Annotated in this window: 35 protein-coding genes (1 of these 35 running past the window's edge); 22 read left to right on the top strand and 13 right to left on the bottom strand. The window is 66.6% G+C overall.

Annotated elements, in window-relative coordinates; genetic code table 11:
* Positions 1–1,003 precede the first annotated feature (1,003 nt).
* The 5 genes from EO174_RS04280 to EO174_RS04260 all read left to right on the top strand — a co-directional run bounded on the left by EO174_RS04280 (position 1,004) and on the right by EO174_RS04260 (position 6,540).
* A complete protein-coding gene (locus EO174_RS04280; protein ID WP_119129836.1) occupies positions 1,004–3,502 on the top strand; it encodes a ribonucleoside-diphosphate reductase subunit alpha in 2,499 nt (832 codons plus the stop codon).
* A gap of 176 nt (positions 3,503–3,678) precedes the next feature.
* The gene (locus tag EO174_RS04275; RefSeq protein ID WP_039521116.1) at positions 3,679–4,722 is read left to right on the top strand and encodes a ribonucleotide-diphosphate reductase subunit beta; all 1,044 of its coding nucleotides are present in this window, start codon (positions 3,679–3,681) and stop codon (positions 4,720–4,722) included.
* A gap of 233 nt (positions 4,723–4,955) precedes the next feature.
* The gene (locus EO174_RS04270) at positions 4,956–5,441 is read left to right on the top strand and encodes a flavodoxin (protein ID WP_104584160.1); all 486 of its coding nucleotides are present in this window, start codon (positions 4,956–4,958) and stop codon (positions 5,439–5,441) included.
* Positions 5,413–5,739, top strand: coding sequence for a thioredoxin family protein (locus tag EO174_RS04265; protein ID WP_104650304.1), 327 nt, complete (start codon positions 5,413–5,415; stop codon positions 5,737–5,739). The genes EO174_RS04270 and EO174_RS04265 overlap by 29 nt, the downstream gene beginning before the upstream one ends.
* 390 nt (positions 5,740–6,129) lie before the next feature.
* Positions 6,130–6,540 carry an acyl-CoA thioesterase gene (locus tag EO174_RS04260; protein ID WP_104650303.1) on the top strand — a complete coding sequence of 137 codons (411 nt, stop codon included), beginning with the start codon at positions 6,130–6,132 and terminating at the stop codon, positions 6,538–6,540.
* Positions 6,541–6,674: 134 nt separating this feature from the next.
* On the opposite strand, the gene EO174_RS04255 is transcribed toward EO174_RS04260, so the two are convergent.
* The 4 genes from EO174_RS04255 to EO174_RS04240 all read right to left on the bottom strand — a co-directional run bounded on the left by EO174_RS04255 (position 6,675) and on the right by EO174_RS04240 (position 10,242).
* Positions 6,675–7,190, bottom strand: coding sequence for a hypothetical protein (locus tag EO174_RS04255; RefSeq protein ID WP_104584167.1), 516 nt, complete (start codon positions 7,188–7,190; stop codon positions 6,675–6,677).
* A 273-nt stretch (positions 7,191–7,463) separates the two neighbouring features.
* Positions 7,464–8,408 (bottom strand): 2-dehydropantoate 2-reductase, encoded by a 945-nt coding sequence (gene panE / locus EO174_RS04250; RefSeq protein WP_206515037.1) that lies wholly within the window; start codon positions 8,406–8,408, stop codon positions 7,464–7,466.
* Between the two features lie 5 nt (positions 8,409–8,413).
* Entirely contained in the window at positions 8,414–9,217 is an 804-nt protein-coding gene (locus EO174_RS04245; RefSeq protein ID WP_104584169.1) for an ABC transporter permease, read from the bottom strand.
* Positions 9,214–10,242, bottom strand: a complete 1,029-nt coding sequence (locus EO174_RS04240; RefSeq protein WP_208412254.1) for an ABC transporter ATP-binding protein — start codon at positions 10,240–10,242, stop codon at positions 9,214–9,216. The genes EO174_RS04245 and EO174_RS04240 overlap by 4 nt, the downstream gene beginning before the upstream one ends.
* A gap of 140 nt (positions 10,243–10,382) precedes the next feature.
* Here EO174_RS04240 and EO174_RS04235 point away from each other — a divergent pair, with 140 nt between their 5' ends.
* Positions 10,383–11,105 (top strand): ferredoxin--NADP reductase, encoded by a 723-nt coding sequence (locus EO174_RS04235; protein WP_208414103.1) that lies wholly within the window; start codon positions 10,383–10,385, stop codon positions 11,103–11,105.
* A gap of 79 nt (positions 11,106–11,184) precedes the next feature.
* Here EO174_RS04235 and dmeF read toward each other — a convergent pair whose 3' ends face one another.
* On the bottom strand, positions 11,185–12,165 hold the full coding sequence (dmeF, locus tag EO174_RS04230) for a CDF family Co(II)/Ni(II) efflux transporter DmeF (protein WP_126942483.1): 981 nt from the start codon (positions 12,163–12,165) through the stop codon (positions 11,185–11,187).
* Positions 12,166–12,231: 66 nt separating this feature from the next.
* Here dmeF and EO174_RS04225 point away from each other — a divergent pair, with 66 nt between their 5' ends.
* Complete coding sequence (locus tag EO174_RS04225) at positions 12,232–12,504, top strand: metal/formaldehyde-sensitive transcriptional repressor (RefSeq protein ID WP_104584178.1); 273 nt, start codon at positions 12,232–12,234, stop codon at positions 12,502–12,504.
* Between the two features lie 141 nt (positions 12,505–12,645).
* On the opposite strand, the gene EO174_RS04220 is transcribed toward EO174_RS04225, so the two are convergent.
* A complete protein-coding gene (locus tag EO174_RS04220; RefSeq protein WP_126942480.1) occupies positions 12,646–14,211 on the bottom strand; it encodes a beta-xylosidase in 1,566 nt (521 codons plus the stop codon).
* A gap of 332 nt (positions 14,212–14,543) precedes the next feature.
* Between EO174_RS04220 and EO174_RS04215 the strand changes: the two genes are divergently transcribed.
* From EO174_RS04215 to EO174_RS04195, 5 genes are read left to right on the top strand one after another with little or no spacing between them, the layout of a single operon-like run.
* Positions 14,544–15,131: a hypothetical protein gene (locus tag EO174_RS04215; RefSeq protein WP_104584182.1), complete on the top strand. Its 588-nt coding sequence runs from the start codon at positions 14,544–14,546 to the stop codon at positions 15,129–15,131.
* Entirely contained in the window at positions 15,128–15,328 is a 201-nt protein-coding gene (locus EO174_RS04210) for a helix-turn-helix transcriptional regulator (RefSeq protein WP_016903655.1), read from the top strand. The genes EO174_RS04215 and EO174_RS04210 overlap by 4 nt, the downstream gene beginning before the upstream one ends.
* 59 nt (positions 15,329–15,387) lie before the next feature.
* Complete coding sequence (locus EO174_RS04205; protein ID WP_164740081.1) at positions 15,388–16,986, top strand: alpha/beta hydrolase; 1,599 nt, start codon at positions 15,388–15,390, stop codon at positions 16,984–16,986.
* Positions 16,987–17,017: 31 nt separating this feature from the next.
* A complete protein-coding gene (locus tag EO174_RS04200; RefSeq protein WP_126942474.1) occupies positions 17,018–17,764 on the top strand; it encodes an ATP-binding cassette domain-containing protein in 747 nt (248 codons plus the stop codon).
* Positions 17,761–18,954, top strand: a complete 1,194-nt coding sequence (locus EO174_RS04195; protein ID WP_115678033.1) for an ABC transporter permease — start codon at positions 17,761–17,763, stop codon at positions 18,952–18,954. Before EO174_RS04200 ends, EO174_RS04195 begins: the two co-directional genes overlap by 4 nt.
* Before the next feature lie 491 nt (positions 18,955–19,445).
* Here the strand turns inward: EO174_RS04195 and EO174_RS04190 are convergent, their stop codons facing one another.
* The 5 genes from EO174_RS04190 to EO174_RS04170 all read right to left on the bottom strand — a co-directional run bounded on the left by EO174_RS04190 (position 19,446) and on the right by EO174_RS04170 (position 27,049).
* Positions 19,446–20,465 carry an energy transducer TonB gene (locus EO174_RS04190; protein WP_126942471.1) on the bottom strand — a complete coding sequence of 340 codons (1,020 nt, stop codon included), beginning with the start codon at positions 20,463–20,465 and terminating at the stop codon, positions 19,446–19,448.
* 134 nt (positions 20,466–20,599) lie between these two features.
* Positions 20,600–22,162 (bottom strand): tryptophan halogenase family protein, encoded by a 1,563-nt coding sequence (locus EO174_RS04185; RefSeq protein ID WP_126942468.1) that lies wholly within the window; start codon positions 22,160–22,162, stop codon positions 20,600–20,602.
* Positions 22,163–22,174: 12 nt separating this feature from the next.
* Positions 22,175–23,188, bottom strand: a complete 1,014-nt coding sequence (locus EO174_RS04180; RefSeq protein ID WP_126942465.1) for a cupin-like domain-containing protein — start codon at positions 23,186–23,188, stop codon at positions 22,175–22,177.
* Positions 23,178–23,879: a SapC family protein gene (locus tag EO174_RS04175; protein ID WP_164740080.1), complete on the bottom strand. Its 702-nt coding sequence runs from the start codon at positions 23,877–23,879 to the stop codon at positions 23,178–23,180. Before EO174_RS04175 ends, EO174_RS04180 begins: the two co-directional genes overlap by 11 nt.
* Positions 23,880–24,034: 155 nt before the next feature.
* Positions 24,035–27,049: a TonB-dependent receptor gene (locus EO174_RS04170; RefSeq protein WP_126942462.1), complete on the bottom strand. Its 3,015-nt coding sequence runs from the start codon at positions 27,047–27,049 to the stop codon at positions 24,035–24,037.
* 251 nt (positions 27,050–27,300) lie between these two features.
* Between EO174_RS04170 and EO174_RS04165 the strand changes: the two genes are divergently transcribed.
* The 3 genes from EO174_RS04165 (at position 27,301) to EO174_RS04155 (ending at position 32,796) form a co-directional block, all read left to right on the top strand.
* The gene (locus EO174_RS04165; protein ID WP_104584198.1) at positions 27,301–27,990 is read left to right on the top strand and encodes a glutathione binding-like protein; all 690 of its coding nucleotides are present in this window, start codon (positions 27,301–27,303) and stop codon (positions 27,988–27,990) included.
* A 456-nt stretch (positions 27,991–28,446) separates the two neighbouring features.
* Entirely contained in the window at positions 28,447–30,675 is a 2,229-nt protein-coding gene (locus EO174_RS04160) for a S9 family peptidase (protein ID WP_164740079.1), read from the top strand.
* A 330-nt stretch (positions 30,676–31,005) separates the two neighbouring features.
* Entirely contained in the window at positions 31,006–32,796 is a 1,791-nt protein-coding gene (locus EO174_RS04155; protein ID WP_164740078.1) for a DUF885 domain-containing protein, read from the top strand.
* 112 nt (positions 32,797–32,908) lie between these two features.
* Here EO174_RS04155 and EO174_RS04150 read toward each other — a convergent pair whose 3' ends face one another.
* Complete coding sequence (locus EO174_RS04150; protein ID WP_126942456.1) at positions 32,909–33,364, bottom strand: hypothetical protein; 456 nt, start codon at positions 33,362–33,364, stop codon at positions 32,909–32,911.
* A gap of 202 nt (positions 33,365–33,566) precedes the next feature.
* On the opposite strand from EO174_RS04150, the gene EO174_RS04145 reads away from it, so the two are divergent.
* The 3 genes from EO174_RS04145 to EO174_RS04135 all read left to right on the top strand — a co-directional run bounded on the left by EO174_RS04145 (position 33,567) and on the right by EO174_RS04135 (position 37,911).
* Positions 33,567–33,809: a hypothetical protein gene (locus EO174_RS04145; protein ID WP_206515038.1), complete on the top strand. Its 243-nt coding sequence runs from the start codon at positions 33,567–33,569 to the stop codon at positions 33,807–33,809.
* Between the two features lie 254 nt (positions 33,810–34,063).
* Positions 34,064–35,053, top strand: a complete 990-nt coding sequence (gene hemB / locus EO174_RS04140) for a porphobilinogen synthase (protein ID WP_104584204.1) — start codon at positions 34,064–34,066, stop codon at positions 35,051–35,053.
* 338 nt (positions 35,054–35,391) lie between these two features.
* Positions 35,392–37,911: a sulfite reductase flavoprotein subunit alpha gene (locus EO174_RS04135; RefSeq protein WP_126942453.1), complete on the top strand. Its 2,520-nt coding sequence runs from the start codon at positions 35,392–35,394 to the stop codon at positions 37,909–37,911.
* Positions 37,912–38,614: 703 nt separating this feature from the next.
* Here the strand turns inward: EO174_RS04135 and EO174_RS04125 are convergent.
* Positions 38,615–39,496 carry a PD40 domain-containing protein gene (locus EO174_RS04125; RefSeq protein WP_126942450.1) on the bottom strand — a complete coding sequence of 294 codons (882 nt, stop codon included), beginning with the start codon at positions 39,494–39,496 and terminating at the stop codon, positions 38,615–38,617.
* A gap of 52 nt (positions 39,497–39,548) precedes the next feature.
* Between EO174_RS04125 and aroE the strand changes: the two genes are divergently transcribed.
* From aroE to dinG, 4 genes are all read left to right on the top strand, one after another.
* Positions 39,549–40,400, top strand: coding sequence for a shikimate dehydrogenase (aroE, locus tag EO174_RS04120; protein ID WP_126942447.1), 852 nt, complete (start codon positions 39,549–39,551; stop codon positions 40,398–40,400).
* Positions 40,390–40,764, top strand: a complete 375-nt coding sequence (locus tag EO174_RS04115) for a hypothetical protein (protein ID WP_206515036.1) — start codon at positions 40,390–40,392, stop codon at positions 40,762–40,764. The genes aroE and EO174_RS04115 overlap by 11 nt, the downstream gene beginning before the upstream one ends.
* A complete protein-coding gene (locus EO174_RS04110) occupies positions 40,761–40,997 on the top strand; it encodes a hypothetical protein (RefSeq protein ID WP_126942444.1) in 237 nt (78 codons plus the stop codon). The genes EO174_RS04115 and EO174_RS04110 overlap by 4 nt, the downstream gene beginning before the upstream one ends.
* A 250-nt stretch (positions 40,998–41,247) precedes the next feature.
* Positions 41,248–41,955: the 5' portion of an ATP-dependent DNA helicase DinG gene (dinG, locus tag EO174_RS04105; RefSeq protein ID WP_126942441.1), read on the top strand. 1,425 nt of this gene lie beyond the right edge of the window; 708 of the gene's 2,133 nt are visible here — the first part of the coding sequence; its start codon is at positions 41,248–41,250; the stop codon falls past the right edge of the window.

Raw genomic sequence — 41,955 nt, 5'->3', positions numbered from 1 at the left:
CGCATGGTTTTCAATGAAGCAGCCGACCAACTGTCTGGTGCGGTGAGGGCACCGCGCCCTCGACACTGCAAATTTGCTGCAGGGTCCTTGCCCGCCCACCCTCGCAGGACACGCCGCAAGTACGTCCCTGTAGGCTCTGGCGCGGCATCCATGCCGCTCAAGGTCCCGCGACGGTGGGCGGGCAAGGACCAGTCGAGATGGTTGGTGTGCATGGTTTTAATAAAGCAGCCGGCCAACTGTCTGGTGCGGTGAGGGCACCGCGCCCTCGACGCTGCGCGTCCTTGCTGCAGGGCCCTCTACCGCAACGTCCAATAAAGAGAGAGGCGGCGCACACCTGGATTCGGCAGCGGCGAGTTTGCTCCCGCAGCTTGGGCGTACCGGCGGCCCGCCAGGCGTGCGGTGCCGCTTGAGGCGGTCTCGGCCAACTGACCGGCTTCAGCATCGATGCGTGTCGCAGCCAACCCAACCGGACCCAACTGGTCGATGGAAATGCCGGTTTAGGCCTTGACTGCGCAGTCCAATTGGACGGGTTCCCAGCCTCTTGCTGACCGTTCGTCAGACAGTGCTTTGTGCTGTAAGGGTTTTCGGGAATTTCCTACATTTGGTGTTGACCCCTCCGGGTGACCCCACTATCTTGGGGGAGTCGGTGGTTGGTCGCCCCAAGGCGTCCGGACCAGTGAGAGCATGATTTGCAGCAGGTTGCCAATCAGACGCCTCTCCGCGGCGGCAGCGATGAACGATCACAGCCATCCGGGCCTCGCCTGGAGCAGGCGGCGTGGTCTCGTTGCGCCGCTGTTGTTTCGCCACCGACCACTGCGCGACAGCACACCGCGCGGTGGCGGCCGTGGAATCTCCGGTAAGGAGATGGCTGGTGAGGCGATGCCGCCGCGGACCCCGTGTCCTGCGTGCTGGTCGTTGCGCACCGCCATCGCTGTCCAGGGAGTCCGGATCCGGCCGCAACCCGTCCCCCAGCCGGGTTCGTGTGCCTACGCATGGAGGACGCATGACCACCAACGACACCCTTGCCGCGATCGCCGCCGGTACCGCAACACCCACCAGCGTTCCCGCCGGTGTCAGCGCACCCGGTTGCGGCGCGCCGGAATTGACCGACCCGTCGGATATCGTGCCGCCTCCCCGCCAAGCCATTGCAATGCACGCACAGACCATCGAAGAACAAGCCGTCGCCACCTGGATCACCAAGGAAGCCGGCAACCGCCGGATCCCGTTCGAGCCGGAGCGCCTGGAGCGCGCCATCGACCAGATCCATGCCGAATTCCCGCAGCTGGACGTGTCCGACTACAAGCGCTCGGTGTTCGGCTTCGTCGACCGCAAGGACAGCGTCAACGCCGACGACCTGGTCGACCATCTGATCCGCGAGGCCGAGGCCCGCGTCGATCTGACCACCCCGGAGTGGGAGCACTTTGCCGCGCGTCTGTACCTGCGCCGCCTGTACAAGCGCGCCAGCCGCAACCGCTTCTACGACGCCAGCCAGAAGTACGGCTCGTTCGTCGGCCTGCAGGAGAGCCTGGCCGACCGCAATGTCTATTCCAACGACATCCTGCGCCGCTACTCCAAGGACGAACTGATCGAAGCCGGCAAGATGATCGAGCCCGAGCGCGACAAGCTGTTCGCCTACAACGGCCTGTACCTGCTGGCCACGCGCTACCTGGCCACCGACAACTCGCGCGGCGTGTTCGAGCTGCCGCAGGAGCGTTGGCTGACCATCGCGCTGTACCTGATGCAGGACGAGATCGGCAACGGCAAGGGCAGCCGCGAGCGCCGCATGCAGCTGGTCGGCGAGGCCTACTGGGCGCTGTCCAACCTGTACATGACCGTGGCCACCCCGACCCTGGCCAATGCCGGCAAGGTCGGCGGCCAGCTGTCGAGCTGCTTCATCGACACCGTCGACGACAGCCTGCAGGGCATCTACGACTCCAACACCGACGTGGCGCGCGTGTCCAAGCACGGCGGCGGCGTGGGCGCGTACCTGGGCTATGTGCGTTCGTCCGGTTCGGCGATCCGCGGCGTGTCCAATTCCTCCGGCGGCGTGGTGCCGTGGATCAAGCAGCTCAACAACACCGCCGTGTCGGTGGATCAGCTGGGCCAGCGCAAGGGCGCCATCGCGGTCTATCTGGACATCTTCCACCGCGACATCGAGGCGTTCCTGGATCTGCGCCTGAACAACGGCGACCAGCGCCTGCGCGCGCATGACGTGTTCACCTCGGTGTGCATCCCCGACCTGTTCATGGAAGCGGTCGAGCGTCGCGGCGACTGGTATCTGTTCGATCCGCACGAAGTGAAGCGGATCAAGGGCTGGTACCTGCAGGACTTCTACGACGAGAAGAAGGGCGACGCCAACAGCAGCTTCCGTCGCAAGTACGAGGAAGTGGTTGCCGACGAGCGCATCACCCGCAAGACGGTCAAGGCGATCGAGATCTTCAAGCGGATCATGGTCAGCCAGCTGGAAACCGGCAACCCGTTCATGTTCTACCGCGACGAAGTCAATCGCAAGAACCCGAACAAGCACGAGGGCATGGTCTATTCGTCCAACCTGTGCACCGAGATCCTGCAGAACATGAGCCCGACGCGGATGATGCAGGAGATCATCAGCGGCAATCAGATCGTCACCACCAAGAAGGCCGGCGACTTCGTCGTGTGCAACCTGTCCTCGATCAACCTGGGCCGCGCGATCACCGTGCAGGCAGACCAGGCCGACCTGCTGGGCGCCGACGTGCTGGAGCGGTTGATCCCGATCCAGGTGCGCATGCTCGACAACGTGATCGACCTGAATCAGCTGCCCGTGCCGCAGGCCACCATCACCAACCAGAAGTACCGCGCCATCGGCCTGGGCACCTTCGGCTGGCACCATCTGCTGGCGCAGAAGTCCATCCACTGGAATGCCAAGGAAGCCGAGGACTACAGCGACGAGCTGTACGAGCGCATCAACTACCTGACCGTCCAGGCAAGCATGGAGCTGGCCAAGGAAAAGGGCACCTACAGCGTGTTCCGCGGCAGCGACTGGCACACCGGCGAGTACTTCCGTGCGCGCGACTACAACAGCCCGCAGTGGCTGGAGCTGGCCGCGCAGGTGGCCGTCAATGGCGTGCGCAATGCCTGGATGCTGGCGGTTGCGCCGAACATGAGCACCGCGCAGATCGCCGGTTCCACCGCCTCGATCGACCCGATCTACAGCGCGTTCTACTACGAAGAAAAGAAGGACTTCCGCCGTCCGGTCGCCGCTCCGGGCCTGTCGCTGGAAACCTGGCCGTATTACGAAAAGGGTGCCTACAAGGTCGACCAGTTCGCCAGCGTGCGCCAGAACGCGCGTCGCCAGCGCCACGTCGACCAGTCGATCAGCTTCAACTTCTACGTGCCCAGCACCATCCGTGCCAGCACCTTGCTGGACCTGCACATGACCGCCTGGCGCGAAGGCTTGAAGACCACGTACTACGTGCGTTCCAACGATATCGATATCAGCGAGTGCGAGTGGTGCAGTAGCTAAGCGCATTCGCGCTTCGCTTCCACGGTTCGCGTTGCGAACCGTGGACCCTGCTTCACCAGCTCCCACACCCCGCGCCTTCGGCGCGCCCCCTCACGCAGGGGGCTTTCTTCCAGAATGATTGCTGCCGTCGTCCCCGCTGCACGCGCGCGCGACGCCTGAAACACGAGTAGAGACCCATGTCCGCAACACCGCTTGAGCGCATCAAGATCCTGGAGCCGCGTCACCCCAACCGCTCCACCGCCATCATCAATGGCGAAACCTCCGGCATCCTCAACTGGAACGACATCCCGTACCCGTCCTTCTATCGGGCCTACAAGGAGCTGTCGACCAACTTCTGGATCCCCGACGAGGTGGACATGAAGGGCGACGCGCGCCAGTACAACGAGCTGTCGGCGCGCGAGAAGAATGCCTACGACTCGATCATCGGCCTGCTGGCCACGCTGGATTCGCCGCAGACGCGCTTCATCTACAACGTCGCCGAATACATCACCGACCCGGCCGCGCATGCCAATGCCGCCATCATCGGCCAGCAGGAAGTGATCCATAACGAGAGCTACAGCTACGTGCTGGCCTCGATCACCGGCCTGGCCGACCAGAACCGCGTGTTCGAGATCGCGCGCACGCATCCGACCATCATCAAGCGCAATGCGCCGATCATGGGCGCCTACGAAGACTTCATGCGCGACAAGACGGCCGAAACGCTGATCCGCGCACTGATCCAGTCCTCGATCCTGGAAGGCATCAACTTCTATTCCGGCTTTGCGTATTTCTACAATCTGGTCCGCCAGAACCGCATGACCGGCACCGGCAAGATCATCAGCTTCATCAACCGCGATGAGCTGGCCCATTCCAAGTTCATCAGCGAGCTGATTCGCGCCATCATCGGCGAGAACCAGGCGCTGCAGGGCGACCAGCTCACCGACTACGTGCACAAGGCCTTCGAGCACGCGATCGACCTGGAAACGGTGTGGACGGCCGAAGTGCTGGACGGCATCGACGGCATCGACGTGGACGAGATGATCCGCTACGTGAAGTACCGCGCCAACAAGATGGCCGGCATGCTCGGCATCGAGAAGCTGTACGAAGGCGCCAACGACAACGTGATGCCGTGGATCAAGGCCTACGCCGACAACTTCACCGAAACCAAGACCGACTTCTTCGAGATGCGCAATGCCTCGTACAAGAAGACCAATTCCGATAACGGCTTCGACGATCTGTGAGGAGCCGGGATTCGGGATTCGGGATTAGGGATTAGGGATTCGCTGCAAAGTCGGGATTAGGCATTCGAGATCTGGACTTCGTCGCAGCAGCATTGATACGCCTATCCGGATCCTAGATTGAAGGCTGGGAATTAGAAGTCTGCAACAAGCACTTGATGCGCTCTTGCGAATCCCCAATCACAACTCTCCAATCTCAGCTCTTCAACGAATCCCGACTCCCGAATCCCCGCCCCATGAACATCCTGCTCGCACTGGCCTCGTTGAGCGGCAACACGCGCGATGTCGCACGCAGTGTCGCACTGCGCTGCGAAGCGGCCGGGCACACGGTGACCTGGCTGGAGACCGACGTGCAGCGGCTGGAGCAGGTGCCGCATGCGCCCGGGCAGTACGAGCTGTTTGTGCTCGGTAGCTGGACCGACAACGGTGGCCGCACGCCGGCAGAGATGAAACGTTTCATCGTCGAATTGGTCGAAACGCTGGGCAAGCCGCCGCGGGTGGCGGTGTTCGGCACCGGCGAAACGCAGTGGGGGGAGGACTATTTTTGCGGTGCAGTGCATCGCATCGCACAGTTCTTCGCCAGCCCGTTTCCGCGTTTGACCATCGAACAGATGCCCCACGGCGTGCGCGACGCGCAGGCCATCGCCGCCTGGACCGACGAGGTCCTGGCCCAATGCCAACACGATCCCCACGATGCACACCATTACCGTCACGTCGCCTGAGCACTACACCGCCACCCTGGCCGCGCATCCGCGCGCGCTGGTGGATTTCTACAAGGACAACTGCCCCGGCTGCCGCATGCTCGACATGTCGCTGGACAAGTTCGCCAATAGCGATGCCGCCGAGGGCGTGGCCTTGTTGAAGGTCAAGCTGGAAGTGGTAGGCGAGGAGTTCTTCCGCGGCCTGGGCCTGCGCCAGACCCCGACCCTGGCGCTGTACCGCGATGGCAGCGAGGTGGCACGCCTGCCCGGCTTCCAGTCGCCGGCGCAGGTGGAAACTGCGGTCAAGACCAGCCTCTGAGCCACCGTGGCGGCGCAGGGGCCTGCGCGTCTACGGTTGCATGTTCCCCGCGGCTGCATGCCATCGAGAAGAGTGCTGCACGCCGCCGTCTCGCCAGGCGATTGCTGACGCGAACGCGATGCCCTCGTAGGAGCGGCCCCGGCCCCGGCCGCGACCGCCGTCCCGATGGCCTCATCGTGCACGCGGCAGTGCATGCGAGAGTCACGCAGGATGCCGGCCATCGGCGACGCTCCCGCAGCGGCAGTGCGCAAGCGCCCGCGTCGGCACGCTGGATCGCCGTGGCCGCTGCGCTGCGTTCCGGCGTACGCCGCTGCGGCTGACCGCCTATCCTGTCTGTGTCAGGCTGCTGCAATCGCCTTGGCACGCAGCGCCTCTCCACTGGAACCCCTCATGTCAGACAGCTTGCAGACCCCGCCACCGATCGAAGCCCGCATGGCCGAGATCGTGTTCCCCAACCACACCAACCATATGGGCACGCTGTTCGGCGGGCAGGCGCTGGCGTGGATGGACAAGGCCGCATTCCTGGCGGCATCGCGCTATGCGCGGCGTGCGGTGGTGACCGCGCGCTCGGACCAGGTGGATTTCAAGCTGCCGATCCGCCAGGGCCAGATGGTGGAAACCATCGCGCGGGTGGTGTCGGTGGGGCGCAGTTCGATCAAGGTGGAAGTGGAACTGATCGCCGAGGACCTGCTCAGCGGTGTGCGCGAGCTGTGCACCCGCGGCCACTTCGTGATGATCGCGCTCGGCGACGACGGCAAGCCGACCTCGGTGCCGGCACTCCCGATGACGGACAAGGGCTGAGGCTGCAACCAGCGCTGTTCTCGTCGCCGGTGCAGCCGGCCAGGCACCTGTCATGCGCGCATGGCAGGGCGCACCAGGTGCACATGCGTACCCCGCAAGATGCGGCTGCGTAACCGGCAGCCGCCTGCGCTGGCCTATTCCTCGACCTCGCGATCTTCGCGCTTGGTTTCTGCCATCGCCTCGGGTTCCAGCTCTTCGGCGCTGCGATTGAGCTTGACGAACACGCCCCAGGCAATCAGCAGCAATGCCGCACACGAGCCAACCGCCGCGGCATATGGCAGCTTGGCCGGATCGGCGTGCATCAGCTCGAAGATCGACACCAGGGTTTCGATCGCCAGTGCGATCACGATCACCACGAAAAAGCGCGACAGATAGCGGCGCACGCGTGTCGGCCCGCTGACCTTGACGTCGCGCAGGATCTCTTCCTCGAAGATCGTCTGGCCCAGCTCCAGCGTCACCAATGCCACCGTGAGCAGACCGACGGCTTCCAGCACCACGTTGAAGCGGTCGCGCACTACCATGTCGCCGCCGGGGGTGAAGCCATGCCACAACTCCAGCCCGGCCATCGTCACCAGGCCCGCCGCGCACAGCACGAAGAACGCCAGGATCACGAAGTGACCGGCACGGAACAGATGGCTGAGCAGCTTCATGATGACGACGGCGAGGGAGGGCTGCAGAGCATCGTGTGCGTGGCGTCGTGACGGCGCGAAGGCTGCGCCGACCCCCGGCGTGCCCTCATCCGGCGCTTTGCGCCACCTTCTCCCGCAGGCGGGAGAAGAATTTGCCGCGGCTAAGCGGCGTAGGGACGACGCAGGCCGCTCGTCCAGTAATGCAGCGGGGCTGCCACTGCCTTCTCCCGCTTGCGGGGAAAGGTGCCCGAAGGGCGGATGGGGGGCGACGCGCCCGCCCGCCCGCCATGCCCATCAGCTATGCCGCAACACCTGATACGCCTGCAGATGCACGTTGGTGGCCATCAGCAGTGGTGCGTTGCGTCCGGTTTCGCGCACGCGCCTGAGCATGTCGCCGACGATCTGCGACGCTTCCACCTCCTGGCCGGCTTCCAGGTCGCGCAGCATCGAGGCCTTCAATGGCGAATCCACCTGCAACAGCGTCTGCAGCGCCTTGGCGCGCGCGCTTTCCGGAATCGGCTGGCCGGCCGCATCGGCGGCCCACAGGCATTCGTTGTACACGCCGTTGATCAACGCGCGGCCGTCGTCGGTGGCGACGATTGCCCCGACCGGCGCACGCATCAGGCAGGTGGCCGCCGCCAGCGCGGTGAGGAAGCTGTACTTGATCCACTGCTCCTGCGCGATCTGCGCGCTGGCCACATGATCGATGCCGGCCTGCGTGCAGGCTGCCGCAAATGCCTGCACGCGCGTCGACTCCGCACTGCCATCGCGCTCGCCGAAGGTCATCGCCGCCGGCTTGCCCAGGTGCAGGATCTCGCCCTGCGCGCCCTTGGTGGCGCTGATGAAGCACAGCCCGCCCAGCACGCGTGCCGCACCGAAACGCTCGTCCAGCGCCGCGTAATGGCGCAGGCCGTTGAGGATCGGCAGCACCGTGGTGTGCTCGCCCACCGCCGGCGCAATCGCCTCGATCGCGCTGTCCAGGTCGTAGGCCTTGCAGCTGAGGATCACCAGGTCGAACGGCCGCTGCGCCACCAGCGCCGGCAGATCCTGCGCGGTGACATGCGCCACCGGGAGCTCCGCATCGCCCAGCGGGCTGCGAATGCGCAGGCCATCGGCCTGCAGCTGCGCCGCGCGCGCATCGCGCACCAGGAAGGTGACATCGACACCGGCCTGCGCCAGACGCCCGCCGAAATAGCCACCGGTGCCGCCGGCGCCGAGGATCAAGATACGCATCGCCATCGTCATCAGCTCCGCAAGCCCACGCCACGGCGCAGCAGCCACAGCGCCAGCGCGCTGAGCACCGCGACAAAGCCCAGCATCAGCGCGTAGGCGACCCAGATCGGCACGTCCGAGCTGCCGAGCAGGCCATAGCGGAATGCGTTGACCATGTAGAAGATCGGGTTGGCGTGGGTGGCCGCTTCGGCCCAGGGCGGCAGCAGCTTCACCGAATAGAACACGCCGCCCAGATAGGTCAGCGGGGTCAGGATGAAGGTCGGCACGATCGCCACGTCGTCGAACTTCTTGGCGTACACCGCATTGACGAAGCCGGCCAGCGAAAAGATGGTCGCGCCCAGCAACACGGTGGTCAGGGTCACCAGCGGATGCGGGATGCGCACCGGAGTGAAGAACATCGCGATGATCAGCACCAATGCGCCGACCATGACCCCACGCAGCACCGCGCCGGAGACATAGCCCCACAGGATCACCCAGTTGGGCATCGGGCTGACCAGCAGCTCTTCCACATGCCGGCCGAACTTGGCGCCGAAGAAGCTGGAGGAGATGTTGCCGTAGCTGTTCTGGATCACGCTCATCATCACCAGGCCCGGCACGATGAACTGCATGTACGTGTAGCCGCCCATGTCGCCCACGCGCGAGCCGATCAGCCCGCCGAAGATCAAGAAGTACAGCGTCATGGTGATGGCCGGCGGCACCAGGGTCTGGCCCCAGATGCGCAGGATGCGCTGCACTTCGCGGCGCACGATGGTGCCCAGCGCAATCCAGTTGCGGCGCGCGTTGGTGGGTTCGGTCACGGTGTGGATCTCGTTCATGGCTGGCCTCCGCTGCGCGGCTGCGCTGGCGGCGTGCCGTGGGGCACGACAGGCGTGGATGCGGTGGCGGCGGCATCGGCCGGTGCCGGGGCGTCGCCGGTCAGGCGCACGAACAGCTCTTCCAGCCGATTGCTCTTGGTGCGCATCGAACGCACCCGGATGCCGGCGCTGCCGAGCGTGGCGAACACGCGGTTGAGGTCCATCGCGCGCGGCATGTCCAGGTCCAGCGTGTGGCCGTCGATGGCGGTGAGCGTGGTGCCTTCGATCACCGGCAGTTCGGCCGGCAGGTCGCCGTCGATATCGAACAGGAAGCCCTCCACGTCGAGCTTGGCCAGCAGCTCGCGCATCGGGCCCTGGGTGACGATCTGGCCGTGGTTGATGATGGCCAGGTTGCGGCACAGGTGCTCGGCTTCTTCCAGGTAGTGCGTGGTCAGGATGATGGTGGTGCCGGCGGCGTTGATCTCCTTCAGCACGCGCCACATGTCGCGGCGGATCTCGATGTCCACGCCGGCGGTTGGCTCGTCCAGGATCAGCAGGCGCGGCTGGGTCATCATGGCCCGGGCGATCATCAGCCGGCGCTTCATGCCGCCGGACAGCGTGCGGCTCATCACCTGGGCCTTTTCCCACAGGTGCGAGCGGCGCAGCTCTGCTTCGGCCAGCGCGGCCGCCTGCTCGCGCGGCATGCCGTAGAAACCGGCGTAGTTGACCAGGATGTCGAAGGGTTTTTCGAACAGGTTGAAGTTGACCTCCTGCGGGACCAGGCCGATCAGGCGCATCGCATCGCTGCGCTGGCCGACCAGGTCGGTGCCGAACACTTCCACCTGGCCGGCGGACAGGTTCACCAGCGAGCTGATGATGCCGATCAGGGTGGATTTGCCGGCGCCGTTGGGGCCGAGCAGGGCGAAGAAATCGCCTGGCGCCACGTCCAGCGACACGCCCTTGAGCGCCTGGGTGCCGTTGTCGTAGGTCTTGCGCAGATCGCACACACGCAGCGCGGGTGCGGTGATCGGAGATGGGGAATTCAAGATGTTCCTTCGCGTCAGCGTGACGGCGCAGCGAGTTACAGGCCGTTATTATAGAAGCCCGCGGGGGCAAGCCCCGATCACAGACTGTCCTAAATACGTTCGTGCCCGTTCAATTTCCCCTCAAGCTTGTCGACCGGCGCATGATCGCGCCCACCGTGGCCCACTGCCAGTTCCTGCGTGACGACGGGCAGCCGCTGGATTTCCAGCCCGGGCAGTTCATCCAGATCCATTTCACTGCCGCCGACGGCACGCCGACCAAGCGCAGCTATTCGCTGGCGACTATCCACGACCATGCGTTCGGACCGGGCGAGGCGGTGGATATCGCGGTGAGCTTCGTGCCCGGCGGCTCGGCCACCGCGCTGTTCGAAGGCCTGCAGATCGGCGACCGGTTGCAGGCCAGTGGTCCCTATGGACGTTTCTGCCTGCCGGCGGGCGACCACAACCGGCGCTATGTGCTGATCGCCACCGGCACCGGCGTCACCCCGTACCGCTCGATGCTGCCGTTGCTGGCCGAGGCGATCGCCACCCGCGGCGTGCAGGTGCTGCTGCTGCAGGGTGCGCGTACGCCGGCCGAGCTGCTGTACGGCGACGACTTCCGCGCGTTTGCCGATGCGCACCCGCAGTTCCGCTATATGCCGTGTTTTTCGCGCGAGCTGCCGGAACAGCCGCATGCCGATGTGCGGCACGGGTACGTGCAGCAGCAGCTGGCCGAATGCGCGCCCGATGCGCAGGGCGATATCGCCTACCTGTGCGGCAACCCGGACATGGTGGACAGCTGCATCGACGCCCTGAAGGCAGCCGGCCTGCCGAACGCGCAGATCCGCCGCGAGAAGTACGTCAGCCCGGCACCGGCAAAGACCTGAGGCTTCCCGCGCGAGGCCGGCGCAGGCCCGGTTGCCCCGGCGATGGCAAGGCCCGCCCACAGCTGGCGCTGCCGGGCCGCTAGGCCGCCGCCAGCGCCGCCCGCGGGCGACGCAACTCGACGGTGATGTGCACCAGTTCTTCGTGGATCTGCAGGGCGGCGCGCACCAGGTCCGCATCGATGTCGGCCGCAGTGACCAGGCTGACCACGCAGGCATAACGATCGCTGCCCACACGCCAGACATGCAGGTCGCCGATGGCGATGGCATGCGGCAGCCCGGCGATGACCTGCTTCACTTCTGCCACCACCGGCGCATCCATCTCCGCATCCAGCAGCACCCGGCCGGTACTGCGCAGCAGGCCCCATGCCCACACGGTGACCAGCACCGCGCCGACGATGCCCATGATCGGATCCAGCCACCTCACGCCCCAGTACATGCCGGCGAGCAGCGCGACGATCGCCAGGACCGAGGTCGCGGCATCGGCCACCACGTGCAGATACGCGGCGCGCAGATTGAGATCGGCGTGCCCATCGTGGTGATGACCATGACCATGACCGTCATGCGCGTGGTCGTGCCCGTGGTGGTGGCCATGCGCATGGCCATGCGAGTCGCGCAACCACCAGGCGCAGACCAGGTTGACCAGCAGGCCGATGACGGCGATGACGGTGGCTTCCTGGTACTGGATGGGCCTGGGCGAAAACAGCCGTTCCACCGACTGGAACGCCATCAGGCCGGCCACGCCCAGCAGCAGCATTGCGCTGGTGTAGCCGCCGAGCACTTCGACCTTCCAGGTGCCGAAGCTGAAGCGCAGGTCGCCTGCATTGCGCCGCGCGAAGCGGTAGGCGAACAGCGCCAGGCCCAGCGCCAGCGCGTGCGAGCTCATATGCCAGCCATCGGCGAGCAGGGCCATGGAGTTGAGCGTCCAGCCGCCGACGATCTCCGCCACCATCATCACCACGGTCAGGATGACCGCCTTGCGGGTGCTACGCTCGGCCAGCGGGTTGGCGCTGGCGAAGGTGTGCGACTGCGCGCAGTGCGGCGCGGCATGCATGATCGACATCGGGAGGGGGTCCTGGCTACGATACCCCCCTGTGGTATCTCAGGTACCCCCAGGGGGTATATGGCAATGGCGCATCTGAATCAGGACAAATCCAAGCTGCTCGCCCGCGTGCGCAGGATCCGTGGACAAGTGGAGGGGCTGGAGAAGGCCCTGGCGCAGGACGTGGACTGCACGGCGTTATTGACGCAGGTGGCGGCGTTTCGTGGCGCTGCGCAGGGCTTGATGGTGGAGTTGCTCAGCGAGCACTTGAAGCATCACGTCGCCGCGCCCGACGCGCTGAGCGAGCGCGAGCTGGCGGTCGACGACATCGCCGCCATTCTCAGGACATATCTGAAGTAAGCGCGGCCATCGGAAGCACCGCATTCGCCGCCAGGCGGATGCGGCCGGCGCCAGGACCCGGCACGTGCCATGCGCGCACTGCGGTTCCTGCGCGCCGTCCGCCCTCGCCCGCGTGCACGGAGGCAAGGGCTTGCCGTGCACTCAGCGCGCCGAAGGCTCCAAGGTCATCAGCACCACGTCGTTGCTGCGCATCGGCACGCGGATCTCCACCACGCCATCGGCGCCCACACGCACGCGCCGGTCCTGCTCGGGCGTATCGCGCGTGGCCTGCTGCAGCTGCACCAGCTGACGCGGTGCCAGGTCCTTGGGCATGCCCATGTCAATGTACAGCGACAGCGGGTCGTTGCGCCGGTAGCCGGTCTTGCGCACCTGCAGCCGGTAGTTGCCGGCCGGCACCTGCGCCAGCCGGAACACCAGCGCTGCGCTGTCGGTGCTGGGCACCTGTTTGGTATAGAACGGGGTATTGCTCACTGCCTGCACCGGCTGCTGCCAATCCCAGGCCACTGCCGCGATGCGCTGGCCATCCACCGCCGCAAACGCATGCGCATCGCCCAGCGGAATGTCGCGGCCCTTGAGCGCGTGCAGGTACTTGTAGGCGAACCAGGCCGGCTTGCGGATGCCCTCGCAATTCATCAACCCGAAGCCGCCGTGGAAGGGTGTGGGCGGCGGGCCGGGTTCTTCGAACAGATCGGTGTAGGTCCAGTAGCTCATGCCCTGCACCAGGCCTTGCACCTGCTTGAGCTTGGTCAGGATATAGGGCGCGCTGATGTAGCTGTCGTGGACGAAATCGCGCGGCGTGTAGCTGCTGCTCCACTCGGTGAAATACAGCGGCAGATCCGGAAATGGCGAAGCCTGGATCTGCGTGCGCACCCGGCGCACATCGCCGACGATGGCGTCCGGCGATGCCGACAGCTTGACGTCCTGCTTGCCGTCTTCATCGAGAAAGCCGCCGTCCACGCCATAGGTATGCGTGGTGACGAAGTCGATCGGCAGTTTGTTCTTGGCAACATAGGCCAGCAGTTCCGGCACCCAGTCCGCACCGGCGGTGGAGGGGCCGCCGACGCGCAGCTGCGGATCGATTGCCTTGATCGTGCGTGCGGTGTTCGCATACAGCTCGAAGTAGGCCTGCTGGTCGGCGTTTTCCCAGAAATCCTTGAGATTGGGCTCGTTCCACACTTCGAAGTACCACTGGCGTACTTCCTCGGCGCCATAGCGCGCCCGGATGTGGCGCACGTATGCATCGATCAGCTGGGTCCACTTGGCCGGGTCCGGATGCGAGGTGTTGCCCTTCCAGTAGAACAGCGTCTGCTCGGAGGTCTTCATCGCGCCGGGCGTAAAGCCCAACTCGACGAACGGGCGGATGCGCTTGGCCAGCAGCGCGTCGTAGAGCTGGTCCAGCTTGGTCCAGTCGTACACCAGTTTGCCGTCCACCTCCTTGACGGTGCCGAGCACGTCATGGAACACGTCGTGGAAGCGGATGTAGCGAAACCCCAGCTCCTGCACCGCGGGCACCAGCTGCGCCTGGCTGTCGCTGCGGATCAAGGTGCCGGGAAAGTCCGAGCCGATCGACAGATCGTAGAACCGGTCGACCGGCCCGCCGGCGCTGCCCAGATCCACCTGGATGGTGCGCGGCGCTGGCGCCTGCGCCATGGCAGAGGCCGCCATGCAGCCGCCCAGTGCAATTGCCAACAAGATCTTCAGACGCATTGGCGCTCCCGCCGAGGTTCGATCGGGGGAGCGTAACCCAGCTCGGGTCCCGCGCTGCACGCCGCAGCTGCTTGCGTCTGCTTCCCGCGATCGTCGCGCCGCAGCGGGGGGAAAGGCGCACACGATCGACCATGTAAAGGGTGCTTGACAGCCGGCCATGGCAGGCGCATCTTGCCTGTCAAGTTGACTTGACAGGCGAAGGGAATGCGTCAGCGGCATCGGCAACTGCAATGCAGACCGGCATGGTCGGCGCAGCCCTTGCTGCGCGGCGGAGTCGGAATCCGCAGCGCTGGCCTGCCACTGCCTGCATCGACACCTGCGCGGCACGGCGCATGACCGGCTGCAATCGCAACGCGCTGATGGCGCTCTGCCTGGGTGCGGGCCTGCTTGCCGTGGGGGTGCTCGGGCATTGGCGGCTGCTGCCGCTGAGCGCCTACCTTGCCGGGCTGTGCGTGGGCGGGGGCGTGTCGTGCCTGTTGCTGTCGCTGCTGCTCTGGCTGTCGCGTGGCAGCCTGCGCGACAGCACGCGGCCGGTCCTGGCGCGACGCTATCACCGCGAGTTCGGCGTGCCGATGGGGATGTATGTGGTGGTGATGCTGTTCTGGAACCATGTGCTTGCCCGCGTGGATCCGGGCTGGGCGCGCGTGCTGATCGCCTTGTTGCCGGCGGTGCTGGTCGCCCTGGTGATCCGCGCGGTGGCGCGCTACGTGCGCGACTCGGACGAGATGCAGCGACGCATCGAGCTGGAGTCCATCGCCATTGCCGCCGGCCTGCTCAGCAGCGCGTACATGACCGGCGGCTTTCTGCAGGCCGCCAAGCTGATCGACATTCCCGCGACGGTGGCGATGTTGTGGGTGTTTCCGATGTTGTGCGCCATCTACGGCGTCACCAAAAGCATCAACGCACGACGGTTTCAATGAATAGTCGCGTGCGCGAACTGCGCGAGGCCAGTGGCTGGTCGCAAGGCGAGCTGGGCGAGCGGTTGGGTGTGTCGCGGCAGACCATCAATGCACTGGAGACCGGCAAGTACGATCCCAGCCTGCCATTGGCGTTTCGCATCGCGCGCTTGTTCGGGGAATCGATCGAGCACGTCTTTCTTTACGAGGACGGGCAGTAGTCGCGGCGGTCACACCCGACCGGCTGCGGTGTCAGGGGACAGGGATATCAGGAGAGATGGTGATCATGGTCAAGCAACCCACACTGGTGGCAGCGCTGCTGCTCGCGCTGCTGGCGAGCGGATGTCAGCGGGCGGACCAGCCGGCTGAAAACGCAGCTGGCGCGACCAAGGCTGTGCCGGCCGCGCCCGGCAGCGTGCGGCCGCGTGCTGCAACGGCGCAGACCGGCACCGCCGCCGGCAATCGCTACGGCGCATTGCACTTTGCACCGTGCACGCTGAGTTCCGGCAGCGCGGCCGGCAATATCGAAGCGCAGTGCGCCAGCCTGCGGGTGCCGGAAAACCCGGCCGCGCCGACAGGGCGCAGCATCGACCTGAAGATCGCCTGGCTGGAAAGCGATGCTGGCGCCGGCAGCACGCCGGACCCGGTGTTCTTCATCGCCGGTGGGCCGGGGCAATCGGCCACGCAGGTCGCCGCGATCGTGGAGATGGGGCTGCACGAAGTCCGCAAGCAGCGCGACATCTTCCTGGTCGACCAGCGCGGGACCGGCGGTTCGCATCCGCTGGAGTGCCGCGATGCCGCAGGCAAGCCGCTCATGCTGGAAAACAGCAGCGCCGCCACCGCCGAGCAACTGACCGATTATGCGCGCCAGTGTGCACAGGGGCTACGCAACGATGCCGATCCGCGCTATTTCACCACCAGCGAGGCCATTGGCGATCTGGATGCGGTGCGCGCCGCACTGGGCGTGCAGACGCTCAACCTGATCGGCGGCTCCTACGGTACCCGAGTGGCACAGCACTATGCGGCGCGCTATCCGCAACACACACGCACCCTGGTGATCGATGGCGTTGCGCCAAACGATCTGGTGATCGGCGGCGAATTCGCGCGGACGTTCGAAGATGCGATCGCGTTGCAGGCCAGCCAATGTCGCAAGGAACCCGCCTGCGCCAAGCGCTTTCCGGTGGACACGCGCACGCAGCTGCGGCAGGTGGTGGAGCGCCTGCGGCAGGCGCCGGTTGCAGTGGATTACCGCGATCCGCGCACCGGTGAACTGCACCACGAGCAGGTGACGGCCGATACCGTGGTCGGCCTGGCATTCGGGTTTTCGTATGCGCCGGAAACCGCCTCGTTGCTGCCGCTGGTGCTGGACGAGGCGGCGGCGGGCCGTTACGCCTCGTTGATGGCCTTGGCGCAGATGAGCGCATCGGATATGTCCGATCAGATGAATCGCCCGATGCAGTGGTCGGTGCTGTGCAGCGAGGACGCCGGACGCTATACCCCGCCAGCCGCCAAGGACGGGACCTTGCTGGGGGCGGACGTGGCGCAGATGTTCTTCGCGCCCTGCACGGCCTGGCCGACCAAGCCGGCCCCGGCTGCCGATGCCGCGCCGTTCAAGTCCAACCTGCCGGTGTTGTTGCTGTCGGGCGAGCTGGATCCGGTGACGCCGCCGCGCTATGCCGAACGTGTACTGCAGGGCTTGCCCAATGGCCGCCACCTGGTGGCGCCGGGGCAGGGCCATGGCGTCTTTCGCCTCGGCTGCATGCCCAAGGTGCTGGGACAGTTCCTGCAGACCGCCAATGCCAAGGCACTGGATGCGCAGTGCGTGGCCAGTCTCAACAACGTGCCCGCGTTTACCTCGTTCAACGGATGGGAACCATGAGCCGTACCGACCACGCCACGGAGGCGCACGCATGATCGTCGTCGACAACCTGCACAAAGCGTTCAAGACCAAGACCGGGCCGGTGAAGGCGGTCGATGGGGTCAGTTTCAGCGCCGCCGATGGCCAGATCACCGGCCTGCTCGGCCCCAACGGTGCCGGCAAGACCACCACCTTGCGCATGCTCTACACGCTGATGTCGCCCGACCAGGGCAGCGTCATCGTCGATGGCGTGGATGCCACCCGCGACCCGGTGACCGTGCGCCGCGCGCTGGGCGTGTTGCCGGATGCGCGCGGCGTCTACAAGCGGCTGACCGCGCGCGAGAACATCGCCTACTTCGGTGAGCTGCACGGGATGTCGCGCACGCGCATCGCCGAGCGCACGCGCCTGCTGTCGGCGGCGCTGGACATGGACGACATTCTCGATCGCCAGACCGAAGGGTTCAGCCAGGGCCAGCGCACCAAGACCGCGATTGCACGCGCGCTGGTGCACGACCCGCGCAACGTCATCCTCGACGAGCCCACCAACGGGCTGGATGTGATGACCACGCGCGCCATGCGCGGCTTTCTGCAGCAACTGCGGGCCGAGGGCCGCTGCGTGATCTTTTCCAGCCACATCATGCAGGAGGTGGCGGCGCTGTGCGACCGCATCGTCATCGTTGCCAAGGGCACGGTAGTGGCCTGCGGCAGCGCCGACGAACTGCGCGCCGCCACCGGGGAGGACAATCTGGAAGACGCCTTCGTCAAGGCGATCGGCTCGGACGAGGGACTGCACGCATGAGCACCACATCGTTGTTGTCCACGCTGTGGACGGTGCTGCGCAAGGAACTGCGCGACATCGGTCGCGATCGCCGCACGCTGGCACTGGCCTTGCTGCTGTCGCCATTGCTGTATCCGATCCTGATCCTGGGTATGGGGGCACTGAGCGAAAGCCGTGTGCGTACCCAGATCGACAAGCCGTTGGAAATTCCCATGCTCGGCCGCGAGAACGCGCCCAATCTGGTGCGGTTCCTGGCCGCGCAGGGGCTCAACGCGGTCGATGCGCCGGCCGATCTGACCGCCGCAATCCGCAACCAGGATGTGGATGTGGCACTGCGCATCAGCGCCAGCTACGCCGACGACTGGCGCGCCGGGCGCCCGGCATTGGTGGAGGTCATCAAGGACAGCACGCGGCGCGAGGCCGACGTGCCGAGCCTGCGCCTGCAGGCCGCGCTCGGCAGCTATAGCCAGCAGGTCGGTGCACTGCGCCTGCTGGCGCGCGGCATCGATGCGCAGGTGGGCAGGCCGCTGGAAATCGCCGCGCAGGATCTGGCCACCGCCGAAGCCAAGCGCGGGCAGATGATGGCGATGCTGCTGCCGGTGCTGCTGGTGATCACCTCGTTCCTGGGCGGCGCCTCGCTGATCCTGGATGCCACCGCCGGCGAGCGCGAACGCCAGTCGCTGGAACCCCTGCTGGCCACGCCGGCGCCGCGCAGCGCGATCGTCAGCGGCAAGATCGCCGCCGCCTGCGTGATCGGCATGCTGTCGTTGCTGCTGACCTTGCTGGCCTTCAAGGTGAGCGCGCAGCTGTCCACGTCGAACCTGGGCCGCCAGCTCAATGTCGGCGTCGTGCCGATGCTGCAGATGCTGTTCATCCTGGTGCCGATGCTGTTTATCGGCACCTCGCTGCTGACCTATCTGGCCGCCGCCGCCAAGAGCATGAAGGAAGCGCAGGCGCATATGACCTGGCTGTTGCTGCTGCCGATGCTGCCCGGCTATGCGCTGATGGCGTATCCGTTGAAGACGCAGTTGTGGCATTTCGCGGTGCCGTTCCTGGCGCAGAACCAGATGCTGCTCAAGGTGATCCGCCACGAGCAGATCGACGCCCAGACCTGGGCGGTGTATCTGCTGGCGGGCTTTGGCCTGGCCGCGCTGCTGTGGTACGCGGCGGTAAGGCGCTATCACCAGGAACGGCTGGCGATTTCCGGCTGATGCCCTTCTCCTGCCGGGAGACGGTGGCGCACAGCGCCGGAGGACGGTGCAAATTGCCGGTACGAATGCGCGGTGACGCATGTCGATGTTGACGTTGATTGATTGAACGGTGTTGTTGTCTGCGCAGTGCGTGACGTCGATTCGGTCGCCGTACCCTCACCCAACACCTCTCACGAAAGGGGCTAGCAGTTCCTTCTCCCCTTGGGAGAAGGTGCCCGAAGGGCGGATGAGGGTACGTAGCACCAGGAAACAAAACGCCCGCATCGCTGCGGGCTTTTTGTTTGGTGCCCGACATCCGCCGGGAGTGCAGTGCATCGATCATCGGCAGCCATGAGCCATGAGCCATGAGCCAACAATCAACCAATCAACTAATCAACCAATCAACCAATCAACCAATCAACGACCAAGCAATCAAGGAATCAACGACCAAGCAATCAACGGACTCACTCACTCAGCCGCATGTAGAACTACCTGATCGCCCAACGCCCCACTCAACCCCCCGGGTTGAACGACAGCGTGCGCCGCGTGGTCACCGGTGCAGCCACCGGTTCGAAACGCCAGCGCTTGACCGCATTGAGCGCTTCGCGGTCGAACACGCGCGGCGGGGTGGCGCGCAGCACGCGCGAGGCGGTGATCGAGCCATCGGTGCCGACGGTGATCTCCACCAGCACTTCGCCGGAGGTGCCGGCGCGCAGCGCTTCGGGTGGGTAACGCGGTGCCGGGGTGCTGATCGGGCGCAGCGACTGCGCGGCCGGTGCAGCTGCGGCAGTTGCCGGCGCCGGGCGCGGGGCCGCCGGGGTCGGCGCAGGCGCCGGAGTCTCGGCCTGACGGCGCGCTGCGGCCTGGCGTTCGGCCTCGGCGCTCTGCTGGCGGGCGGCTTCCTGTTGCGCGGCGATCTGCTGCGCAGCGGCCGCCTCGCGGGTCTGCTGCTCAGCCAGACGCTTCTGCTCGGCCGCCTGCTTGGCCTTGTCCTCGACCAGCTTCTTGGCCTGCTCGGCATCCTGCTCGGAGCGGCTGGCGGCGGTCTTCATGCCGGTGTCCAGGCCACTCTTCAGGCGCGGCAGTGCCGGTGCCTTCGGGTCCACCTTTTCGATCAGCGCAATCAGGCGCTGCGCCTCGGGGAATTCTTCGCGGCTGATGCCCTGTTCGGCGGCGATCAGCGTGTACGGCAGCAGGTCGGTCAGCGCGCTGTTGACGGTGGCGTCCTGCGGCTGCTTCTCACGCAGGGCCAGGTAGTACTCCACCGCGTTGTCGCCGGCCGGGGCGTACATGCGGTTGTCCTGCAAGGCCTTGGTGGCCGAGGCGCGCAACTGGTCGGCAGCCATCGATTGCACCTGCGGCGACACCGCCGTGGCCGGCGTTGGCGCGGCGGCTGGTGCCGCAGGCGTGGCGCCGGTGGCAGGCGCGGTGGTGGCGGCCTTGTCGTCCTGCCTGGAGCAGGCGGCCAGGCCGACCAACAAAATGACCGGCGCGATCCGGCGTGCCATACGGCCCTGTGTCAGATCCAACATGCGTTCCCCTTACCCCGATTGCAAAAAGATGCTGCGGCGAGCGCCGGCCATTGTTCCCGCAATGGCTGGCAAAGCGGCAATCTAGCATTGCTGGGGCGGTCTAAGCCAAGGGGGGCGCCTGCCGGGCGCGAAATTCATTCCGCCCCGGTGACCAGCGCCGTGTCGGTCGGCAGCCGCGTTGCCGGCTCGGGCAGCGGTGCCGGGCAATAGCGCCGCAGGAAGTCCGCATGCGCCGGCAGCCGCAGCAAGGCAGCATCGACACGCGTGCGGATGGTCTCCAGAAAATGACGGAGCTCGGCATCACCCATCAGGTCGGCCACCGGGTGATGCTGCTTCGGCGTGATGCCCTGGCCCAGCATCACCTGCACCCAGGAATTTTCCGCAAACAGCTCGTTGGCCTGGTGGAACACCCGCCCGCTCTGGCGGAACAACTCCACCCGATGGCGCAGCGTGTCGGGGATGTCCATCGCCGCGCAATCGCGCCAGAACGGCGTGTCGCGGCGGTCGGTGGCGTGGTAATGCAGGATCACGAAATCGCGGATATGGGTGATTTCGGCGGCGGCCTGGCGGTTGTATTCGGCGATGTCGACATCGTTGATGACCTGCGGAAAGGTCTGCATCAACCGGATGATGCCGCGCTGGATCAGATGGATATTGGTCGATTCCAGCGGCTCCAGAAAGCCGCTGGCCAGCCCCAGCGCCACGCAGTTCTTTTCCCACACCCGATGCCGCTGATTAGGCGTAAAGCGCAGTGCCCGCGGCTGGCTCAGTGCGCGGCCGCTGAGATTGCGCTGCAGCACCTGCGCGGCGCTGTCCTGGTCCATGTAGCGGCTGGAATACACGATGCCGTTGCCGACCCGGTGCTGCAGCGGGATACGCCACATCCAGCCCGCCTGATCGGCACGCGAGCGGGTGTACGCCACCGGCGCGCCGACCGATTCGGTCTGCACCGCCAGCGCGCTGTCGGCAAACAGCCACTGCGACCAGTCGTCCGTGGCCACGCCCAGCGTCTTGCCGATCAGCAGGCCGGCAAAGCCGGTGCAATCCAGGAACAGATCGCCTTCCACCCGCATGCCGCTGTCCAGCGTCAGCGCGGTGAGATAGCCGCTGTGCGCGTCGGTCTCCACGCTGCCGATGCGGCCTTCGATGCGCTGCACGCCGAAGCCTTCGCTGAAGCGGCGCAGGAAACGCGCATAGAGTCCGGCATCCAGGTGATAGGCGTAATTCATGCCGCCGTTGGGCAGGTGGGCGAAGCGGCCCTCCTGCGCGGCGCGCAGCTCCAGGCAATAGTCGCCGAAGTCGCGTGCCACGCCACGCTGCCGGCCCTTCAACCAGAAATGCTGGAAGCCGGCACTCCAGTGATCGGTGCCGGTATGGCCGAAGGAATGGATGTAGTGCCGGTCGGCATCGCGCCAATGCTCGAAGCCGATGCCGAGCTTGATGGTGGCCTGGGTGGCGGCCATGAACGCGGCCTCGTCGATCTCCAGCAGGCGATGGAAGGTGACCAGGCTGGGGATGGTGGCTTCGCCCACGCCCACCGTGCCGATCTCGTCCGATTCCACCAGGGTGATCTGCAGGTGCCGGCCCAGCACCTTGGACAACGCGGCGGCGGCCATCCAGCCGGCGGTGCCACCACCGGCGATGACGACGCGGCGTACCGGGCGCTGTTGGGGATCGGAAGGAGCGGTGTCGGTCATGGCGTCAGATCCTCAGCGATTCAGGCGTTGCAGCAAGCGCGCGCGCAGGCTGCGGGCACGGGCCTCGTCCATCGGCGCCAGCACGCCGCGCGCAGACTCCGGCACGTGTGCGGCGGTGTCCTCGTCGGCATCGAACACGTAATGGTCGAACACGTCCTGCCAGATGGCGCGTTGTTCCGCTGGCAGGTCGCGCATGGTGAGCAGCGCCAGCATCAGCGCGTTCATCGGCGAGTCCATGTAGGCCGGGCTCTGCCGCCACCAGAAATTCACCAGCACGTTGAACGGCGTCAGCGCCTGGACGTGATGCCACCACATGCTGGGAATGAACAGTGCATCGCCCGGTTCCAGCTCGGCCACCAGCGCGTGTTCCAGCGCCTGCGCATAGCGTGGAAAGCGCTGCAGGTCCGGCGCGGCGATGTCGACCAGGCTGACCGGCTGCCCGGCCGGGGTGAGATCGAGCGGGCCGATATACAGGTTGGCCAGTTGCTGCGGCGGAAACAGCGTGAAGCGGCGCCGCCCGGCGACCACGCAGGCCAGGTTGTCGGGCAGGTCCTGGTGGGCGGCGATGCGGGTGCGGTTGCCGATCCAGATGCTGGCCAGCGGCTCGCGCTGCGGCAGCGCGATCGGGTTGTGCGCGCGCAGGCCGGGCAAATAGGTGTCCAGCGTGGTGGAGCCGACATAGATCGCCGGTGGCTGCGGGTTGTGCAGATCGCGCAGCAAGGTCTCCAGCACCACGTTCAATGGCACCCGTTCGGGGCGGAAATTGAAGCCACTCATGTCCGCGTTGTAGAAGAAGCGCCCATCGATCTCCGGCGGGCCGACCTGCGCCACCACCGCCTCGCCGCGATCGAAGCCGCGCAGGTAGGCGGCGGCCGCCTGCGCAGAGCTCGCGCCGGCCTGCGCCAGCGGCCAGTCGCGCACCAGCGCGCGCAAGACCAGCGGCGTGGTGGAGCGCAGCATGGCCGGATCCAGCTGCTGCGGGTCCAGCCCGTGTCGCTCTTCGATGGCGCGCGGCTCAACCAGCATGGCGGCGCTGCAGGCGGTCGAGCAGGTGGCGGAACTGCGCGATCGAGGCCACCGCCATGTACAGCGGTTCCAGATCGCCATGCCGGTGCAGATCGAGCAGTGCGGCATCGTCGAGCGCGCGCAGGCGTTCTTCGTGCACGGCGTAGAGCCCGGTCAGACGGCATTCCAGGCCGTTCTGCAGCGTGGCCTCGAACACGAACGGTTCGAGCAGGTCGTAGCCCAGCAAGCGTGCGACGAACGCCTCACTGGCCGCCAGGCCATCGTGCAAGGTGCGCAATACCTGGCTGATGTGGTCGAGAAATTCGGTGGTACCGCCATGTTCGCGAAACAGCACCTCGCCTTCGCTGCGGCTGATGCGCGGGCTGTCCAGGTCCACGTGCACCATCGGTCCGTCCGCCTGCTCGCCGATCAGAAACGGTTGCCGCTGGATCGCCAGCGGCACGTACGGCGCATCCCAACGCGCACCGTCCAGGAACAGGTTCTCGCCCAGGCGCAGGCCCAGCAACGCCAGCGGCTGAAAACTGCGCTCGCCGCTGCGATGGAACACGATCGGGTATTGCGCCTGGAGTTGGCGGAATTCCTGCGGAAAGGTCGCAGCCGACATCACGTCATCGCCGAAGGCGGCGCCGTGCGCGGTGATCACGCGCAGATCGCGGTGATCGAGGTTGTTCAACAACACGGCATTGGTCATGGGGGCAGGCAGATCACGCGGGGCGCGTGGCCCATGCTTGGACAGTTCCCCTCCGCGTGGCAAGTGCCGGATGCAGCAACTGCGGCCAGCGCGCGGAAAGGCGGTGCGGGCGTCCCGGCAGGCGCGCTGCCGGGACGCTCGGTACCTCACTCAGATCACCAGAACTTGTAGCGCACGCCCAGCATGTAGCGCGGGCCGGTCTGGGTGGCGTAGATGATCTGGTTGGGGTGACGGCCGTGCTGGCGCTGCACCTCGTCGGTGAGGTTGATCGCCTCCAGGCTCAGCGACAGGTTCTCGGTCCACTGGTAGCCGATGCTCAGATCCAGCTGGCCATAGGCTTCGGTGTAGACCGGGTTGGGCTGGCCGCTGCCGTCGAAGCGTGCGGCCAGGAACTCGTCGCGCCAGTTGTAGGCCGCACGCACCTGCCACTTGTCCCGATCGTAGAAGCCGACCACGTTGGCCGAATCGCTCAGCCCTTCCAGCGCGAACTGCTCGCCGATCACGTAGTTGTTGTAGGTCAGGCCGGAGTCGACCATGGTGTAGTTGGCCGACACGCCGAAGCCGCTGTCGCCGAACATGTGCTGCAGGTTGAATTCCCAGCCGTCCAGCGAGGCCGAGCGCTGGTTGGCCGGCGCAGTGATGGCGAAGTTGGCCACCGGATCGCCCGGTTGCCCGCTGATCACACCGGTGGCATTGCCATTGGAGTCGTCCGTCCCGCGCACCACACCCGGCGCACCGCCGCGGTTGCGGAAGATGTAGTTGCGGATGCAGGTCAGGTCGGCCGAGGCGCAGCCGTTGCCCAGCGCTTCGTTCCAGTACGCACCGCCCACCGGCGTGTTCAGGCCCAGCGAGGCATCGTTGCGCGTGGTCACGCCGATGTAGTTGTCGATGTTCTTGCGGAAGAAGCCCACCGAGGCGTAGCTGGCATCGCTGTAGTACCACTCCAGCGACAGGTCGATGTTGTGCGAGAGCAGCGGCTTGAGGCCGGGATTGCCTTCCTGGCCGGTGCCGCCTTCCAGGCGCGCGATCTGGTTGAGCGTCTGCCCGCCCTGGATATCGCCCCAGCCGGGCCGGCCGATGGTTTCGCCGTAGCTGCCGCGCAGCACCAGATCCTCGGTGAGCTTGAAGCTCAGGTCCAGGCTGGGCAGCCAGTACTCGTACTTGCCGCTGCCGCTGGCAAATGCCGAGTCGGCCAGGCGGATCGGCAACTCGTTGTTGGCGACCCAGTCGATGCCCACCGCCACCGGCACCAGCGCCTGTGCGTCCACCTTTGTTTCTTCGTAGCGCACACCGGCGGCCAGGCTGATCGGCACGCGCAGATCGTCCCAGCTGTTGTTCCACTGCAGGTAGGCGTTCTTGGATTTTTCGGTCACGCGGCGGTCGGTGGTGAACACCGGCGAGGTGCGGTACAGCGCGTCGTCGCCGGCCACCTGCGCGGCGGCCTGGCGGGCGCGTTCGAAGTCGAACAGGAACAGCTGGTTGAACTGTGCCGGATTGCCGCTGCCGTCGATCGCATCGAAGTACTGCGCAAACGAACTGGGGATCCACAGATCGTCCGGATAATCGGCCGCGGTGCCGGCACCACCCCAGGTGTCGCGCTGCACGTTGGAGAATGCCGAGCGGTTCTTGACCTCGGTGCTGCCAATACCGAACTTCAACTGCGAATAGTTTTCGAAGGTGAAGTCGCCGTTGACCTGGGCCTGGTCGATCTCCGACTTCATATAGCTGTTGCGGAAGGCCGAGCCGGTGACCAAGGTGCGCGACGGATCCAGCCCGGTCAGGCCAAAGCCCAACTGCTGCTGCAACACCGGGAAATCCTTGCTGAAATCCACCACCGAGGTGCCGCGGTAAAAGCCGGACACGCCCAGCGAATTGCTGGAGCCGAACGGGCTGTCCGCACCGGCTTCTGCGGTAGAGCGGTGGATGTCGAAGTTGAGCTTGAACTGGTCGTTCACCGCCCAATCCACGTTGAAACCCAGCGATTTGTTCTGGTTGCGCGTGGCCGCATTGGAGCCGGCGGTGGCCAGATCGCTGGTGGCCGGATTGACGATTTCCGAATAGCTCACCGGCCCGGCGACCGGGCCATTGGTCCAGGCGCTGGCCGACGGCCCATAGTTGAACCACACCGACATCTCGTTGCGCTGCTGCTGGATCTTGTTTTCCGAATAGGTGTAATCCAGCGTCGTGGTGACGTTGTCCAGCGGCTTGTACTGTAGCGTCAACTGGCCGTTGGTGCGCTGGCGCTCGACGCCGACCACGCGGTAGTTGAGGTTCTGCGGCACCGAATAGATATCGTTGGGGCCGGGGCGGTTGACGATGTTCTCCGAGCCGGGCGCGCCCGGCTGCGGGATGGTGCCGTAGGCGGTGGCATCGCCGCGGAACGAGCGCCAGCCGTTGGGCACGCCGACCTGGCTATAGCCGAAGTCGCGTTCCTGGTAGCTGCCGCTCAGCGACACGCCAAAGCGTCCATCGGCCGAGGTGTTGCTGAAGATGCCGGAGATTTCCGGGGTCAGTGAGTCGCCCTGCAGACGTCCGGGCAGGTTCTCGTTGGAGCTGTCGTGCACGCCCTTGAGGCCGACATTGGCATGCAGGCCCGGGTTGTCCAGCGGCCGGCTGGTCTTGATGTTGATGGTCGCACCGATGCCGCCGGTGGGCGTGCTGGCGCGGCTGGTCTTGAACACCTCGATGCCGGAGATCGACTCCGACGCCAGGTTGGCGAAGTCGAACGCACGCGAGTTGGAGGCGTTGGATTCCTCGATGCTGGCGCCCGGCATCTGGCGGCCGTTCAGCAGCACCAGGTTGAAGTCCGGGCCGACGCCGCGCACGGTGACGCGCGAGCCTTCGCCCAGCGAGCGGTCGATCGACACGCCGCTGATGCGTTGCAGCGACTCGGCCAGATTGGTATCGGGGAACTTGCCGATGTCCTCGGCCACGATGCCGTCGACGATGCCCTGCGCATCGCGCTTGACGTTCATCGACGAGGTGAGGCTGCCGCGGATACCGGTGACCTGCACCGCATCGAGCGTGGCCGGATCGGCCTGGCTTGCGCCCGGAACGGTGGACGCGGACTGCGGCGGCGGTGCGGTCTGCGCGGCCAGCGGCGTCGACAAGGCAAACAGCAGGGCAGACGTCAGACGCCGCGTGCGCGGCAGGGTGCGTGGCTCTCTCACAATGATTCTTCCCCAAGTGAAGATAAGCCGGCCCCAGGCGGGACAGGCGAAGGTCGATGAAACAGTCGTGCATTTGTGAGCGCCGCCTTAACCAAGTCAACTTGCACTGCAGCATCGGCCGCGAGCAATCGCGTCACACATCGTTCCAGTCAGCACCACGGCGAGCGCATGCGCAGGTCGCGGGCTTGGTCGTACCATCGGTCGTCGAGGCGCGCGCCTGCGTGCCACCACCTGCCGAACTGGAGCGCACGATGATCGACCTGTACTACTGGCCCACCCCCAACGGCCACAAGGTCACCTTGTTCCTGGAAGAAGCCGGGCTGGACTACACGCTCAAGCCGGTCAACATCGGCAAGGGCGAGCAGTTCGAGCCGGCCTTCCTGCAGATTTCGCCCAACAACAAGATGCCGGCGATCGTTGACCACGCACCGGCTGACGGCGGTCCCGCGCAGAGCGTGTTCGAATCCGGCGCCATCCTGCTGTACCTGGCCGAGAAGACCAGCCGCTTCCTGCCGCGCGATGCGCGTGGCCGCATCGCCGCGCTGGAATGGTTGTTCTGGCAGATGGGCGGGCTGGGGCCGATGAGCGGCCAGATGGGCCACTTCAACGTCTATGCGCCGGAAAAGATTCCCTACGCGATCGAGCGCTACAACGCCGAAGTGCGCCGCCTGCATGGCGTGCTCGACAAGCGCCTGGCCGCCTCCGCGTTCCTGGCCGGCCCCGAGTACGGCATCGCCGACATGGCCAGCTATCCGTGGATCGAGGTCTACGCCGACATCCGCCCCGATTACGCCGACTTCCCGCATCTCAAGCGCTGGCACGACGCCATCTCCGCGCGTCCGGCCACCCAGCGCGCCTACGCGCTCAAGGAACAGGTCAACCCCAACGCCGGCAAGCCACTGGGCGAGGAAGAACGCAGGCACCTGTTCGGCAAGCGCTGAAGCAAAGCGGCAGGCGCGGTTGCGTAACAGCCCATGCGGCGATAGCGGCGACTGGTGCAACTGCGCAGCAATAACAGCAGGCAGCAACGGCAAGCAGCATCAGGAGTTAGCAGCGGCATGCGCGTGCATCAACTGCGTGCGACACACCCGGCGCCTTGAGCCCCTCTCCCCCCGGGAGAGGGGTTGGGGTGAGGGTACGCAAGTGGAGCCAGACCCACCGCTCCCCGGAACCTGCGCAGCACGAAATGTGCATGCACCCTCCGCAGCGCGCCAACTGCGACCATCGGGCCATCGCACCTTTGCCGCGCAAGGCAGGGCGAGGACGACTCCAGAACCACGCTGCCGCACATGCGCGCAACCACACACAGCCCCTCATCGCGCGCACGCACCATCGCCGCGCTTCTCAAACACCCCACGCGCCCGCATCCTGTGTGCTATCTCAAGACAGGATCTTCGATGCGCGCCCTGTTCGCCGCCCTTGCCCTCATGCTCAGCACGCTCCCCACCGCCCACGCCGAAAAGCTCACCCTCGATGCCATCACCGGCCCGTTGCCGTTGTCCGGCCCGACGCTGATGAAACCCAAGGTCGCCCCCGACGGCTCGCGCGTGAGCTTCCTGCGCGGCAAGGACAGCGACCGCAATCAACTGGATCTGTGGGAGTACGACATCGCCAGCGGCCAGACCCGCCTGCTGGTTGACTCCAAGCTCGTGTTGCCTGGCACCGAGACGCTCAGCGATGTGGAAAAGGCCCGCCGTGAGCGCCAACGCATCGCCGCCTTCGCCGGCATCGTCGATTACCAATGGGCGCCGGACGCGCACGCGTTGCTGTTTCCGCTCGGCGGCGAGCTGTATCTGTACGACCTGCGCAAGACCGGCAGCGCCGCAGTGCGCCAGCTCACCCATGGCGAAGGCTTCGCCACCGATGCCAAGCTCTCGCCCAAGGGCGGCTTCGTCAGTTTCGTGCGCGCGCGCAACCTGTGGGTGATCGACCTGGCCAGCGGCAAACAGCTGCAACTGACCCGCGACGGCAGCGAGACCATCGGCAATGGTGTGGCCGAGTTCGTCGCCGACGAGGAAATGGATCGCCACACCGGCTACTGGTGGGCACCGGATGATTCGGCGATCGCCTTCGCGCGCATCGACGAATCGGCTGTGCCGATCCAGAAGCGCCCGGAGGTCTACGCCGACCACACCGAGGTGATCGACCAGCGCTATCCGCAGGCAGGCCAGCCCAATGTGGCCGTGCAGCTCGGCGTGATCGCCCCGCGTGCTACAGCCAAGCCACAGTGGATCGACCTGGGCAAGAACCTGGACATCTACCTGGCGCGGGTGGACTGGCGCGATGCGCAGCGGCTGACCTTCCAGCGCCAGTCGCGCGACCAAAAAACCCTTGCGTTGATCGAAACCACGCTGGCCAGCGGCAAGCAGCGCGTGCTGGTCACCGAGACCTCGCCGACCTGGGTGCCGCTCCACAACGATCTGCGCTTTCTCAAGGACGGCCGTTTTGTCTGGAACTCCGAGCGCAGCGGCTACGCACATCTGTATGTGGCATCGGAAGACGGGCGCACGCTCACCCCGCTGACCTCCGGCGACTGGGTGGTCGATGCGTTGCTCGCCGTCGACGAGCACGCCGGCACGGTGTATTTTTCCGCCAGCAAGGAATCGCCGACCCAGACCCACATCTATGCGGTGCCGCTGGCCGGCGGTGCGATCGAAAAACGTTCGATGCCCCGCGGCACGCACGCGGCCAGTTTCGCCGGCAATGCCAGCGTGTATGTCGATAGCTGGTCCAACACCACCACGCCGCCGCAGATCGAGCTGTTCCGCGCCAATGGCGAAAAAATCGCCACGCTGCTGAAGAACGACCTGGCCGATCCGCAGCACCCTTACGCCAGATACCGCGACGCGCAGCGCCCGGTGGAATTCGGCACGCTCACCGCTGCCGACGGCACCACGCCGCTGCAGTATCGCCTGATCAAGCCGGACAACTTCGACCCGGCCAGGCGCTATCCGGTGATGGTGTACGTGTATGGCGGCCCTGCCGCGCAGACCGTGCTCGATGCCTGGCCGAGCCGTGGCGATGCGCTGTTCGACCAGTACCTCGCCCAGCGCGGCTATGTGGTGTTCTCGCTGGACAACCGCGGCACGCCGCGGCGTGGCCGCGCCTTCGGTGGTGCGCTGTACGGCAGGCAGGGCAGTGTCGAAGTGGACGATCAGCTGCAGGGTGTGGCCTGGCTCAAGGCGCAGCGCTGGGTCGATCCGGCCCGTATCGGCGTGCAGGGCTGGTCCAACGGCGGCTACATGACGCTGATGCTGCTGGCCAGGCACAGCGAGGCCTACGCCTGTGGCGTGGCCGGCGCGCCGGTCACCGATTGGGGGCTGTACGACACCCACTACACCGAGCGTTACATGGACCTGCCGGCCAGCAACGCCGACGGTTACCGCGACGCGCGCATCGCCACCCATCTGGACGGCCTGCGCGCCAGGCTGCTGCTGATCCACGGCATGGCCGACGACAACGTGCTGTTCACCAACTCCACCGCGCTGATGAGCGCGTTGCAGGCGCGCGGCACCGCCTTCGAATTGATGACCTATCCCGGTGCCAAGCATGGGTTGTCCGGCAGCACCGCCTTGCATCGCTACAAGACCGCGGAGGCCTTCATCCAGCGCTGCCTGATGCCCTGAGCGGCCGGCGGCCGGCTGCAGGGGACGCGGCCACTGCAGTGGTACAGCGGCCGCCGCCGCGGCCCCGCGGCGATGTTGGCCGCGCCGTGGTGTTGCTCACCGCCGAGGTCATCTGCAGTCGTGCGCCAATACCTGGCCTGCAAGGACGTTGTCATGTCATCGCTGCCGCCGGTTCCGGCTGCAGCGCCTGGCAAGCTGCAATCGCCAACGTCTGCAGCCTGGTAACGGGTCCGCAAGCGCCGCCGCACTCCTGCGACCATGACCTAAGGCGCATTGCCGCAGCCGCTGCGGATGGGTAGGGTCGCGCTACTCAACTTGCGGATCCACCCCATGAAACCACTTGTTCTCGCCGTTGCGCTGGCGCTCGGTGCTTCGCTGCCATTGCAGGCACAGACCGCTCAGCCCGGGCAGGCCCAGCCTGCCACGCCGGCCTGGGTGCAGACCAGCAACGGCCACGCGCAGATCCTGCTGAACGCGCAGGCGCCGTTCCAGCCCGAATACGCCAGCTTCTTCGGCGTGCCCGGCTACGACGACCAGGTCATCGACCTGGGGCCGAACAACGCCGCGCGCTACCGCGATGCGATGAGCAAGGCGCGCACCGCGTTGCAGGCCAAGCTGGCGACCGAGCGCGACGTCAACGTGCGCCAGGACCTGCAGATCATGATTGCGGCGGCCGAACAGAACATCGAAGGCAGCCAGCTCAACGAGCGCTACCTGCTGCCGTGGAGCGACGCGCCGCAGCTGGTCTTCAGCGGCCTCAATGGATTGCTGTCCGACCAGACCCTGCCCGAGCGCCGCGCCAAGGCGCTGGATCGCCTCAAGCGTTACGTGGGCCTGGTGCCGGGCACGACGCCGACCACCACGCTGGCCCGCCAGCGCTACGAGGAACAGCTTGGCAACAAGGCCCTGCTGCAGCCGACCGAGCGCGAAGTGGAGCAGGCGCTGGCCAACGTGGACACCTACGTCGCCGGCATCGGCGAGTTGTTCGCCAAGTACAAGATCGCCGGCGCCGACGAAGCGCTCAAGGCGATGTCCACCCAGTTGAAGGAGTACGCCACCTGGACCCGCACCACGGTGCTGCCGAAGGCACGCAAGGACACCCGCCTGCCCGAACCGCTGTATGCCTTCCAGCTCAAGCAGGTCGGCATCGACATCGCCCCGCAGCAGCTGATCCAGCGCGCGCAGCTGGAATTCATGGAAACCCGCTCGGCGATGCGTCAGCTGGCGCCGCTGGTGGCCAAGGCCAAGGGCGTGCAGGGCAGCGATTACGTGCAGGTGATCCGTGCGCTCAAGGGCAACAAGATCGCCGACGATCAGCTGGAAACCCACTACCGCGGCGTGATCGACCAGATCGACCCGATCATCCGCCAGCAGCGCATCGTCGATGTGCCCAACCGCCCGATGCAGATGCGCCTGGGCAGTGCGGCCGAAAGCGCTGCGCAACCGGCACCGCACTTCCTGCCGGCCCCGCTGATCGGCAATACCGGCCAGCAGGGTCAGTTCGTGCTGCCGCTGGGCAACCCGACCGCCGATGGTGCCAAGAAGGAGCAGTACGACGACTTCAACTTCGGCTCGGCCGCCTGGACGCTCAGCGCACACGAAGGCCGCCCCGGCCATGAGCTGCAGTTCACCGCCATGGTCGAACGTGGCGTGTCGCTGGCGCGCAGCCTGTTCGCGTTCAACTCGGTCAACGTCGAAGGCTGGGCGCTGTATGCCGAAGCCGAAATGGTCCCGTACGAGCCACTCGACGGTCAGCTGATCGCTCTGCAGTTCCGCCTGCTGCGCGCCGCCCGCGCCATGCTCGACCCGATGCTCAACCTCGGCCTGATCGACCGCGAACGCGCACGCCAGGTGCTCGAGGATGATGTCGGCCTCTCGCCGGCGATGACCCGCCAGGAACTGGACCGCTACACCGTCCGCGCCCCCGGCCAGGCCGGCAGCTATTTCTACGGCTACACCCGCATCCTGGAACTGCGCATGCGCACCGAGCTGGTCCTGGGCAAGAAGTTCGACCGCCTGGCCTTCAACAACTTCCTGCTCGACCAGGGTCTGCTGCCGCCGGACCAGCTGGCCAAGGCGGTGGAGACGCAGTTCATCCCTGCGCAGCAGGGCAAGCGCTAAGCAATTCAAGACGGCGTAACGCAGCAGGGCACGATGGAGCTTGAATCGGCCAACTATCGCGCCCTGTTGCAGCACTGCCTTCGCAAATGCTTTCGAATCGTTGAGGCTCGCCTCAGCGCATTGGAGGCGACACCTCTGGCGCCGCGCGCTGCTGCGCCCCCGCCGGCACCCAGATCGCCATGCCGGCCGCGCGCTTCTGAGTGGTCGGGATGCCGATGCCCAGGCCGCCGCCGACGCGGCCGCCGTAGCTGCCGCCGCCCACCGACAGGCCGCCGCCGGAACGTTCCGAGCCCACGCCGACGATGACCACGCCATTGGCGCCGAGCTTGGCCGCCTCACGCTTGAGGCGCTGCACGGCCGAATCGGTCTGGCCCTGGGTGCCGAAGCCGGCGGCGCTGGTGGATTCGAGCTGGGCGATCTCCACCGAGCCGACCGGTGCATTGGAGTACACCTGCACCTGCGCCGGGTCGATCGGTGCGCGCGCCTGGCCCAGCATCACCTTGGAACTGCTGGCGCAACCGGCCAGGAGCATGGCGAGCGCAGCGGCGATGACGACATGCTTGTTCATGATGCGGCCCCTGTTGACGACAGTGATGACGATGATCCGGCGCCCGGACTGAATCGCGCCGGACTTCGCCGCACCCTAGCCGTGCCCACGTGAGGCTACCGCCAAGTCGCCATTGGTCAGGGTGACCATCTGCCCACGGCGTCTTGGCGGCCGCGGGGCTAAGCTGAGGCCATTCTTCAAGATGTCGAGGTGATACGTGGGATTGATCAGCCTGCTGTGGGGCATCGTGGCGCTGCTGTGGACGGTGCTGGCCTTCATCCCGTTGCTGGGCTGGGGCAACTGGTTCCTGATCCCGTTTGCGGCGGTGGGCGCGCTGATTGCGGCGATCGCGCTGCTGTTCACCTCGGCCGGCAATCGCGGGCGTGCCAAGACCGGTCTGCTGCTCAACGGCCTGGTGATCGTGGTCGGGGTGATCCGCCTGAGCCTGGGCGGCGGCGTGATCTAGCGCGCGGTGGCGTCCAAGCAGGTCGCGCGAGCCGGAAGCGCCTTGCACCGGCTGGCGATGAAGAAGGTCGCCGCGTGACACCGCCGCCATCCGGACGCGGTCCCTAAGGGGCGAGCCGACCGTGTGCCCCGGCGAATCACGCTGGCATGAATCGCGGCGCGCTCCTGTCCGTTGCAGCGCTGCGACACTGCGTCGCAGCGCGGCCGACAGCGGATGGCGGGCGTAAACTTGCCGGCTGCCGACAGGAGCCCACGATGGCCCATCCCCATTACCGTCCCCGCCGCATGCGCCACGATGCGTTTTCGCGGCGCCTGATGCGCGAAAACACGCTGACCACCGACGACCTGATCTGGCCGGTGTTCGTGCATGAATTGTCCGGCCGTGCGCCGATCGCCTCGATGCCGGGCGTGGAGCGTCTGTCGCTGGACGACTTGCTGCGCGAAGCCGAAGCGGCCCTGGAACTGGGCATTCCGGTGATCGACCTGTTCCCGGTGATCGACCCGGCCGGCAAGAGCCTGGACGCGGCCGAAGCCTGGAATCCGGACGGCCTTGCACAGCGTGCGGTACGCGCGCTGAAAGCGCGCTTTCCCGAACTCGGCATCATGACCGACGTGGCGCTGGACCCGTACACCACGCACGGCCAGGACGGCCTCATCGACGCCAAGGGCTATGTGCTCAACGAGATCACCGTCGAGGCGCTGGTCAGACAATCGCTGTCGCACGCCGAAGCCGGTGTGGACATCATCTCGCCCTCGGACATGATGGATGGCCGCATCGGTGCGATCCGTCGTGCGCTGGATGCGCAGGACCATCTCAACGTGCGCATCATGGCCTACTCGGCCAAGTACGCCTCGGCGTTCTACGGTCCGTTCCGCGATGCGGTCGGTAGCGCCGGCAATCTCGGCAAGGCCGACAAGACCACCTATCAGATGGATCCGGCCAACAGCGACGAGGCGATGCGCGAGATCGCGCTGGACCTGGAAGAGGGCGCCGACATGGTGATGGTCAAGCCGGGCATGCCGTATCTGGATGTGGTGCGGCGGGTGAAGCAGGAATTCCGCGTGCCCACCTTCGCCTATCAGGTCAGCGGCGAGTACGCGATGCTCAAGGCGGCGGCCGCCAATGGCTGGCTGGACGAACGTCGTTGCGTGCTGGAAGCGCTGATGGCGTTCAAGCGCGCCGGTGCCGATGGCGTGCTGACCTATTTTGCCCCCCAGGTGGCACGTTGGTTGCGGGAAGGCTGAGTGCGGTGATGCGGTGGCGTGCAGGCAAGGAATCGCTGCTTGCAGGTCTGGCTTGATGCGATGAAGACGCACTGACTCCGCAGGCCGCGGTCTTCCGCGGCCTGGGCTTCGTGCAGAGCGCAGCAGGCGCCTGGATGAGTGAGGGTCGTGCTGTGCAGCCAGCCTTGACCACGGTGATTGCAGAGGACCGGCAGATACCGGCAATGCGGCAATGATCGGGTGATCCCCATCGCCGCATCGCGTTGCGTCAGTGGCGTGAATCCCGAAAATCCGCAGCCAAACTGCGATAACGATTCTCATCTACAATAGCGGGCCCCACTGTTTCAGGCTGTTCGCGCGTGCTCAAGACCGTCCTGTTCCAACTGCACTGGCTGCTCGGCATCACGGCCGGGCTGGTGCTGTCGGTAATGGGGCTGACCGGCGCGTTGATGTCCTTCGAGAACGAGATCGTGCGGTTAGCCAACCCGGCGATCGCACAGCTGGCGCAGCGGCATGCGGCAGGCGAGCGGCCATTGCCGGTGGATGCGCTGCTGCGTCGGCTCGACCTGGATCAACAGCAGGCAGTCACGCGCATGCTGATCGATCCGACCGGCAAACGTCCGTCCACCGCACGCCTGGCCGGCAAGGGGGGCGGCCGGGTGTATTTCGACCCATATACCGGCGACAAGGTCGCCGCTCCGCGGTTGAGCGGCGCGTTTGCCTTCATCGAGGATCTGCATCGCCACCTGGCCGCCGGCAAGCGCGGCCAGGCAGTGACCGGTGCAAGTACCCTGATCCTGTTGTTCTTCTGCGCCTCCGGCCTGTATCTGCGTTGGCCGCGACGCTGGTGGAGCCTGCGTACCTGGTGGGCGGTGGAATGGCGACGGCAGGGGCGCAGTTTTCTGTGGAGCCTGCACGCGGTGTTCGGCACCTGGTGCCTGCTGGTATATCTGCTGGTGGCGCTGACCGGGCTGACCTGGTCCTACCCGTGGTACCGCGACGGCATGGTGGCCTTGCTCGGCACCGAGCCGGCGATACGCGGCGACGGGCGCGATCACCGCCCCGCCACGGTGAATTTCGCGGCCGTGCAGCGCACCCTGGATGCCATCCCGGCCACGCACAGCACGGCATTGGACCTGCGCATCCCGCCGCGTGCGGGTCAACCGCTGAGCGTGCGCTTCCTGCCCGACCATCCCGACCACGACCGCGCCTACGACAATCTGGAAATCGAGCCGGGCAGCGGTGCGTTGCTGCGTCGCCAGGACTATGCGCTGCTGCCGCGTGGCCAACAGCTGCTGGTCAGCATGTTCCCGCTGCATTCGGGCAGTTTCTTCGGGCTGCCGGGCCGCATCGTGGTGATGCTGGCCAGTGTCGGCATGTCGGTGTTCCTCGTGACCGGCTGGATGCTGTATCTGGATCGCCGCCGCAAGAAGCGCGCGCTGCGTGCCGCGCGCGAGGTCCTGCACGGTGCGCCGGCGGCCTCGCAAGCCGAGCCCTGGTTGATCGGGTTCGCCAGCCAGAGCGGGTTTGCCGAACGGCTGGCCTGGCAGGCGGCCGGGCATCTGCAGGCCGCCGGTCTGCCAGTGCAGGTGCGCTCGCTGGCGCAGCTCGGCGCGCAGCATCTGCAGGGCACCCGGCATGCCTTGTTCGTGGTCAGCACCTTTGGCGATGGCGAGCCGCCCGATACCGCGCGCAGCTTCGAGCGCGAGCTGTTGCGCCAGCGCATGACGCTGTCGCAGCTGACCTATGCCGTGCTGGCCCTGGGCGACCGCCAGTACGCGCAGTTCTGCGGGTTTTCGCGGCGCATCGAGCAGTGGCTGCAGGCGCAGGGCGCGCAGCCGCTGTTTCCGGCGGTGGAGATGGACAACACCGATCCGCAGGCCCTGGCGCAATGGCATGCGCAATTGGCGCAGATTGCCGGCGCGCCGGTGCCGGCCGTGCCGCTGGCGCGCCCGACCCTGCTGCACTGGACGTTGTCGACGCGCACGCATCTGAACCCGGGCAGCGAGGGCGCCCCGATCTGGCAGATCGATCTGCTGCCACCATCCGGCACGCAGTGGCAGGCCGGCGACATTCTCGAAGTGCAGCCGGCGCATGCCTACACCCACGTCCGCGCGTGCCTGGCCGCCTGGGGGCTGCCGCCCGACGCGCTGGTGCATGTGGATGCGCAGCTGCTGCCGCTGCAGCAGGCCGTCGCCGAGCGCGTGCTGCCGGAGCCGCCCACGCGCCCGCCAACGCCGCATCCGGATCCACAGACCTGGCTGGATGCCTGCGCCTGGCTGCCGACCCGCGACTACTCGCTGGCCAGCGTGCCGGCCGACGGCGTGGCGAGCGCGGTGGTGCGCCTGACCACAGCCGCCGACGGCAGCCCCGGCCTGGGCTCGGGCTGGCTGATCTGCCACGCACCCATCGGGATGCAGATACGCGCGCGGCTGCGCACCAATCCCGGTTTCCATCGCGTCGAACAGGCGCCGATGGTGTTGATCGGCAACGGCACCGGTATCGCCGGCTTGCGCGCCCTGCTGCGCGAGGCCGAGCTGGCCGGCGTGCACGGGCACTGGCTGCTGTTCGGCGAACGGCAGGCCGCACACGATGCTCTGTTTGCCGACGAACTGCAGGCCTGGCAGGCGCGTGGTCACCTGCAGCAACTCGATCAGGTGTTCTCGCGCGACCAGGCGCACAAGCGCTACGTGCAGCATCACTTGCGCGAAGCCGGCGACACCTTGCGCCACTGGATCGACCGCGGTGCGGTGATCCATGTCTGCGGCAGCCTGGACAGCATGGCGCGTGAGGTCGATGCCGCGCTGCGCGAACTGCTGGGCGAGACGCGGCTGGAGTCGCTGACCGCGGCGGGGCGTTACCGGCGCGATGTCTATTGAGCGAGGTCATGACCGCTGCATTGCGGCGTTGGAGTGCCGACAAACCATAGCGAGCGCGCGTCAATCAGGTGCGAACGGCGTGGAGGAATCGCAGTGCAGCCGGAGAGTTAATCGGCCGCTTCTGTTGGATGCGGTCAAAAGCCTGGCTAATCGAGTGCGCGGTGCCTCACCACTTGCGGGATACGCCGTAAACCCGTCCCTGGGGCTCGGTGGCGGCATCCACGCCGCCACACGGTCCCGGAACCGGCGAGGACACCGCACCAGAGAGTTGGTCGGCGCTCATCTCAAAGGTTGTCTGTCGTGCGGCGTGCATAGACAGGGAGCCAATGCTTCATGATCGAACGAGGCGCATCCAGCACCGCTCTTACCATGCACACCGGCCATCTCGACTGGTCCTTGTCCGCTCACCGTCGCGGGACCTTACGCGGCATGGATGCCGCGTAAGAGCCTCCATGGACGGATTCACGGCGTGTCCCGCGATGGTGGGCGGGCAAGGGCCCCTCGGCAAAGCCGCAGCTCAGCAGCCGAGCTGCCCTGCAGCCAGGTCTCAGATCAACAGCCGGGCAGTGAAAACGCACCGGGCGAGACCTTCTATCGCTGATCAGCCGCCCTGCACCAAGGGCCCGGATCAGCACTTCGCCATAGACCGACGCGACATAGTCTGGCTGGCCGCTCCTTGCCTGAATCTGCACATCCAGCCACCTCAACGGCAGCTCGTATCTCCCTCCGCCGCCGGTGCCTTCATCCGGTAGATGTCCAGCTGCCCCGCACGCGGTGCGCGCGCGCTGCCGGTCACCAGCAACTCGCCCGGCTTGGCCGCGTCCACCACCGCACCGAAGGTGCGTTCCTGCGGCCCGTTGAACGACAGCGGCAGCGCCTGGCCCACGGTGTAATGGCCGTTGTTGCAGGTCGCCAGCACCAACTGGCTGGGGCCGTCCCGTTGACCGCGTGCCCATACCAGCCCCCGTCCATCGCCGAGCCAGGCCGCATCCAGCTCGTCGGCAGCGCTGTTGATGTCGCTCAACGGCACCGGCGCCGCAAAGGCCTGCCCGACCCAGCGCGCCACGAACAGGTCCATGCCGCCGGTGCCGCCGTGGCCGTCGCTGGCGAACAACAGGCGCGTGCCGTCCAGCGACAGCGTCGGGGAACGCTCGTCGCCGCGGCTGTTGATCGGCGCGCCCAGCGATTGCACCGCGCCGATCCGGCCCTGCGCATCCACCGGCGCGCGATACAGGTCCGCGCCGCCGGTACCGCCGGGCCGGGTGGAGGCAAACAGCAGCCAGCGGCCATCGGCACTGAACAGCGGGGAGGTCTCGTCCTGCGCGGTGTTGATCGGCAGCACTTCGGCGTTCTGCCAACGCCCGCCGCTCAACCGGGCCTGCCACAGATCCCAGCCGCCGGTACCGCCGGCGCGGTCGCTGGCCCAGACGATGCGTTGCCCGTCCGGACTCAGCGTGGCGCGCGCCTCGTTGGCCGGCGTTGAGACCACACCCATGCCTTCGATGCCGAATTCGGCAAGCCCCGAAGCGGCCGGGACGCAGAGTAAACTTGCCGCCAGCGCGAGCAGCGTCCATCGAAGTTGCATGCGGTGTTCCTGTCTCAAGTCGCGCACAGTCTAGTCAACCAGAGAGCGTTTCATGCCCGTATCCCGTTATGCCGTGTTCGGTCACCCCGTCGCCCATTCGCTGTCGCCGGCCATCCACGCCGACTTCGGGAAGCAGAACGGCATCGCGCTGGACTACACCGCCATCGACGCAGCGCCGGAAGCATTCGCTGCCGCGCTGGAGCGCTTCGCCGACGAAGGCGGCAAGGGTGCAAACGTGACCCTGCCGCTGAAGGAGGCCGCCTGTGCGTTGTCGGCCAGCCTGAGCGAGCGTGCGCGTCTGGCCGGTGCGGTCAATACGCTGGTGCGCAACGACGGCCGCTGGGAGGGCGACAACACCGATGGCGCCGGCCTGGTGCGCGATCTCACCGACCGCCACGGGCTGGATCTGCGCGGTCGCCGTGTGCTGCTGCTGGGCGCCGGCGGTGCCGCGCGCGGCGTGGCGCCGGCGCTGCTGGAAGCGGGCATCACCGAAATGGTGGTGGTGAACCGCTCGCCCGAGCGCGCCGATGCCTTGTGCGATGCGCTTGGCGAACCGGGGCGGGTGGTCTCGCGCTACATCGAAGACCTGCGCGACCTGGGCGACTTCGAACTGATCGTCAATGCCACCGCAGCCGGGCGTGATCGCGACGCCGGTGCGTTCGCCATGCCGCTGGGTCTGGTCAACAGCCTCACCGCGGCGGTCGATCTCAATTACGGCGCTACTGCCATCGCCTTCCTGGCCTGGGCACGTGCAGCGCAATGCCGCTACGCCGTCGATGGCCTGGGCATGCTGGTGGAGCAGGCCGCCGAGAGTTTCGCGCTGTGGCATGGCGTGCGCCCGGACACCGACCCGGTGTACGCCGCGCTGCGCGCGCGCGAGGCCCTCCTGGTCAGTGCCGACTGAGGTGGGCAGCGTCACCGCCACCGATATCCTGCTGACCCTGGTCACCAGCCTGCTGTCGCGCGTGCCGATGCTGATCGCGCTGCTGCTCGGGCTGGTTCTGCTGTGGCGTGCCTCGCAAAGCCGGTTGCGGCGTGCCGGGCTGGCCGCGCTCTGGCTGCTGCTGGGCTGCCTGTTTGCCGAGGTTGCCTTCCAGGCGATTCCGATGCTGCTGCTGCAGCAAGGCAATGTGCGTCAGATCAGCACGGTGGTCAGCATCGCCCACTTTGTGCTGGTGGCGGTGCAAGGCGTGGGCATCGGCGTGCTGGTGTGGACGCTGGCAGGCAGCCTGCAACGGATGCCGCCCGCCACCGGCCCGCGCCCATGATTCCGCTCAAAGCCATCGCGCTGGTGGTGGTCGGGCTGGTCAGCGTCGGGCAGGGCGGGTGGACGCTGCTGCATCCGCAGGCGCTGGCCGCGGTCAATCGCGGCGGCCTGCTGTACGAACGCTTCGGGCCCACTGGCGTGGGTGCCGGCATGTTGCTGATGGGCATCGCAATGGTGGTCATCGGACTGGTCTGGGCGCGCCATGCATGGCCGCAGCGGCCGCAAGGCCGCTGACAACGTGAAGCGACGCTGCCTGCTCGTTGCAGGCAGCGCAGGGTGGTTCGGTCGGCATCCATTGCGCGACCCTTCGGGTTAGGACTTGCGGCCAGTGCCTGCCGGCGCTGATCGGATCCGAGGCATGCGGTGGCCGTGCAGCGTGCGCACCCGGGAACAGGGCGGCGGCGGCGCCCTGCGCCAGCAAACACGTTCAGCCGAGCGCCGTGCCGGTCGCAGGCGCTGCGCCGGTCCGTGCGAAAATAGCCCGATGAATGAAGTTGCCCCACCGGCCGCGCCGTCGGCGCCCGTTCCCACCCAGCGTGTTCTGACCGACCCGATCAAGGCCGGCATCCGCGAGGCTTACGCCAAGCTGCAGGCCAACACGCCCGGCTTTGCCACGCGGCGGGCGCAGAGCCAGATGATCGGCCTGGTCTCGCGCGCGCTGGCCACCTCCGGTGGCATCGGCATTGCCGAGGCGCCTACCGGCGTCGGCAAGAGCCTGGGCTATCTCACCGCCGGCGTGCCGATCGCGCTGGCCACTAAGAAAAAGCTGGTCATCAGCACCGGCACCGTGGCGCTGCAATCGCAGCTGGTGGAGCGCGACATCCCGGCCTTCCTCAAGGCCACCGGCCTGGAAGCCACGGTTGCGCTGGCCAAGGGCCGCACCCGCTACCTGTGCACGCGCAACGCCGCCGAGCTGCAGGGCGAAACCAGCCAGGAAGGCATGTTCGACGACGAGCAGGTGCTCTACGACCGCCCGCTCAGCCCGGCCGACGCGGATCTGGCCAAGCGCCTGGCCAAGGCCTACGCCGAACGCAGCTGGAACGGCGATCTGGATGATGCGCCCGAGCAGGTCTCGGTGCCGCTGCGGCTGCGCATCACCACGCCAGCCTCCGGCTGTGCCGGCCGCCGCTGCAGCTACGCCGCGCAATGCCCGGTGCTGAAGGCGCGCACCGACGTGCGCGAAGCGCAGATC

This window comes from Xanthomonas sp. BRIP62418 (genome assembly GCF_003993495.1).
Classification (GTDB): domain Bacteria; phylum Pseudomonadota; class Gammaproteobacteria; order Xanthomonadales; family Xanthomonadaceae; genus Xanthomonas; species Xanthomonas euroxanthea.
Note: the sequence above shows the minus strand (reverse complement) of the source record. Positions and strands in the feature narration are given on the sequence as shown.

What these genes read in the sequence shown, in the direction of transcription:
- EO174_RS04280 (WP_119129836.1), top strand. Translation starts at nt 1,004, where the DNA reads ATGACCACCAACGACACCCTTGCCGCGATCGCCGCCGGTACCGCAACA.
- EO174_RS04275 (WP_039521116.1), top strand. Translation starts at nt 3,679, where the DNA reads ATGTCCGCAACACCGCTTGAGCGCATCAAGATCCTGGAGCCGCGTCAC.
- EO174_RS04270 (WP_104584160.1), top strand. Translation starts at nt 4,956, where the DNA reads ATGAACATCCTGCTCGCACTGGCCTCGTTGAGCGGCAACACGCGCGAT.
- EO174_RS04265 (WP_104650304.1), top strand. Translation starts at nt 5,413, where the DNA reads ATGCACACCATTACCGTCACGTCGCCTGAGCACTACACCGCCACCCTG.
- EO174_RS04260 (WP_104650303.1), top strand. Translation starts at nt 6,130, where the DNA reads ATGTCAGACAGCTTGCAGACCCCGCCACCGATCGAAGCCCGCATGGCC.
- EO174_RS04255 (WP_104584167.1), bottom strand. Translation starts at nt 7,190, where the DNA reads ATGAAGCTGCTCAGCCATCTGTTCCGTGCCGGTCACTTCGTGATCCTG.
- panE (WP_206515037.1), bottom strand. Translation starts at nt 8,408, where the DNA reads ATGGCGATGCGTATCTTGATCCTCGGCGCCGGCGGCACCGGTGGCTAT.
- EO174_RS04245 (WP_104584169.1), bottom strand. Translation starts at nt 9,217, where the DNA reads ATGAACGAGATCCACACCGTGACCGAACCCACCAACGCGCGCCGCAAC.
- EO174_RS04235 (WP_208414103.1), top strand. Translation starts at nt 10,383, where the DNA reads ATGATCGCGCCCACCGTGGCCCACTGCCAGTTCCTGCGTGACGACGGG.
- dmeF (WP_126942483.1), bottom strand. Translation starts at nt 12,165, where the DNA reads ATGTCGATCATGCATGCCGCGCCGCACTGCGCGCAGTCGCACACCTTC.
- EO174_RS04225 (WP_104584178.1), top strand. Translation starts at nt 12,232, where the DNA reads ATGGCGCATCTGAATCAGGACAAATCCAAGCTGCTCGCCCGCGTGCGC.
- EO174_RS04220 (WP_126942480.1), bottom strand. Translation starts at nt 14,211, where the DNA reads ATGCGTCTGAAGATCTTGTTGGCAATTGCACTGGGCGGCTGCATGGCG.
- EO174_RS04215 (WP_104584182.1), top strand. Translation starts at nt 14,544, where the DNA reads ATGACCGGCTGCAATCGCAACGCGCTGATGGCGCTCTGCCTGGGTGCG.
- EO174_RS04210 (WP_016903655.1), top strand. Translation starts at nt 15,128, where the DNA reads ATGAATAGTCGCGTGCGCGAACTGCGCGAGGCCAGTGGCTGGTCGCAA.
- EO174_RS04200 (WP_126942474.1), top strand. Translation starts at nt 17,018, where the DNA reads ATGATCGTCGTCGACAACCTGCACAAAGCGTTCAAGACCAAGACCGGG.
- EO174_RS04195 (WP_115678033.1), top strand. Translation starts at nt 17,761, where the DNA reads ATGAGCACCACATCGTTGTTGTCCACGCTGTGGACGGTGCTGCGCAAG.
- EO174_RS04190 (WP_126942471.1), bottom strand. Translation starts at nt 20,465, where the DNA reads ATGTTGGATCTGACACAGGGCCGTATGGCACGCCGGATCGCGCCGGTC.
- EO174_RS04185 (WP_126942468.1), bottom strand. Translation starts at nt 22,162, where the DNA reads ATGACCGACACCGCTCCTTCCGATCCCCAACAGCGCCCGGTACGCCGC.
- EO174_RS04180 (WP_126942465.1), bottom strand. Translation starts at nt 23,188, where the DNA reads ATGCTGGTTGAGCCGCGCGCCATCGAAGAGCGACACGGGCTGGACCCG.
- EO174_RS04175 (WP_164740080.1), bottom strand. Translation starts at nt 23,879, where the DNA reads ATGACCAATGCCGTGTTGTTGAACAACCTCGATCACCGCGATCTGCGC.
- EO174_RS04165 (WP_104584198.1), top strand. Translation starts at nt 27,301, where the DNA reads ATGATCGACCTGTACTACTGGCCCACCCCCAACGGCCACAAGGTCACC.
- EO174_RS04160 (WP_164740079.1), top strand. Translation starts at nt 28,447, where the DNA reads ATGCGCGCCCTGTTCGCCGCCCTTGCCCTCATGCTCAGCACGCTCCCC.
- EO174_RS04155 (WP_164740078.1), top strand. Translation starts at nt 31,006, where the DNA reads ATGAAACCACTTGTTCTCGCCGTTGCGCTGGCGCTCGGTGCTTCGCTG.
- EO174_RS04150 (WP_126942456.1), bottom strand. Translation starts at nt 33,364, where the DNA reads ATGAACAAGCATGTCGTCATCGCCGCTGCGCTCGCCATGCTCCTGGCC.
- hemB (WP_104584204.1), top strand. Translation starts at nt 34,064, where the DNA reads ATGGCCCATCCCCATTACCGTCCCCGCCGCATGCGCCACGATGCGTTT.
- EO174_RS04125 (WP_126942450.1), bottom strand. Translation starts at nt 39,496, where the DNA reads ATGCAACTTCGATGGACGCTGCTCGCGCTGGCGGCAAGTTTACTCTGC.
- aroE (WP_126942447.1), top strand. Translation starts at nt 39,549, where the DNA reads ATGCCCGTATCCCGTTATGCCGTGTTCGGTCACCCCGTCGCCCATTCG.
- EO174_RS04110 (WP_126942444.1), top strand. Translation starts at nt 40,761, where the DNA reads ATGATTCCGCTCAAAGCCATCGCGCTGGTGGTGGTCGGGCTGGTCAGC.